At 72.2% G+C, this 56443-nt stretch carries 52 protein-coding genes, 1 pseudogene and 1 riboswitch (1 of these 54 running past the window's edge); of the genes and pseudogenes, 27 read left to right on the forward strand and 26 right to left on the reverse strand.

Annotated features, from left to right (window positions below):
* From HNR57_RS10340 to fahA, 8 genes are all read right to left on the reverse strand, one after another.
* On the reverse strand, window positions 1-812 hold the beginning of the coding sequence (locus tag HNR57_RS10340) for a fumarate reductase/succinate dehydrogenase flavoprotein subunit (protein WP_313673306.1). The gene continues 2002 nt to the left of window position 1, outside the view; the window shows 812 of its 2814 coding nt (coding positions 1-812); it begins with the start codon at window positions 810-812; its stop codon lies off the left edge, out of view.
* Between the two features lie 11 nt (window positions 813-823).
* Window positions 824-1645 (reverse strand): ABC transporter ATP-binding protein, encoded by an 822-nt coding sequence (locus HNR57_RS10345; protein WP_184559163.1) that lies wholly within the window; start codon window positions 1643-1645, stop codon window positions 824-826.
* Window positions 1629-2507 (reverse strand): ABC transporter permease, encoded by an 879-nt coding sequence (locus HNR57_RS10350; protein ID WP_184559165.1) that lies wholly within the window; start codon window positions 2505-2507, stop codon window positions 1629-1631. The genes HNR57_RS10345 and HNR57_RS10350 overlap by 17 nt, the downstream gene beginning before the upstream one ends.
* Window positions 2504-3850, reverse strand: a complete 1347-nt coding sequence (locus tag HNR57_RS10355) for an ABC transporter substrate-binding protein (protein ID WP_184559167.1) — start codon at window positions 3848-3850, stop codon at window positions 2504-2506. The genes HNR57_RS10350 and HNR57_RS10355 overlap by 4 nt, the downstream gene beginning before the upstream one ends.
* Before the next feature lie 30 nt (window positions 3851-3880).
* Window positions 3881-4108 (reverse strand): 4Fe-4S dicluster domain-containing protein, encoded by a 228-nt coding sequence (locus tag HNR57_RS10360; RefSeq protein ID WP_003992261.1) that lies wholly within the window; start codon window positions 4106-4108, stop codon window positions 3881-3883.
* Between the two features lie 33 nt (window positions 4109-4141).
* Window positions 4142-4930 (reverse strand): GntR family transcriptional regulator, encoded by a 789-nt coding sequence (locus HNR57_RS10365; protein WP_184559169.1) that lies wholly within the window; start codon window positions 4928-4930, stop codon window positions 4142-4144.
* A 420-nt stretch (window positions 4931-5350) separates the two neighbouring features.
* Window positions 5351-6289: a M56 family metallopeptidase gene (locus tag HNR57_RS10370; protein WP_184560336.1), complete on the reverse strand. Its 939-nt coding sequence runs from the start codon at window positions 6287-6289 to the stop codon at window positions 5351-5353.
* A gap of 230 nt (window positions 6290-6519) precedes the next feature.
* A complete protein-coding gene (gene fahA / locus HNR57_RS10375) occupies window positions 6520-7731 on the reverse strand; it encodes a fumarylacetoacetase (RefSeq protein WP_184559171.1) in 1212 nt (403 codons plus the stop codon).
* Between the two features lie 310 nt (window positions 7732-8041).
* Between fahA and HNR57_RS10380 the strand changes: the two genes are divergently transcribed.
* The 5 genes from HNR57_RS10380 to HNR57_RS10400 all read left to right on the forward strand — a co-directional run bounded on the left by HNR57_RS10380 (window position 8042) and on the right by HNR57_RS10400 (window position 15219).
* Window positions 8042-9307 (forward strand): DegT/DnrJ/EryC1/StrS family aminotransferase, encoded by a 1266-nt coding sequence (locus HNR57_RS10380; RefSeq protein ID WP_184559173.1) that lies wholly within the window; start codon window positions 8042-8044, stop codon window positions 9305-9307.
* Window positions 9300-11567 (forward strand): lipopolysaccharide biosynthesis protein, encoded by a 2268-nt coding sequence (locus HNR57_RS10385; protein WP_313673313.1) that lies wholly within the window; start codon window positions 9300-9302, stop codon window positions 11565-11567. Before HNR57_RS10380 ends, HNR57_RS10385 begins: the two co-directional genes overlap by 8 nt.
* Window positions 11568-11825: 258 nt before the next feature.
* Entirely contained in the window at window positions 11826-13643 is a 1818-nt protein-coding gene (locus tag HNR57_RS10390; protein WP_184559175.1) for a glycosyltransferase, read from the forward strand.
* Complete coding sequence (locus tag HNR57_RS10395) at window positions 13640-14080, forward strand: hypothetical protein (protein WP_184559177.1); 441 nt, start codon at window positions 13640-13642, stop codon at window positions 14078-14080. The genes HNR57_RS10390 and HNR57_RS10395 overlap by 4 nt, the downstream gene beginning before the upstream one ends.
* Window positions 14077-15219, forward strand: coding sequence for a glycosyl hydrolase (locus HNR57_RS10400; RefSeq protein WP_313673315.1), 1143 nt, complete (start codon window positions 14077-14079; stop codon window positions 15217-15219). The genes HNR57_RS10395 and HNR57_RS10400 overlap by 4 nt, the downstream gene beginning before the upstream one ends.
* An 11-nt stretch (window positions 15220-15230) precedes the next feature.
* On the opposite strand, the gene HNR57_RS10405 is transcribed toward HNR57_RS10400, so the two are convergent.
* The 3 genes from HNR57_RS10405 to HNR57_RS10415 form a co-directional block, all read right to left on the reverse strand.
* Window positions 15231-15986 carry a polysaccharide deacetylase family protein gene (locus HNR57_RS10405; RefSeq protein WP_184560340.1) on the reverse strand — a complete coding sequence of 252 codons (756 nt, stop codon included), beginning with the start codon at window positions 15984-15986 and terminating at the stop codon, window positions 15231-15233.
* Window positions 15987-16099: 113 nt separating this feature from the next.
* A complete protein-coding gene (locus HNR57_RS10410; RefSeq protein WP_184559179.1) occupies window positions 16100-17392 on the reverse strand; it encodes a glycosyltransferase family 2 protein in 1293 nt (430 codons plus the stop codon).
* 20 nt (window positions 17393-17412) lie between these two features.
* A complete protein-coding gene (locus HNR57_RS10415; protein WP_184559181.1) occupies window positions 17413-18498 on the reverse strand; it encodes a GNAT family N-acetyltransferase in 1086 nt (361 codons plus the stop codon).
* 171 nt (window positions 18499-18669) lie between these two features.
* On the opposite strand from HNR57_RS10415, the gene HNR57_RS10420 reads away from it, so the two are divergent.
* On the forward strand, window positions 18670-19518 hold the full coding sequence (locus tag HNR57_RS10420; RefSeq protein ID WP_184559183.1) for an HAD family hydrolase: 849 nt from the start codon (window positions 18670-18672) through the stop codon (window positions 19516-19518).
* On the opposite strand, the gene HNR57_RS10425 is transcribed toward HNR57_RS10420, so the two are convergent.
* On the reverse strand, window positions 19482-20249 hold the full coding sequence (locus HNR57_RS10425; RefSeq protein WP_184559185.1) for a transglycosylase SLT domain-containing protein: 768 nt from the start codon (window positions 20247-20249) through the stop codon (window positions 19482-19484). The genes HNR57_RS10420 and HNR57_RS10425 overlap by 37 nt on opposite strands.
* 3 nt (window positions 20250-20252) lie before the next feature.
* Window positions 20253-20430: riboswitch (cyclic di-AMP (ydaO/yuaA leader) on the reverse strand.
* Between the two features lie 502 nt (window positions 20431-20932).
* Here HNR57_RS10425 and HNR57_RS10430 point away from each other — a divergent pair.
* The 4 genes from HNR57_RS10430 (at window position 20933) to HNR57_RS10445 (ending at window position 25319) form a co-directional block, all read left to right on the forward strand.
* The gene (locus HNR57_RS10430) at window positions 20933-21943 is read left to right on the forward strand and encodes a polyprenyl synthetase family protein (RefSeq protein WP_184559187.1); all 1011 of its coding nucleotides are present in this window, start codon (window positions 20933-20935) and stop codon (window positions 21941-21943) included.
* Between the two features lie 232 nt (window positions 21944-22175).
* Window positions 22176-23426: a LolA family protein gene (locus HNR57_RS10435; RefSeq protein WP_184559189.1), complete on the forward strand. Its 1251-nt coding sequence runs from the start codon at window positions 22176-22178 to the stop codon at window positions 23424-23426.
* Window positions 23427-23467: 41 nt separating this feature from the next.
* Complete coding sequence (locus tag HNR57_RS10440; protein ID WP_184559191.1) at window positions 23468-24454, forward strand: ABC transporter ATP-binding protein; 987 nt, start codon at window positions 23468-23470, stop codon at window positions 24452-24454.
* Entirely contained in the window at window positions 24441-25319 is an 879-nt protein-coding gene (locus HNR57_RS10445) for an ABC transporter permease (protein ID WP_184559193.1), read from the forward strand. Before HNR57_RS10440 ends, HNR57_RS10445 begins: the two co-directional genes overlap by 14 nt.
* 3 nt (window positions 25320-25322) lie before the next feature.
* Here the strand turns inward: HNR57_RS10445 and HNR57_RS10450 are convergent, their stop codons facing one another.
* The 3 genes from HNR57_RS10450 to HNR57_RS10460 form a co-directional block, all read right to left on the reverse strand.
* Window positions 25323-25904 carry a flavodoxin family protein gene (locus HNR57_RS10450; protein WP_184559195.1) on the reverse strand — a complete coding sequence of 194 codons (582 nt, stop codon included), beginning with the start codon at window positions 25902-25904 and terminating at the stop codon, window positions 25323-25325.
* Between the two features lie 86 nt (window positions 25905-25990).
* Window positions 25991-27112, reverse strand: coding sequence for an amidase (locus tag HNR57_RS10455; protein ID WP_184559197.1), 1122 nt, complete (start codon window positions 27110-27112; stop codon window positions 25991-25993).
* A gap of 20 nt (window positions 27113-27132) precedes the next feature.
* The gene (locus HNR57_RS10460; RefSeq protein WP_184559199.1) at window positions 27133-27636 is read right to left on the reverse strand and encodes a DUF6668 family protein; all 504 of its coding nucleotides are present in this window, start codon (window positions 27634-27636) and stop codon (window positions 27133-27135) included.
* Window positions 27637-27795: 159 nt separating this feature from the next.
* On the opposite strand from HNR57_RS10460, the gene HNR57_RS10465 reads away from it, so the two are divergent.
* Window positions 27796-29112 carry a tetratricopeptide repeat protein gene (locus HNR57_RS10465; RefSeq protein WP_184559201.1) on the forward strand — a complete coding sequence of 439 codons (1317 nt, stop codon included), beginning with the start codon at window positions 27796-27798 and terminating at the stop codon, window positions 29110-29112.
* A 14-nt stretch (window positions 29113-29126) separates the two neighbouring features.
* On the opposite strand, the gene HNR57_RS10470 is transcribed toward HNR57_RS10465, so the two are convergent.
* Window positions 29127-30077: a M28 family metallopeptidase gene (locus HNR57_RS10470; RefSeq protein WP_184559203.1), complete on the reverse strand. Its 951-nt coding sequence runs from the start codon at window positions 30075-30077 to the stop codon at window positions 29127-29129.
* A 152-nt stretch (window positions 30078-30229) separates the two neighbouring features.
* On the reverse strand, window positions 30230-30703 hold the full coding sequence (locus HNR57_RS10475; RefSeq protein WP_184559205.1) for a VOC family protein: 474 nt from the start codon (window positions 30701-30703) through the stop codon (window positions 30230-30232).
* Between the two features lie 21 nt (window positions 30704-30724).
* On the opposite strand from HNR57_RS10475, the gene HNR57_RS10480 reads away from it, so the two are divergent.
* On the forward strand, window positions 30725-31348 hold the full coding sequence (locus HNR57_RS10480; protein WP_313673323.1) for a CGNR zinc finger domain-containing protein: 624 nt from the start codon (window positions 30725-30727) through the stop codon (window positions 31346-31348).
* On the opposite strand, the gene HNR57_RS10485 is transcribed toward HNR57_RS10480, so the two are convergent.
* Window positions 31335-31784, reverse strand: a complete 450-nt coding sequence (locus tag HNR57_RS10485) for a winged helix-turn-helix transcriptional regulator (protein ID WP_184559207.1) — start codon at window positions 31782-31784, stop codon at window positions 31335-31337. The genes HNR57_RS10480 and HNR57_RS10485 overlap by 14 nt on opposite strands.
* A 167-nt stretch (window positions 31785-31951) precedes the next feature.
* On the opposite strand from HNR57_RS10485, the pseudogene HNR57_RS10490 reads away from it, so the two are divergent.
* A pseudogene (locus tag HNR57_RS10490) lies at window positions 31952-33031 on the forward strand (MFS transporter); the annotation flags it as partial.
* Window positions 33032-33111: 80 nt separating this feature from the next.
* On the opposite strand, the gene rarD reads toward HNR57_RS10490, so the two are convergent.
* Entirely contained in the window at window positions 33112-34125 is a 1014-nt protein-coding gene (rarD, locus tag HNR57_RS10495) for an EamA family transporter RarD (protein ID WP_313673325.1), read from the reverse strand.
* A 123-nt stretch (window positions 34126-34248) separates the two neighbouring features.
* A complete protein-coding gene (locus HNR57_RS10500) occupies window positions 34249-35103 on the reverse strand; it encodes an NAD(P)H-binding protein (protein ID WP_184559211.1) in 855 nt (284 codons plus the stop codon).
* 91 nt (window positions 35104-35194) lie between these two features.
* Between HNR57_RS10500 and HNR57_RS10505 the strand changes: the two genes are divergently transcribed.
* Complete coding sequence (locus tag HNR57_RS10505) at window positions 35195-35575, forward strand: winged helix-turn-helix transcriptional regulator (RefSeq protein ID WP_184559213.1); 381 nt, start codon at window positions 35195-35197, stop codon at window positions 35573-35575.
* 30 nt (window positions 35576-35605) lie between these two features.
* On the opposite strand, the gene HNR57_RS10510 is transcribed toward HNR57_RS10505, so the two are convergent.
* The 5 genes from HNR57_RS10510 to abrC1 form a co-directional block, all read right to left on the reverse strand.
* Complete coding sequence (locus HNR57_RS10510; RefSeq protein WP_184559214.1) at window positions 35606-36685, reverse strand: 2-oxoacid:ferredoxin oxidoreductase subunit beta; 1080 nt, start codon at window positions 36683-36685, stop codon at window positions 35606-35608.
* Window positions 36678-38606 (reverse strand): 2-oxoacid:acceptor oxidoreductase subunit alpha, encoded by a 1929-nt coding sequence (locus HNR57_RS10515; RefSeq protein WP_184559216.1) that lies wholly within the window; start codon window positions 38604-38606, stop codon window positions 36678-36680. The genes HNR57_RS10510 and HNR57_RS10515 overlap by 8 nt, the downstream gene beginning before the upstream one ends.
* A 175-nt stretch (window positions 38607-38781) precedes the next feature.
* Window positions 38782-39441 carry a response regulator AbrC3 gene (abrC3, locus tag HNR57_RS10520; RefSeq protein WP_513820347.1) on the reverse strand — a complete coding sequence of 220 codons (660 nt, stop codon included), beginning with the start codon at window positions 39439-39441 and terminating at the stop codon, window positions 38782-38784.
* A gap of 242 nt (window positions 39442-39683) precedes the next feature.
* Window positions 39684-41045, reverse strand: coding sequence for a sensor histidine kinase AbrC2 (gene abrC2, locus HNR57_RS10525; protein ID WP_184559220.1), 1362 nt, complete (start codon window positions 41043-41045; stop codon window positions 39684-39686).
* Between the two features lie 110 nt (window positions 41046-41155).
* Entirely contained in the window at window positions 41156-42364 is a 1209-nt protein-coding gene (gene abrC1 / locus HNR57_RS10530) for a sensor histidine kinase AbrC1 (protein ID WP_184559222.1), read from the reverse strand.
* A 224-nt stretch (window positions 42365-42588) separates the two neighbouring features.
* On the opposite strand from abrC1, the gene HNR57_RS10535 reads away from it, so the two are divergent.
* The 12 genes from HNR57_RS10535 (at window position 42589) to HNR57_RS10590 (ending at window position 54365) form a co-directional block, all read left to right on the forward strand.
* Window positions 42589-42996 carry an NADH-quinone oxidoreductase subunit A gene (locus HNR57_RS10535; protein ID WP_031116983.1) on the forward strand — a complete coding sequence of 136 codons (408 nt, stop codon included), beginning with the start codon at window positions 42589-42591 and terminating at the stop codon, window positions 42994-42996.
* Window positions 42987-43601, forward strand: coding sequence for an NADH-quinone oxidoreductase subunit B (locus HNR57_RS10540; protein WP_033309016.1), 615 nt, complete (start codon window positions 42987-42989; stop codon window positions 43599-43601). Before HNR57_RS10535 ends, HNR57_RS10540 begins: the two co-directional genes overlap by 10 nt.
* Window positions 43598-45088, forward strand: a complete 1491-nt coding sequence (locus HNR57_RS10545; protein ID WP_184559224.1) for an NADH-quinone oxidoreductase subunit C — start codon at window positions 43598-43600, stop codon at window positions 45086-45088. Before HNR57_RS10540 ends, HNR57_RS10545 begins: the two co-directional genes overlap by 4 nt.
* Window positions 45085-46053: a complex I subunit 1/NuoH family protein gene (locus HNR57_RS10550; RefSeq protein WP_184559226.1), complete on the forward strand. Its 969-nt coding sequence runs from the start codon at window positions 45085-45087 to the stop codon at window positions 46051-46053. The genes HNR57_RS10545 and HNR57_RS10550 overlap by 4 nt, the downstream gene beginning before the upstream one ends.
* Before the next feature lie 2 nt (window positions 46054-46055).
* Entirely contained in the window at window positions 46056-46706 is a 651-nt protein-coding gene (locus HNR57_RS10555) for a 4Fe-4S binding protein (RefSeq protein WP_184559228.1), read from the forward strand.
* Window positions 46703-47341, forward strand: a complete 639-nt coding sequence (locus HNR57_RS10560) for an NADH-quinone oxidoreductase subunit J family protein (protein ID WP_184559230.1) — start codon at window positions 46703-46705, stop codon at window positions 47339-47341. The genes HNR57_RS10555 and HNR57_RS10560 overlap by 4 nt, the downstream gene beginning before the upstream one ends.
* On the forward strand, window positions 47341-47739 hold the full coding sequence (gene nuoK, locus HNR57_RS10565) for an NADH-quinone oxidoreductase subunit NuoK (protein ID WP_184559232.1): 399 nt from the start codon (window positions 47341-47343) through the stop codon (window positions 47737-47739). The genes HNR57_RS10560 and nuoK overlap by 1 nt, the downstream gene beginning before the upstream one ends.
* The gene (locus tag HNR57_RS10570; RefSeq protein WP_184559234.1) at window positions 47736-49730 is read left to right on the forward strand and encodes an NADH-quinone oxidoreductase subunit 5 family protein; all 1995 of its coding nucleotides are present in this window, start codon (window positions 47736-47738) and stop codon (window positions 49728-49730) included. The genes nuoK and HNR57_RS10570 overlap by 4 nt, the downstream gene beginning before the upstream one ends.
* A gap of 6 nt (window positions 49731-49736) precedes the next feature.
* On the forward strand, window positions 49737-51311 hold the full coding sequence (locus tag HNR57_RS10575) for a complex I subunit 4 family protein (RefSeq protein ID WP_184559237.1): 1575 nt from the start codon (window positions 49737-49739) through the stop codon (window positions 51309-51311).
* Window positions 51308-52831, forward strand: coding sequence for an NADH-quinone oxidoreductase subunit N (locus HNR57_RS10580; RefSeq protein WP_184559239.1), 1524 nt, complete (start codon window positions 51308-51310; stop codon window positions 52829-52831). Before HNR57_RS10575 ends, HNR57_RS10580 begins: the two co-directional genes overlap by 4 nt.
* A gap of 281 nt (window positions 52832-53112) precedes the next feature.
* A complete protein-coding gene (gene htpX, locus HNR57_RS10585; RefSeq protein WP_184559241.1) occupies window positions 53113-53976 on the forward strand; it encodes a zinc metalloprotease HtpX in 864 nt (287 codons plus the stop codon).
* Window positions 53973-54365, forward strand: coding sequence for a YccF domain-containing protein (locus HNR57_RS10590; protein WP_184559243.1), 393 nt, complete (start codon window positions 53973-53975; stop codon window positions 54363-54365). Before htpX ends, HNR57_RS10590 begins: the two co-directional genes overlap by 4 nt.
* A 325-nt stretch (window positions 54366-54690) precedes the next feature.
* On the opposite strand, the gene HNR57_RS10595 is transcribed toward HNR57_RS10590, so the two are convergent.
* Window positions 54691-55947, reverse strand: coding sequence for an APC family permease (locus HNR57_RS10595; RefSeq protein WP_184559245.1), 1257 nt, complete (start codon window positions 55945-55947; stop codon window positions 54691-54693).
* A 193-nt stretch (window positions 55948-56140) separates the two neighbouring features.
* On the opposite strand from HNR57_RS10595, the gene HNR57_RS10600 reads away from it, so the two are divergent.
* On the forward strand, window positions 56141-56407 hold the full coding sequence (locus tag HNR57_RS10600; protein WP_184559247.1) for a GlsB/YeaQ/YmgE family stress response membrane protein: 267 nt from the start codon (window positions 56141-56143) through the stop codon (window positions 56405-56407).
* Window positions 56408-56443: the final 36 nt, after the last annotated feature.

Consider the following 56443-nt stretch of genomic DNA (forward strand, 5'->3'; position numbering starts at 1 on the left):
CAGGCCGGGCCGTTGTAGTCCTTGATCAGCGGGTTGATCTGGAAGCACTCGATGCCGGTGAGCTCGGCGCCCGCGTGATAGGCCATGGCGTAGCCGTCGCCCGCGTTGGTGGGGTTCTCGTAGGTGCCGTACAGGTAGCCGGAGGCGGGCAGGCCGAGGCGGCCGCAGGCGCCCGTCGCGAGGATCACCGCGCCCGCGCGGACCTGGACGAACCGCCCGGTGCGGGTGTTGAAGCCGGCCGCCCCCACGGCCCGCCCCCCGGCGGTGAGGACACGCACCGGCATGACCCGGTTCTCGATGCGGATCCTCTCCCGCATCTCGCGCCGCCGCAGCTGCCGGTACAGGACCTTCTTGACGTCCTTGCCCTCCGGCATCGGCAGGACGTAGGAGCCGGAGCGGTGCACCTGGCGGACGGAGTAGTCGCCGTGCTCGTCCTTCTCGAACTTCACGCCGTAGGACTCCAGCCGCTGCACCATGCCGAAGCCGCGGGTGGCGGTCTGGCGGACGGTGGACTGGTCGACGATGCCGTCGTTGGCGCGGGTGATCTCGGCGACGTAGTCGTCGGGTTCGGCGCGGCCCGGGATGACCGCGTTGTTGACGCCGTCCATGCCCATGGCGAGCGCGCCGGAGTGACGGACGTGGGCCTTCTCCAGCAGCAGCACGTTCGCGCCGTGCTCGGCGGCCGTCAGGGCGGCCATGGTGCCGGCAGTGCCGCCGCCGATGACGAGTACGTCACAGGCCAGTTCCTCGGCGTCGGCGAGGGGCGGGACGGCCAGGGGGGTGTCCGCTGGGGGGTTCACGGAGGTGGTCACCGGGGTGCCTTTCACGTACCGAGCGAGGTGAGGACGTCGCGCCGCAGGGCCACGCGCGCCGGGTCGTCGTGTGCGCCGCGCTCGCGCGGGCGGGGGATGTCCCGGACGGCGAGGAGGCCGCCCGCGCCGAGCAGGGCCACGCGGTCGCCGAGGAACAGTGCCTCGTCCACGTCGTGGGTGACGAAGACGACGGTGGCGCCCGTGCCCTGGAGCACCTCCACCAGCAGGTCCTGCATTCCCGCGCGGGTCTGCGCGTCGAGCGCGCCGAACGGCTCGTCCATGAGGACGGCGCGCGGGCGTCCGGCCAGGGCGCGGGCCAGCTGGACGCGCTGGCGCTGCCCGCCGGAGACCCGGTGCGGCAACTGCCGTTCCTGCGAGCCGAGCCCGACCCGCTCCAGCCAGGTCTGGGCCTGCTTCCGGCGCTCGGCGCGGGGCACGCCGCGGATCGCGAGGGGGAGTTCGACGTTGGCGCGCAGGGTGCGCCAGGGGAGCAGGGCGTCCTCCTGGAAGACCAGGGCGCGGTCGGCGGAGGGGCCGGTCAGCGGCTTTCCGTCCTGGGTGATCTCGCCGGCGAGCGGCGACAGCAGACCGGCCAGGGTGCGCAGCAGGGTCGACTTGCCGCAGCCGGAGGGGCCGACGACGGTGAGGATCTCGCCAGGGGCGATGTCCAGGCCGACCTCGTCCAGGGCGGGCGCGCCGGGGCGGCCGAGGGAGGCACCGGCGAGGGTGAGCCGGGTCCCGCGTACGGGGGCGGCGGGGGCGGCGGCCTCGGACGAGGAGTCCCGGGCAGCCCCGGGCGGGGTGTTCGAGATGGTCTCAGACGAGGTGCTCATCGCGTGCCTCCTCGGATCGGGCCCCTCCGGGGACGGCGGCGGGGGCGGCCGGTGCCGGTGTCACGGGCCGGTCGGGCCGGGGTGGCCGGGCACCGGGCACGTACGCGGTGCGCGGCAGCCAGCGGGTGAGGCGGCGGCCCAGCAGTTCCACGGCCGTGGAGGTGAGCCAGCCGAGGACGCCGATGGTGACCATGCCGACGAACACGCCGGGGTAGTCGACGACGGTGTAGTCCTGCCAGGTGCGGTAACCGACGCCGTACTGGCCGGAGATCATCTCGGCGGAGATCACGCAGATCCACGAGACGCCGATGCCGACGGACAGGCCGCCGAACACGCCGGGCAGCGCCCCCGGCAGGACGACCGAGCCGAGGATCCGCCACCGGCCGCCGCCCATGGTGCGCACGGCCTCCTCCCACACGGGCGTCAGGGCGCGCACCGCGTGCCGGGTGGAGACCAGCACCGGGAAGAAGGCGGCGGTGCAGGTGATGAAGACGATGCCCTGCTCGTTGGAGGGGAAGAGCAGGATCGCGACGGGGACCAGGGCGATGGCCGGGACCGGCCGGATCACCTCCAGCACCGGTCCGAGCAGGTCCTCGGCGAGACGCGAGCGCGCCACGAGCACGCCCGTGGCCACACCGAGGACGGCGGCCAGCAGGAAACCGGTGAGGATCCTGGCGAGGCTGTCGGTGAGGTCCGTCCAGTAGTCCGGACCGGACACCCGGGCGGCGAAGGTCCGGGCCACGTCGGTGACCGTGGGGAACTGCGAGAAGCGCAGCCACAGGTCGACGTTCCAGCTGGTCAGCGCCTGCCACAGGCCGAGGGCGGCGGCCAGCGACACCACGCGGAGCGCGTACCGCCTCACGAGGCCCGCTCCAGGGCGTCGGCGTACGAGACGACCCGCGCTCCGCCGTGTGCGGCGATGTACGCCTGCGCGGTGTCGGGGGTGACGAAGGGCAGCAGCTTGTCGCCGTCGGCCACCCACACGGCCTTGTCGGCGAACCAGAGCGTGCCGGTGGTGGTGTCGGGGACGTAGGCGGCGCGCAGGTCGTCACGGTGCCCGGCCACGTAACGCAGCAGCAGGGAGGGGGAGTCGAACGTGACGGTCTTCGAGGCGCCCTTGGGCCACGCCTCGCTCGTGGCCGGTGCGGGCTTCGTGGCGAGATGCTTCGCGTACGCATCCGGTCCGAGGGCCTTCTTCACGTACCGGTCGTCGACGAAGGAGTCGACGTCCACGTCGCCGGTGAGTTTCGCCGACTTGAGGATCGACACGTCCTGCTTCAGCGCGGAGACGAGCTGGGGCTTGATGGCCGGGTCGAAGGTGGCGATGCCGTGATCACCGTTGTAGAGGTAGACGACCTCCGCGGGCAGGCCGGTCGCCTCGGCGACCTTCTCGGCGGCCTCCACCGGGTGCTCGTTCAGGTAGTCGGTCGCCTCCGCCTGGGCCTTCAGGAAGGCCTCCAGTACGGCGGGGCGCTGCTTCGCGAAGTCCTCGCGGGCGGTGACGCCGTGGAAGGTGGGCAGGTTCAGCCGGGCCCCGTCGTAGATCGCCTTCGCCTTGCCCTGGAAGGCGAGCAGGCCCGGCCAGGCGACGAACTGGGACAGCGCGTCCGCGCTGCCCGCCGCGAGGGCGGAGGCGCCGACGGAGGGCTGCTGGTTGAGCTTCTCGATGCCGCTGTTCGGGTCGATGCCGGCGCGCTGCAGGGCCCGTACGAGGGTGCCGTCGGCGGCCGAGCCGACACTCGTGGAGACCTTCTTGCCCTTCAGGTCCTTCAGGGAGGTCAGCTTCGAACCGGGTGCGGTGACGATGGTGTTGAGGCCGCCGCGGAGGTTGTAGCCGGTGACCGAGACCAGGCGGGTGGGGCTGTTCAGCTGTTTGCCGCGGGCCGCGTTGATGAGGAGGGGGAAGTCGCCCATCGAGCCGATGTCGATCTTCCCCGCGGTCATCTGCGCGGTGATGGGGGCTCCGGTGGCGTAGTCCTGCCAGTTCACCTTGTAGTTGACGCCGTCGTGCAGGGAGTTGAGCTGCTTCTCGAAGGAGCCGAGGGAGCGGAGCAGGGTGCCCGCCGTGACGGTGTTGATCGTCCTGGACTGGTAGCCGACGGTGACGGTCACCGTGGAGCCGCCGCCGGCCTCGGCGTCACCGCCGCAGGCGCTGAGCGGGAGCAGGAGGGCGCCGGCGGAGATCGCGACTGCTGTGCGTTGCATGGTGGTTCGGGACATGACGGTTTCGGCCTCTCACCGGAGCAGATAGGGCATGTTGACCGTGACGGCCCCGGTGGGGCAGCGGGCCGCGCACGGGCCGCAGTACCAGCACTCGTCGACATGCATGTAGGCCTTGCCGTTGCGCTCGTCGATGGCGAGGGAGTCCAGCGGGCACATGTCCACGCAGAGCGTGCAGCCGTCGATGCACTTCGACTCGTCGATGGTCACGGGCACGTCGGCCCGCTGGGGCGCCAAGGGCATGGCTGTCTCCAGGGATGTGCGCGAGCGGATTGGTTACCGGGTCCGGTGCAGCAGGCCGCTCATGGTGATGCGGTCGCCGCGGAAACGGATGAACTCCAGGTCGACCGGGCGGCCGTCCGCGAGGTGGGTGAGGCGTTCCAGCATGAGGACGGCGGCGCCGCGCGGGGCTTCGAGCACGGCGGCCGAATGGGTGTCCGCGCTGACCGCTTCCAGGGTGATCTCGGCATGGCCGAGGCGCTGGCCGGTGACTGCTTCCAGGAGGCGGAAGACGTCGGTGTTCTCCAGGTCGGCGCCGAGCAGTCCGGTGCCGATGTCCAGGGGGATGTAGGTGAGGTCGAGGGACAGGGGCAGACCGCCCAGCCTGCGCAGGCGTTCGATGTAGAGGACGTCGGTGCCGGGGGCGAGTCCGAGGCGGTCGGCGACCGGCGCGGGTGCCGGGGCGGGGCCCATGGTGCGGACCTCGTTGGTGACCTGCCCGTGTTCGCGGAGGGTTTCCGCGAGGCCCATCAGGCGGTCGAGGCCGTGGGGGTACTTGTGGGCCACGACCACGGTGCCGACGCCGGGCTGGCGCTCCACGAGGCCCTCGGCCCGCAGCAGGTCGAGCGCCTCGCGGACCGTGTTGCGGCTGGCGCCGTACTCGGTCGCGAGGGTCGACTCGTGGGGCAGGACACCGTCGGGGAAGGCGCCGGTGAGCAGCAATCGGCGGAGCGGGTCGGCCAGTTGCCGGGCCCGGTCGGCGCGCAGCCGTCGCCGCGCGCGGTGGGCGGCGACGGTGGTCGCGGCTCCCTGTCCGGCGTGGTCTCGGATGCGGTCACTGGGCATGGTTCGGACCATACCTATCCGATAGGAAAAGTGGTGTTGCGGGAATGTTGCGCCACCGGGAGTGTGACCGACCCGACGGATGACCTGGCGCTTCGGCCACCCCGCGAGGAGATCCGCCACCGGCCGCCGGGACGGCCCGCCCGCGAGAGCCGACGGCCGCCGGCCCGGCGCGCCCGCGAGCGCCGCGAACCGCCGGGCCGGGTGTGCCTCGGGAGCCACCGACCGCAGGGGCCGGGTACGCCCGCGGACACCGAGGGCCGCCGGGACGGCACGCCCCGCAAGAGGCGACGGCCGCCGGGTCGGCACGCCACGCGGGAGGCTACGGCCGCCGGGCCGGTACGCCCGCGAGCGCCGCGAACCGCCGGACCGGTGCACCCGCGAGACCCCCCCAGCCGCCGGGCCCGGCCCGGCCCGGCCCGGCTACGACAGTGCCGTCAGGCCCGGGGCGAACGCGATCAGCAGGGGCAGCAGCGGTACGAGTGCCGCCGTCGTGGTGGTCAGGGCCCGGTGCCGGCGGCCCAGCCGGGGCGGCGGTTCCAGGAGCCGGTCGACCCGCTCGCCCAGCAGGCGGTGGCTGGAGGCGCAGGACAGGACGCCGCGGTGCTGGTTGAGCTCGATCAGGGCCAGGGCCGTGGTGAGGTGGCCGCAGCGGCGGGAGGCCGTGTCGTCGGCGGCCAGTTCGACCAGGCGGTGGGTCTGGTCGCAGAAGTGGGCGAACAGCGGGATGCGCGGGAAGCCGGTGGCCAGGGCCGTGGACAGGTGCAGCAACCAGTCGTGGCGGGCCCGGGCGTGACCCCGCTCGTGGGTGAGGACCGCGTCGATCTGGCGGCCGGTGAGGCGGTGCAGGGCACCCGTGGTGACGATCAGCTGGGGCGGGCTGCCGGGCATCCACCAGGCTTCCGGGTACTCGTCCTCCAGGACCAGCAGCGGTCCCCGCGCCGCGGGCAGGCCGGCCGGCAGGTCGGGGGCGCGCTCGCGCAGGTGGGCGCGGGCCTGGGCGCGGCGCCGGCGGGCCTCGACGAGCTCCCGCGCGAGCATCGCCGTCGTCCAGGCGGCACCGCAGGCCAGCAGCAGGGTGAGGGCGGCGGCCCAGGGCGGGGCGGTGGACAGGTCGTACGCCGCGGTCACCGCGGGGGGCGCCGGGGCGAAGAGCTGGGCGCGGACGGTACCGAAGACGGCCGCGGCGCCCAGCGAGAGTGCCGTCACGCAGCACAGCAGAACCGTGGCCACCAGGCACTGCCAGACCCACAGCGCGACCACCGGTTCCCGCTCGGGCCACGCGGCCCGGGTGAGCGCACGGGGAGCGGGGACGGCGGCCGTCACGGCGACGACGCTCAGCAGGAGCAGGCAGACGGTCATGGCCACGGGCTCCGGTTCCTCGTCGGAAGAGGGGCGGCTACGGGTCGTGCGGGGGAGGGCGGTCGCTGTGCGCACCGGTGGCCACGCCGAGCGTGGCGTACGTGCGGGCACACCGCCCCGCGCCCAGTATGACGGGCCGGGCGGTGTGCGTCAGGGGCTGAACGACAACGGAAGAGACGGGAGGGGCGACCGTCGGACGCCCCGGAGAGCCGGCTCCCGGCGGGTCGGCGTCAGCCCTGGACCACCCGCCCCGTCACCTCGCCCAGCCCCACCCGCACGCCGTTCGGCCCCGGAGCCCAGGCAGAGAGGGTCACCTCGTCGCCGTCCTCCAGGAACGTCCGCTTGCCGTCGGGGAGTTCGAGCGGATCGCGGCCGTTCCAGGTCAGCTCCAGCAGGGAGCCGCGCTCCCCTGCCGCCGGGCCGCTCACGGTGCCGGAGCCGTACAGGTCGCCGGTGCGCAGGGAGGCGCCGTTGACGGTCATGTGCGCCAGCTGCTGGGCGGCCGTCCAGTACATCGTGGAGAAGGGGGGCTCGGAGACGACGTGGCCGTTGACGGCGACGCTGATCCGCAGGTCGTAGCCGCCGGGTTCCTCGTCGCTGTCGTCCAGGTAGGGCAGCAGCTCGTGCGTCCGGGCCGGAGGCGCCACGAGCGCCTCCTCCAGGGCGTCCAGCGGGGTGATCCAGGCCGACACCGACGTGGCGAAGGACTTGCCGAGGAACGGGCCGAGGGGCACGTACTCCCACGCCTGGATGTCGCGCGCGGACCAGTCGTTGAGGAGGCACAGCCCGAACACGTGCTCGCGGAAGTCGCCGAGGGCCACCGGCGCGCCCATCCGGGAGGGCACGCCGACGACGAACCCGACCTCGGCCTCGATGTCGAGGCGGACGGACGGGCCGAAGACGGGAGCGGCGTCCGTGGGCGCCTTGCGCTGGCCGGACGGGCGGGCGACCTCCGTGCCGGAGACGACGACCGTGCCGGAGCGGCCGTGGTAGCCGATCGGCAGGTGCTTCCAGTTGGGGGTGAGGGAGTCCTCGGCGTCGGGGCGGAACATCTGCCCGACGTTGCGGGCGTGGTTCTCGGAGGCGTAGAAGTCGACGTAGTCCGCGACCTCGAACGGCAGGTGCAGGGTCACCGACGCCAGGGGGTGGAGCAGCGGTGCGACGGTCTCGCGGTGGGACGGCACGGTCACCCAGGCGGTCAGCGCCCGGCGCACGTCCGACCAGGCCGTGCGGCCGGCGGCCAGCAGCGGGTTGAGGGTCGGCCGCGCGAGCAGGGAGGCGTATGGCGAGCCGAGCGCGTGGGCCGCCGCGCCCGCGTCCAGCACGTGGTCGCCGAGCCGGACGCCCACGGTCCGGTGGGACGAGCCGGGCAGGGAGAACACGCCGTACGGCAGGTTGTGCGGGCCGAAGGGGTCGCCCTCGGGGACATCGAAGGGGGGCATCGGGTGCTGCCTCGCTTTCGGGTGTGCCATGTCGTCGCCACGTGTTCGTGGTCGTGCCACACGTTACGGGTGACACGCCGGTCCTGGGCAGAGTCCGAGGAGGCGGAGAGGGACGAACGGGGCAGGTGGGCCCGGGTGGGACCGGACGGGGCGACTCCGGCGCGCCGGACGGGACGCCACATTCGTACGTGCCGGAAGTTATCCACAGGACGCGACGCAATCTTGACGGAGCGGTGCGAACGGGGCGACTCTGGGCGGGTGCCGGAAGGCCTCGGGGAGGGGGCTTTCCCACGGCACATCTGGGGGGCGGATGGCCATAGGGGAGGCCGGTCCGGGTTCGGTGCGGCATGGTGCACAGCCGAAGCGGCTGGAAGAGACCATGCGCGCCCGGCTCGGCCGGGAATGTGTGTACGTACCGTCGTGCCGTTTCGGGCTGTACGTGGCGCTGCGCCACTGGTGCCCGCCCGGCGGGCGGGTGCTGATGTCGCCGGTCAACGACGACGTGATCTTCTTCGTCGTGCTCGCGGCCGGACTGCGGCCGGTGCAGGCGCCGTTGAACCCGCTCGACGCGTCCATCGACGTCGACGCCGTGCCGGACGAGGTGTGGGGCTCGGTGTCGGCCGTGCTCACGACGAACCTGTACGGGAACCCGGACCCGGCGCCGCGCCTGCGGCAGAAGTGCGACACGCTGGGCATCCCGCTGTTCGAGGACGGGGCGCACGCGATCGGCAGCCGGGTGGGGGACAGACCGGTCGGGGCGTGGGGCGAGGCCTCCGTGTTCAGCCTGTCCAAGCACGTCGGGGCCAAGGCCGGAGGCATGCTCTCGCTCGCCGACCCGGGACTGCGGGAGGCGGTGGAGAAGACTTGCGCCGGACTGCTCGCGCCGCGCCGGACCAGTGCCGAACTGGCCTATCTGGTCCGGCCGTACGCGGAGGCGGCGGTGCGCGGGCTGCGGCTGCGGCGCGCCGCATGGGCCGCGATCCGGCTGCTGGGGCTGGCGGACCGCGAGGAGATCCGGATGCCGCTGCGCCCGGACGAACTCGCCCTCGCCGCCCGTGAGACGCCCGGGCTCGACGCCCACCACCCATGGGTGCGCGTCGACATGCACGACTACCGCCTGGAGGCGGGCCGGCTGCGGCTGCGGCGCATCGGCCGGGGGCTCGACCGGCTGGACGACGTCCTGGACGCCTGCCGGGCGGGCACGGAGCTGCTGCTCGCCACGCCCTGGGCCAAGCCGCGTGACACCTACGGCACGCAGCCGTTGTTCCGTGTGCCGCTGTTCGTGGCCGACCGGGACGCGGTGGTGGCGGCTCTGGCACGACAGGGCATCGTCGTCGGCTACCTCTACGACCCGCCCTTGGACGACTACGCCGGTGCGGAGTTCACCGACCCCTCGCCGGCGCCCGAGGCGGCCCGCTGGTTCGCCCGGCACGCGCTGCCCGTGGATCCGCTGCGGGCGCGGGCGGCGGCCGAGGTGCTGGAGCGGTCCGGGGCGCGGCCGGTGCGGGCGCCGGGAGAGGAAGAGCTGCCTCGGAGCAGGCCGACACCGGGAGGGCTGGAACAGTCCCGTGACTGAGATCCAGGTGCACGAGCCCGCCGCCGCGCGCACCGGCGGCGGCGGACCGAAGCCTGCCGGTGGCGACCACACCCACGACTCGCTCTTCAAGAACGCCTACTTCCTCATGCTCAGCACCGGCGTCTCCGCCGTACTGGGCCTGGGATTCTGGATGGTGGCCGCCCGCTACTACACGGAGGAGGCCGTCGGCCAGGGCTCGGCCGCGATCGCCGCGATGCGGCTGCTCGCCAGCATCACCGCCACCACGATGATCGGCGCCGTCGTCCGCTTCGTCCCGCGCGCGGGACGCCAGACCGGGCGCCTGGTGTGGGGCACGTACGTGGCCAGTTCGCTGGTCGTGGCGCTCGCGGCCGCCGTCTTCCTGCTCACGCTCGACGCGTGGGGGGCCTCCTACGCGCCCCTGGGCACGCCCGTGGCGGGAGCGGTGTTCGTCGCGGCCTGCGTGGCGTGGGCATTGCTCACCCTCCAGGACGGAGTGCTCACCGGACTGCGCAAGGCGGAGTGGGTGCCCGCCGGGAACGCGGTGTTCTCGGTCGGGAAGCTGGTCCTCCTGGCCGTCTTCGCCGGCATGCTGCCCGTGCTCGGCATCTTCGTCTCCTGGGCGGTGGCGATCGCCTTCTCCACCCTGCCGCTGGGCTGGCTGATCTTCCGCCGGCTCATCCCGCGCCAGGCGGAGGCCGACCGGGACAAGGAAGTCCCGAAGATCAAGGACATGGGCCGCTTCCTGGCCGGGGACTCGCTGGGCGCCCTGTTCAGCCTGGCGATGATCAACCTGCTGCCGGTGATGGTCGCGGTCCGCTTCAGCGCCGCCGAGAACGGCTACTTCTACGTGGCCTACACCGTCGGCGGCACGATGGAGTTCATGGCCATCAACATGGCCTCGTCGCTCACCGCGCACGCCTCGCACGACCCCCGCCAGCTCGCCGACGGCGTCCGGGGTGCCCTGCGGCGCATGACGCTGCTGCTGGTCCCGGTCGTGGCCGTGCTGGTCGTCTTCGCCCCGTACATCCTCACGCCCTTCAGCCCCGACTACGCCGAGCACGGCTCGACCGTGCTGAGGCTGCTCGCCCTGGGCGCCCTGCCGCGGGTGGTGGTGGAGCTCTACATCGGCGTGCTGCGCGTCCAGGGGCGCACGGGTGTGCTCGCCGCGCTCCAAGGGGCCATGTGCGCCCTGGTGCTGGGCAGCGCGGCCGTGCTGTTCACCCCGTCCGGTATCGCGGGCGCGGGCTGGGCGGTGCTGCTGAGCATGACGCTGATCGCCGTCGTCTCCGTGGCCGGGCTGCGCGCGGCCCTGCGCCACGACGACGGCCCACCCGCCGTCCGCACGCCCACCGAACCCGCCTACGGCACCCACTGGGCGAAACTCAACGCCACCGCCGGATACGGCACGACGTGGGCCCGCCGGGCCGCCTACGAGTCCAAGGAGGGCGACCAGGAGACGGTCACGCTCTTCATAGGGCGCCCCGGCTACGAGCGCGAGGCGCTGCAGGCGGACACGCTGGCCCTGATCGTGCGGCCGGAAGGGCCGGCCGGGCAGCCACCGCCCCACGACCCGGGGGAACCGGACCAGGAGCCGCGGGAACGGCGGCTGAGAGGCGCCCTGTGGAGCCTGCTCGGTGTCGCCGTCGTGTTCTTCTGGGCCCCGCTGCGGGACCTGCCGTGGCTCGACCGGGCCACCGAAGCGACCCTGACCGGCCGTCAGCTGCTGGAGGGCCTGCCCCTGCCGTCGCTCACCGCGGGCGGCCTGCTGCTCGTGGTGTTCGTCGCCGCCGTCACGCTGAGCACCCGGCGCGACGCGTGGCTGCCCGGCACGGCGCTGGGCGCCGCCCTCATCGCCCTGTACACCGCACCGGCCGCCCTCGGACGGGAACCGCCGCCGGTGGACGGGGCGTTGTATGAGAAGACGGCCGGCTTCCTGGCGGACGCGGTGGGGCTCGGCGGACCCGAGCCGCTGCTGCGCTGGGCATCGCCGGTCTGCCAGTTGCTGTGTCTCGTACCACTGGGGCTGCTGCTCGCGAGCGCGGGCGGGCGGCTGCCGTGGCCGGGGCGCTGGGGGGTTCTGTATCTCGTCGCGGTCGGCGGCTGGGTGTGGCGTGACGCGCTCGCACCCCTCGCGCCGCCCCTGCTCGTCGCCCTCACGCTGCTCCTGCTGCTCCACCGCGCCGTGACGGCGTGGGCGCGCTCCCGCACGACAGTCACAACGAGCCCCATAGCCGACCGAACGGCCGACGCACCACCGAGCGGCCCACCCCGCGACTGATCCAACGGGAAGCCGAGACCGATCCGGGCCCCGGACCGACAGAGGCCGAACAGAGGCCGCGCAGAGCCGAACAGAGCCGAAGAGAGCAACCGCCAGGGGGGAACCACCGTGCGTCCGCCAGTCACACCGAGGGAGAGATCCACGCCAGAACCCACACCCGCACGGGACGGCGCGAACACCCCCGGCAGCGGCCCCGAGACGGCCAGCCAGTCCTCCAGCCCCTCCTCCTCGGAGTCGTCGAGCCCCGCCCATGAGCCCGTGACGGATCTGTCCGACCTGCCCCCCGCCTGGTCCGGGCGCCGCGCTCTCGCCTGGCCGGGGCTGCCGCTGCTCGTCGCGCTCGCACTCTGGGCGTACGCCATGCGGCACACCGATGTCTCTCGGCTCGACGACTACGGGCTGGTCAGCGCGCTGCACCCCACCTTCTGGGCGGGGCTCGCGGTGCTCACCACCGGCTTCTGGTTCACGGTCCGCGACCCGCGCCGGCCGGGCGCCTGGCCGGCGGCGTACGTGCTGGGCCTGCTGGTGATGGAGCGGGCCACGCAGGCCGTGCTCTACCCGACGCCGCTGTACGCCTGGGCGTGGAAGCACGAGGCGGTCATCGACCATCTGCTGACGGCCGGCGGCCTGCAGACGGCCGATCAGGTCGGCGACATGGCGGTGTACGACCAGTGGCCGGGCTTCTTCGCCGCCCAGGCCGCCCTGCAGCGGCTGCTGGGCGTGGACTCGGCGGCGATGTTCATGGCCTGGTGGCCCCTGGCCTCCAGCCTGATGCTGCTGCTCCCGCTGCTGCTGATCTACCGCACCTTCACCGAGGACCGGCGGCTGATCTGGACCGCGGTCTGGCTCTTCTGCGTCGCCAACTGGGTCGGGCAGGACTACTTCTCCCCGCAGTCCGTGGCGTACGCGCTGCACGTGGGCGTGCTCGCGGTCGTCCTGCGCCGCTTCGGCCGGTCCGCCGTGCGGCGCGGCCGGCCGCGGCAGGCGGTGTGGACGGTGGTGATCACCGTCATGATCGTGGCGATCGTCATCTCCCACCAGCTCACCCCGGGCATGCTGGCCGTCTGCCTGCTCGCCCTGTGCCTGAGCCGCCGCTACCGCGACTGGGTCCCGCTGGTCACGACCGTGGTGATCTTCCTGGCCTGGTGCCTCACGGCCGCGCTGCCCTTCCTGTCCGCGGCGATGCCGGACATGATCCGCTCCATCGGCGACGTCGGCGCCAACGTCGAGACGGGCTACGGCGCCACCCCGACCGGCACCGGAGCGATCGCGACCTCCTGGGCGGCCCGGCTGCTGTCCGGCTCCGTGCTGCTGCTCGCGGCCGTCGGCGTGCTGCGCCAGCGGGTGCTGCGCCACCGAGCCCGGCCCCTGCTGCTGGTCGCGGCGGCCCCGCTGCCGATGTTCGCGGCGAGCAGCTACGGCAGCGAGATGATCTTCCGGGTGCTGCTGTTCATGCTGCCCGGCGCCGCCTTCTTCGCCGCAGCCGCTCTGCTGCCCAAGGTCCGCACCCTGGCCGCCGGCGCCGCCGCGCAGGAGACCGGCGACCGGCAGGCCACCGGCACCGCCCGGTCCCGCCGCTGGGGCATCGGCACCTGGGTGCCGCTGGCCGCGCTGCTCGGCGGGACCCTGGCGTTCGTCCCCGCCTACTCCGGCAAGGACCGGATCAACTACTTCCCACCGCAGGAAGTGGCCCTCGTACGGCAGCTCTTCGACCAGGCGCCCGACGGCTCGCTGGTCGTCGCCGCCAACCGCAACTACCCGGACGCGTACGCCTCCTACTGGAGCATCGACCACTACTGGTTCCTCGACGACGCCCGCAGCCACGTCGACAAGATCGTCCGGGAACCGGCCGCCACCCTCGCCGATGACATGGCCGGGGTGGAGCGGCCGGCCCGCGCCTACTTCCTGCTCACCCAGGGGCAGCTGGCCAACTCCGAGATGAACGGGCAGCTCGACAAGGCGCAGCTGGACCGCATCCGGAAGTCCCTCGCGGCCTCGCCGCGCTTCCGGCTGGTGGCGGAGAACGGCGCCGGATGGCTCTACGCACTGAAGCAGTCAGGGGGAGCGGAGCGATGACACCGCAGGAACTCGTGATCCGGATGCTGCCGCCGTTCGGCGGCTGGCTGGCGCTGGCCGCGCTCGCCCTGCCGGGCGGATCACCGCTGCGGGGCGCCGCGGTCGTGCTCTTCCTGGCGGCGGGCCCGGGCGCGGCCGTGGTCAGAGTCTGCGCCCCCGCGATGGGGGCGCGGCCCGCCGAGGGGCCCGTGGAGCGCCGGGACCCGGACTTCGCCCGCCACTCCGACCTGCTGGAGCGGCTGATGCTGACGCTGTTCCTGAGCATCGGCGCCGTGATGCTCGTCGCCACCGTGCTGATCGCCACGCACACCTTCAGCGCGCAGCGGGTGCTGCTGACGCTGACGCTGCTGACCACACTCGTCGCGTTCTGTCCGCCGCTGCGCGCCTCCCCGCCGCCGGCGACGACGCCGAGGACACCGAAGGGTTCCGCTCAGTGAGGTTCAACCGTCCCCGCCGTCCCTTTCGCCGCGACCCCGACACCGTCGGACAGCACCGCAAACCATCCGCAGGGCAGTCGGCCTCCGGACCGTTCGCGTCGAGCCGGCGCCGTCTGCTGATCACGTCGGCCACGGTCGTCAGCGCGGTCCTGGTCGCCGTACTCGCCCTGCGGAACGCGTCCGGGCCCGACCCGGGAGCCGCCGGTTCCAAGGCGGACTGCCGCCCGACGGCCCTCCTGGAACCGCCCTGCGGCGCCTGGTTCGGGGCGTTCGTGCCGCACGAGCGGGACGACCTGCCGGAGAAGGTGCGCGCCTACGAGAAGCGCGTGGGCCGCGAGCTCGACATCGTGTACACGTACCACGACATGTCCCTGCCCGAGGGCACCCGGCGCGAGGGCCAGCTGCTCACCCCGGAGGAGCGGCGCGTCGGCGAGGACCACCTGCTGCTGCTGTCCTGGGAGAGCAAGTGGTGGGGCGGCACGAAGCGGCAGCAGCCGACCTGGAAGCAGATCGCCGCCGGCAAGCTGGACGACGAGGTCATCGACGTCCAGGCCCGGCGCATCAAGGACTACGGCAAGAAGGTGTTCCTCTCCTTCGACCTGGAGATGGACACCCGCACCCCGGACAACGGCACGCCCGCCGAGTACGTGAAGGCCTACCGGCACATCCACGACCGGTTCCGCGAACTGGGCGTCGACAACGTGGTGTGGACGTGGATCACCACCGGGTACCTCGACCACGCCGACGAGATCAAGAAGATGTACCCGGGCGACGACTACGTCGACTGGGTCGGCTACAACCAGTACAACTACTACCGCTGCCACGAAGCGGGCTGGCTGACCTTCGCGCAGACCCAGAACGCCACGCACGACTGGATCCGCGCGAACATCTCCGACGACAAGCCGCTGATGCTCTCCGAGTTCGGCACCGCCGCGGACCCGGCGCGCCCGCAGCGGCAGGCCGAGTGGTACGGGCAGGTGCCCGGCGTGCTCAGGGGCCTGGAGGGCGTCAAGGCCGCCCTCCAGTGGAACTACCGCGACCCTGGGCCGCACTGCAACCTGGCGCTGGCCAACGACGCGGCCTGGGACAGCCTGCGCAAGGCGGTCTCCGACCCGTACCTCAACCAGCCGCTCAAGTAGCCCCGGCAGGGTCAGCCCGCGAACTCGGGCCCGTGCACCACCGCACGGGCCCGCCGGTACCAGCGCCACGCGATCGTCTTCGGCCCGTCGCGGTACGGCGCGATCCGTGCGCCGGCCCCCGCCAGCCAGCCCTCGACGTCGGCGACGGTGTGGGTCCGCCGGACGATGAGCCGGGCGATGCGGTACCGCTCGTCGCGGTCGGAGCTGAGCGCGTGCCGCACGGCGGTCGCCGTCTCGTAGCCGGCCCGGGCCGACATCGCCCGTACCCGGGGGCTGTTGTAGCCGTGCGGGTAGGCGAGGTGCCGGATCTCGTGCCCCAGGGCGTCCTCCAGTACGGCCTTGGAGGTACGCAGTTCGTACGCCAGGGCCTTGGCGGACAGGGTGTCGAGCTGCGCGTGCGTGACGGTGTGGCTGCCGATCTCCATGCCGGAACGTTCCAGCTCCGCCGCCCGTGCCAGGGCCATCATCGGGGCGGGCGGCAGCAGGCTGCGGCCGCCCGGGGCGATGGCGCCGGTGGTGAGGTAGGCGGTGGCGGGCAGCGCGCGTTCGGCCAGCGCCGCGGCGGTGGGGCCGGGCAGGTCGGCGAACCCGTCGTCGAAGGTGAGCAGCACGGGCCGGGGCGGCAGCGGCGCCCGCCTGGCCAGGTGATCGGCGATCGCGCTGATGGTCACGGGTGTGCGCCCGCTGCGGACCACGGCGTCGAGGTGCGCGCCGAACTGCTTCGGCGTGACCGTGAACTCGGCGATCCAGTCCGGTGGATCGTCCATCACGGAGTGGTACAGGAAGACGGGGATGGCGGGAGTGCCGTGGGCACGGGGCGGGACCGTCGGCCCCTCACCCTCCTGCGCACCCCGCTCCGCCCGGCCTCTGCCGTCCGTCTTCATCTCGCCCCCCGGGCCGTCTCGTCGCGAGCGGTCGCGCGCAGCGCGCGCCGCGCCTTCAGATAGCCGGCCGGGCCGTACAGCATCCCCCTGCGCTGCAACCGCGACAGCCGCCGCGGCCAGGGATGCGTCCGCACGTCGTGATCACCCGGCGTCCCTCCGCCCTCCGCCTCGCGTACGGCGGTCAGCGCGCGGGCATGGGCCAGACCCCGCGGCAGCCGGGTGAGGAACGCCGGCAGCAGCGCGGGCCGGTTCACGAGCACCGCGGTGAGGTACGCGGTGAGCCCGGCTCCGTAGCCGTACGCCTGGGTCTCCAGGTCCCGCCAGGTCTCCCGGTGGTGGTGCCACACCAGGGCGTACGGCGTGTAGCGCAGCCGGTGGCCCTGGGCCAGGACGCGGACGAAGCCGTAGAGGTCGTCGCCGCCCCGGGCGGCCGTCCCGGCGCCGGTGGCCGGGTCGAAGCCGCCGACGGAACGCAGGACCGCCGTCCGGAACGCCATGTTCGCGCCCGAGCCGAACCGCCCGGCCGTGAACGGGAACAGCGGTTCGTCGCCCGGCGGACACGCGGGGTCGTACGTCCTTGGAGTGAAGCCCTTCGCGAAGCCGCCGTGGCTCTCCAGCAGCACCTGGGCCGGGGTGGTCAGCCGCGCGGGCAGGATCAGCCCGGTGCAGCACCCGAGCCCGGCGTCGGCGGCGAAGGGCGCGCTCAGCTCGGTCAGCCAGCGCGGGTCGGCGACCACGTCGTCGTCGGTGAAGGCGACCACCTCGCCGCGCACGGCGTCCAGCCCCGCGTTGTGCGCGCCCGCGAGTCCCGGAACAGGCTCACGGACGTACCGCACGCGCTCGGCGTACTTCCGCTCGATCAGCTCCCGCGTCTCGCTCGTGACGGGCGCGTTGTCGACGACGACGATCTCGAACCGCGGATGGTCCTGCGCCAGCAGCGAGTCCAGCGCCCGGGCCAGCTGCCCGGCGCGCTCCCGGGTGGCGACGACGACACTCGTGAACGGCGGCTCCCCGGGGTCGCCGAAGACGGCCGGACCGAACTCCGCCCGCGCCCGCTCCGCCAGCACGGCTCTGGGATCCGCCCCCTCCGGAACCCGCCCGAGCAACGTGCCCACGGGTCGGCCGCCCCTCCTGACCAGTACGAACACCTCGCCGTGCGTCACGGGCGGGCTTCCCGGGCCGGGTCTGAGCACCGCCTCGTCACCGTCGAGGTCCAGCTCTGCGACCTGCACCGCCCCGATGTCCAGGAACCGCCGGATCTCCTCCTGCGCACGCGCCGAACGGGCCATGCGCCCACCCCCCTTGTGTGTCAGGTACGGCGCAGCCGAGCCGCGCCCTTCAGCGTCCGCGCGGCCAGCGACGCGAGCCGCGGCCTGCTGCGGACGAAGCTGTGCGCGCGGCGCGTGGGCTCGCGGCTCAGCCAGTGCAGTGCCGCCCCGGCCCCCGGCCGGGTCACCGCACCCTCGTACACGGGCAGTTCGCCCGTCTTCAGCGCGTCCTTGTACTCGGCCGCGCCCCGCCCCAGGTCGAGCATGCCGATGCCGTCGGCGGCCGCCGCCTCGGCCATGCGCAGGTGCAGCACGAGACCGGGCGAGAACTTCGCGAACTCCGGGTCGTAGGCCGGGAACCAGCAGGCCAGCACCGAGGACGAACGCAGCCCGAAGTGCGCGGCGACGGGCCGCTCACCGGCGTAGAGCACCGACAGCGTGCCGCTGCACTCCGGTGCCCGGGTCCGGGCCAGCTGCCCGACGAGCCGGGTGATCCACTCCTGGGCGAACCGGTCCCGGCGGCCGGTCCTGCGGTACTGGGCGGACTTCCACTCCATGAGCGTGCGCAGCGCGGCCGGTTCGCGTTCGTCGAAGACGAACCGCAGCTCGCCGCCCTGCCGGCCCAGCCTGCGCTCCTTGGCCAGGGTGGTCTTCAGGAATTTCGGCGACTGCGAGCGCAGCACCGACTCGTACGTCTCGTAGCCCTTCTCCACGTCGATGACGTAGGTGGCGTGCTCCTCGGCCGCGTACCGGGCGAACAGCCGCTGCTCGGCCTCCAGATTGTCGAAGGCGAAGCTCGACACCGAGCAGGCCCTCAGCAGCCGGTCCGTCTCCAGGTCCAGACCCGGCCGCAGGATCGCGCCCTGCGCATCCGAGACACCGAGCCCGATCGCCCGGCCCTGCCCCAACGGGCCGCGCTCGTAGGGCAGGAACCCGGCCGGGTCCAGCCCCTCGTACACCACAGCCACCCGGGCCCCCGGCCTGACCCGGCCGACGGCTTCGGTGAACTCCGGCTCCATGAAGGGGTTGCGCGGTGCCTCGGAAGCGGCGCGCAGCGCACGCCAGCGCTCCCTCTCCCCTTCGCCGAGCTCCCCGGGCCCGGCCACGCGAATGCGCCCACTGCTCAACCCGACCCCCCGATCAAGTCCCCCCTGGACACTTGGAAGGTACCGCTCGATGCGGCCCCTCGGGTAGGTAGCGGAGCATGTTGTTGCCAACCGGTGCAGAGGCCTTCAACCGGGCAATCGGCGTCGGTCGTACGATGAAACGAAGGGGCGCGCTGTCCGTATTCTCTGATCATGGCCGCACCCATCGCATATTCACTCATCGCCACCGATCTGGACGGGACGCTGCTGCGCGGCGACGACACCCTCTCCGACCGGACCCTCGCCGTGCTCGCGCGGGTGGCGGACGCCGGTGCCCAGCACCTCGTGGTGACCGGCCGGCCGGCGCCGAGAGTGCGGCCGCTCCTGGACGACCTCGGCGCGACGGGGCTCGCGGTGTGCGGGCAGGGCGCGCAGGTGTACGACGCCGGCGCGGACCGGCTGCTGTGGTCCATCACGCTGGACCGGGAACTGGCCGAGACCGCCCTGGGCAAGATCGAGGCCGAGGTGGGGCAGGTGTACGCGGCGGTCGACCAGGACGGGGTCGACGGGCTCACGCTGATCGAGCCGGGCTACCTGATGCCGCACCCGACCCTGCCCGCCGTGCGGGTCGAGCGGCGCGACGAGCTGTGGGGCGAGCCCATCAGCAAGGTGCTGCTGCGCCATCCCCATCTGTCCGACGACGAGTTGGCCGCGACGGCCCGCTCGGTGGTCGGCTCACTGGCGACGGTGACGATGTCGGGGCCCGGCACGGTAGAACTCCAGCCGTGCGGGATCACCAAGGCGACGGGCCTGGCGCTGGCCGCCGAGCATCTGGGGCTGCGCCCGGCGGACACCATCGCCTTCGGCGACATGCCCAACGACATCCCGATGTTCGACTGGGCCGCGCACGGGGTTGCGATGGCCAACGCCCATCCCGAACTCAAGGCCGTGGCCGACGAGGTCACCCTGTCGAACGAGGACGACGGCATCGCTGTCGTCCTCGAACGACTGCTGGGCGGGGCGGATCAGTACGGGCCGTTGACGTTGTCGATCGAGCCGTAGCGGTCGGCCGCGTAGTTGCAGGCCGCGGTGATGTTGGCGACCGGGTCGTACGGGTCCCACGACGTGCCGTCCACGTGGTAGGCCTGGAAGGTCGGGTCGATGGTCTGGAGCAGACCCTTGGACGGGGTGCCCTTGGCGGCGTTGGAGTCCCAGTTGTTGATCGCCAGGGGGTTGCCGGACGACTCGCGCATGACGTTGCGGTAGATGCCGTCGTAGGACCCGGGGATCCCCTTCTGCGCCATGATGTCCAGCGCCTCGCGGATCCACCCGTCGAGGTTGTTCGCGTAGGTCTTCGCGGACGCCTGGGTGGCCTGGGCGACGCCGCCGGCCGGCTTGGCGGGGGCGGACGACTTGGTCGCCGTCTTCTTCTTCGCGTCCGTCTTGGTGGTCTTCACCGTCAGCTTCAGACCCGGGTGGATCAGCTTCGGGTTGTCGCCGACGGCGGCGCGGTTGTCCTTGTAGAGCTGCTTCCAGCCGCCCGAGACGTCGTACTTGTCCGCGATGCGGGCCAGCGAGTCGCCCTTGACCACGGTGTACGCGAGGGACTTGGCGGGCTGGGCCGCCTGCGGCACGGACTGTGCGGCGGCGGGTGCGCTCTGGGGCGCGGCGGCGCTCGCGTGCGTGGCGCCGAGGAGCGGCAGGGTGAGTGCCGCTCCGCCGGTGCCGGCGGCGATGAAGCCTCGGGTCAGCGGGTTGGTTCTGGGGCGACGGTGCTTGCCTCGTCCGGCCATGGCGAAATTCCTCTCCGGCGCCTGCGAGGTGAGCTGTCGGGTTCGGGCCGGGAGGTGCCCGGCCGCGTACGGCGCTGTGTGCCGTGCGCGGCTTCACCCCGAGCCGTGCCGCTGTGCGGACCGGCGACTTACCTGGGTCCCCCGCTCCTGCCCTGCGTGAGTGAGTCGGTTCCTGTGGGGAGTCCGGGCGGCGGCAGGATTGGGCGTCCGCCGGACAGGCCGGGAACGTATGCGAGAGCACATGTCGGGAACAAGCACCTCAGTCACATATCGCGCGGTTGACCTTGGTCGGGGCTTTTTGGGCCGCTTGATCCTTTGCGGGAGCCAAGGCTCAACTGGCGTTCCGGGGAAGGCGGTACGGGCCGATGTCGAGGTGGGGCGAAGAAGGGGAACAAGTGATTCAACTCACTGATCGCGAGCCCGCAGGGCAATTTCCGCCAAGGGGAATTCATCGACTCATCACGGCAAATCGTGCATAGTTCCCTACCTATGGGTAAGTCGTTTTATATCTGTTCTTATAGGTTGATCGAAAACATAACGGTCGTGATCGGATACCGCCCGGCCTGTAACCCTGGGTGCTGGCGGTGATCGAAACGTGACCGGATACGCTGGCCGGAGTGAGGGCAGCGACGTATCGACAATCCGCGTAAACACCGGCAGACACAGCAGACAGGAGACCCCTCGTGACCGACGTCGGGCCGTTCGGGCTGAGCGTGCGGGACCAGGCTCTGGAAGCCGATGTCCAGGCCGGACTGGCGGCTGTCGAGGAAGGCTTGCTCGAAGCCACCAAGAGTGAGGTGCCCTTCATCACGGAGGCCGCCCAGCACCTGGTGCGGGCCGGAGGCAAGCGCTTCCGCCCGCTGCTGGTGATGCTCTCCGCCCAGTTCGGCGACCGGTACGCACCCGGGATCGTGCCGTCGGCCGTCGTCGTGGAGCTGACCCACCTCGCCACGCTGTACCACGACGACGTGATGGACGAGGCCTCCGTGCGCCGCGGTGTCGCGAGCGCGAACACCCGCTGGGGCAACTCCGTCGCGGTCCTCACCGGCGACTTCCTCTTCGCCCGCGCCTCGCACATCCTGGCCGACCTCGGCCCGGAGGCCGTGCGGGTGCAGGCCGAGGCGTTCGAGCGGCTGGTGACCGGCCAGATCCTGGAGACGGCCGGGCCGCAGGACGGCCGGGACCCCGTCGAGCACTACCTGGACGTGCTGGGCGGCAAGACCGGCTCGCTGGTCGCGGTGTCGTGCCGGTTCGGCGCGATGATGTCCGGCGCCGACGACACGGTCGTGGACGTCCTGACCCAGTACGGCGAGCGGCTCGGCGTCGCGTTCCAGCTCGCGGACGACGTCCTGGACATCGCCTCCGACTCCCACGAGTCCGGCAAGACGCCCGGCACCGACCTGCGCGAGGGCATCCCCACGCTGCCGGTGCTGCGGCTGCGCGAGCGGGCGGCCCGGCTCGGGCTCGCCGAGGACATCGCCCTGTGCGAGCTGCTCGACTCCGACCTCACCGACGACGCCCGGCACGCCGAGGCCCTGCGCCTGCTGCGGGCCCACCCGGCGCTGGAGCAGGCCCGGCGGGACACCGTCCGCTACACCCAGGACGCCCGTTCGGCGCTCGCGCCCCTGCCGGAGTGCACCGCGAAGACGGCGCTCCTGGAACTGTGCGACGCGGTGGTGCACCGGGCCGGCTAGCCCGCCCTCTCCGCACGACCCCTACGGGTCGGGGGAGGAACCGCCCTTCCGTGTCATACCCCAGCAGTACACGGAGTTGAGTCCGGGGTCTGACGTATCTCCCTGGCCGATTTGGTCAGATGGACACCACGGAAGAACACCACTCCTCACCTGTTCGGGTGAGAATGGCGGCTCAGGGACGAGTGCGTGGACGACACGGACAGCCGCCGCCGACCACGGAGGTAGGGCACACATGGCACCGTACGCATCCGACGACAGCACGACCGCCGGAGAGGTCGACGAGCAGCGCTCCGGGCGGCGCAAAGCCGCGCGGTACATCGTCCCGGTCACCGTGGTGGGGGTGGCCGCCGCGACGATCGGGCTGGTCCCCGCGCTCGCCGACTCCGGGGACCCCGACCTCCCGAAGATCACCGCACAGCAACTCATCGAGAAGATCGCCGAGTCGGACGTCCAGCAGCTGTCCGGCACGGTGAAGATCAGCACGGACCTCGGCCTGCCGGACCTCGGCGGCCTGGAGTCGGGCCTGCTGTCCGGCGCCGCGGGCAAGGGCGGGGGCGAGGGCGGCTCCTCCGCCGACCCGACGGCCAAGCTCACCGAACTGGCCTCCGGCACGCACACCCTGCGCGTCGCCGCCGACGGCCCGGACAAGCAGAAGCTGTCGCTGCTGGAGAACGCCGCCGAGTACAGCGTCATCCACAACGGCAAGGACGTCTGGGGCTACGACAGCAAGTCCAACGAGGTCTACCACGGCACCTCCTCGAAGAGCCCGGAGCACGGCAAGGACCAGCAGCCGCCGGCCACGCCCAAGGACTTCGCCGAGGAGGCCCTGAAGGCGGTCGACGACACCACGTCCGTGACCGTGGACGGCACTGCCCAGGTCGCCGGCCGGGACGCCTACAGGCTGGTCGTCAAGCCGAAGCAGTCCGGCTCCACGGTCGGCGCGATCACCGTCGCCGTGGACGCGAAGACCGGCATGCCGCTGAAGTTCACGCTGACCCCGGCGAGCGGCGGCGCGGCCGTCGTCGACGCGGGCTTCACGAAGGTGAGCTTCGCCAAGCCGGCCGCCTCCACCTTCGACTTCACCCCGCCCAAGGGCGCGAAGGTCACCGAGGAGAAGGACTCCGGCAAGGCCTCGGGCGAGACTCCGCGCAAGGCCCCCGGCAAGCCCTTCGACCTCGGTGAGGCGCCGGGCCACAAGGCCGGGAAGGGCTTCGGCGGCCACGACGGCATGAAGACCATCGGCGAGGGCTGGACCGCCATAGCCACCTTCGACACCGGCGGCGAGGGCGTGCCCTCGGGCAAGGCCGGCGGCGAGTTCGGCGGCTTCATCGACTCGCTCGGCGACAAGGTCCACGGCACGTTCGGCTCGGGCACGGTCTTCTCGACCCGCCTGGTCAACGCACTCGTCACCGACGACGGCAAGGTCTACGCGGGCCTGGTCACCAAGGACGCCCTCGTGAAGGCGGCCGACGCCGGCAAGTAGGTCCCGGAGCCGCACGGGACGTCGAGAGAACGAGGAAGCCGATGGGCGAGGTGTCCGCCGAGGAACCGGAGCAGCGTGAGACGCGGGCCGAGCCCGGGGAACCGGTCATCGCCACCCACGCGCTCACCAAGCGCTACCGCGGCGGACAGCTCGCCGTCGACGGTCTCGACCTCACCGTCCCGGCGGGCAGCGTCTTCGGCTTCCTCGGCCCCAACGGCTCCGGCAAGACCACCACCATCCGCATGCTGATGGGCCTCATCGAGCCCACCTCCGGCACGGCCCGGGTGCTCGGGCAGCCCATGCCCCGGGCCACCCGCGCCGTGCTGCCGCACGTCGGCGCCCTCATCGAGGGCCCGGCCCTCTACGGCTTCCTCTCCGGCCGCGACAACCTGATCCGCTACGACAGCGCCGACCCGGCCGCCGACCCGCGCACCCGGCGCGTCCGGGTCGCCTCGGCCCTGGACCGGGTGGGCCTGACCGCGGCCGCGGGCAAGAAGGCCAAGGCGTACTCCCTGGGCATGAAGCAGCGCCTGGGCCTCGCGGCCGCGCTGCTCCAGCCGCGCCGGCTGCTCGTGCTGGACGAGCCCACCAATGGCCTCGACCCGCAGGGCATGCGCGAGATCCGCGCCCTCGTCAGGGAGCTGGCCTCGGACGGCACGACCGTCTTCCTCTCCTCCCACCTCCTCGACGAGATCGCGCAGGTCTGCACGCACGCGGCCGTGATGGCACAGGGCCGGCTCATCACGCAGGGCCCGGTCGCCGAGCTGTCCGCCGGGGCGCGCGGCCGGCTGGTCGTGACCACGCCGGACCCGGCGGAGGCGGCCCGGATCCTGAAGGAGCAGGGTGTCGCCGATGTCGTCGTCACCGACGACCGGGTGATGGGCGAACCGCCGGACCGCGACCTCGCCGAGGTGAACGCCGCGCTGGTGACGGCCGGGGTCCGCGTGCGCGGCTTCATGGTGGAACGGGCCTCGCTGGAGGACGCGTTCGTGGCGCTGACGGGGGAGGGCTTCGATGTCGCGGGCTGAAGTCGTGGAGAGCGTACGGCCGGTGAGCCCGTTGTGGACCTTCGGGCTGCTGCGCAACGAGCTCGTCACCACGTTCCGGCGGTGGCGCACGCTCGCACTGCTGGCCGTGCTGGCGGGTGTGCCGGTCCTCGTCGGCATCGCCGTCAAGATCGAGACGGGCGACGGCTCGTCGCCCGGCGGCGGAGGCGGGGGAGGACCGGCCTTCATCTCCCAGATCACCAACAACGGCCTGTTCCTCGTCTTCACCGCCCTGGCCGCCACGCTCCCGTTCTTCCTGCCGATGGCGGTCGGTGTCGTCGCGGGTGACGCGATCGCCGGCGAGGCGGCCTCCGGAACGCTCCGCTATCTGCTGGTCGCCCCGGCCGGCCGCAGCCGCCTGCTGCTCACCAAGTACGCGACGGTGGTCGTCTTCTGCCTCGCCGCCACGCTCGTGGTCGCCGTCTCGGCGCTGACGGTCGGGGCGCTGCTCTTCCCGCTCGGTGACCTGACGACCATCTCCGGTACACAGATCAGCTTCGCCGAGGGTCTGGGCAGAGCCCTGCTGATCGCCCTGGCCGTCGCCGCGTCACTGATCGGCGTCGCCGCGCTCGGCCTGTTCGTCTCGACCCTGACGGGCAGCGGCATCGCGGCGATGGCGACGACGGTCGGCCTGCTGATCACGGTCCAGATCCTCGACCAGATCCCGCAACTGCACGCCCTGCACCCGTACTTCTTCTCCCACTACTGGCTCTCCTTCGCCGACCTCATGCGCGAGCCGGTCTACTGGGACGAACTGGCGAAGAACCTCGGCCTCCAGGCCCTGTACGCGGCGGTTTTCGGGTCGGCGGCGTGGGCGCGCTTCACGGCGAAGGACATCACCGCGTAGCGCTCAGTCCTCGTACAGGAACCTGGCCGGGGGCGCCTCCTGCTCGAAGAAGGTCTTGGCGCGGGTCAGCGCCGCGTCGTCCCTCAGCACGTCACCGGGCTTGCTGCCGTTGCCGAGCAGCACGCCGCCGAAGCGCATCCCCATGTACGCGGCGGAGTTGTGGAGCGTCCCGACGAGCGGGTCGGCGACCACCTCCTGGGTGTGCGCGAGGGCCGTGACGCCCCACAGGGTGCGGCCGGCCAGGGTCGCCTTGAAGTCGAGGCCGGGCGTGCGCAGCCAGCCCGACCAGTAGTCGAGGTAGCGCTTGGTCTGCGCGGAGACCGAGTACCAGTACAGCGGCGAGACGATCACGATGTCCGTCGCCGCGAGCGTGGCGTCCAGCAGCCGGGCGACGTTGCCCTCGGTGGGGCGGACGTGGTCGCTGTCGTGCCGCAGGTCCTCGAAGTCCGGCACCGGAAGCTCGGTGAGGTCGATCCACTCCTGCTCGACGTCCGGGGGCAGTTGCTCGGCGGCCCGGCGGGCCAGCAGCTCGGAGTTGCCCTCGGCGCGAGCGCTGCCCAAGACGAAAAGGAAACGGCGGGTCATGGGTGCCCCTCTGGAGAACTCGGCATCGGCAGTTGCATGCATGTGCATCGTATGTGCATGCAACTAAAAGTGCCAGGGGGTGCCCGTCACGCCTCCCGCGCCACCGCCAGCAGCAGTGCCTCCCGCCCCGGCGGCGCCACCAGCTGGAGACCGGCCGGGCAGCCGTCGCCGCCGAAGCCCGTGGGCAGGCTCAGCGCGGGGTGACCGCTGAGGTTGAACCCCCAGGTGAGAGAGGTGGAGTAGCGGTCCCCTGGCCCCTCGTGGCCGTGCGGGGCGGTCGGTGCCGTCGGGGTCAGCAGCAGCTCGGCGTCGGCGAACAGCCCGGCCAGCCGCCGGTCGTTCTCCGCCCGGACGCGCTCGGCCCCGGCCGGGTCGGAACCAGGGGTGCGCAGGGCGAGCCAGGCCGGGCCGGGATCCGCCAGCCGCAACGGCACCCGCGGCCGTACGAGCCGTACGACCCCTGCCGCCACGAGCCGCTCCACCGCGGCCCGGGCGAGCGCGACGGGCTCCGGGTCGGGGTCGGCGAACCCCAGGTCGGGGGACCAGACCGCGGGGACGGGAAGGGCCGCCTCGGCCGGCCGCCGCTCACCGGACACCACCGCCCACCACAGCCCGGCGTCCGACGCCGAGCGGGCGAGCACCCCGGGAACCGCGAGTCCCGTACGGTCGCCCGACGGCAGCCGTCCGTTCGTCGTCTTCAGGCCGGTCACCCCGCACCACGCCGCCGGGATGCGCACCGACCCGGCCCCGTCGCCGCCCGTCGCCAGCGGCACCAGCCCGGCCGCCACGGCCGCGGCGGCCCCGGCCGACGAGCCGCCCGGCGTACGGTCGGCCCGCCACGGATTGACGGTCCGGCCCCGCGCCCCGAGCCCCCACGTCTGCCAGGGCGTTCCCGGCCCGGGCACGGAGGTCGCACCCACGGGCACGCACCCGGCCGCGAGCAGCGGACCCGCCCCGCGCAGCCCGTGCCGCCCCTTCACGGCGACCGGCACGCCGGCCAGCGGCAGGGACGCCTCCGCGCCCCGCCGGCCGAGTCGCGTGTCCACCTCACGCGCCCGCCGCAGCGCCTCCTCGCCCCACACCTCGGCGAACGCGCACAGGTGCGGATCGGCCCGCTCGATCCGGTCCAGGGCCGCCGCGACGACGTCCGTCGCGCGCAGCTCCCGGGCCCGTACACCCGCCGCGATCTCCCTGGCCGACAGGGGCACGGCCGACGGAGGCAGAGCCGTCAGCGTGCCGCTCCCGTCAGCCGGGCCAGGGCCTCCGTCTCGCGCGGCGGGCGGCCCAGTTCACCGAGCCGCCAGGACGGCACCCACGGCACGCGGTACACGTCGATGACCGACTCCAGCGATCTGACCCGCTGGGCGAGCGGGCGCGGCAGCCGGCCCGGGGCGTCCGCCACGAGGACGATCGCGTCCAGGTCGAGCCCCGGCGGAGCCTGGCCGCGCCGGAAGATCTCCACCGCTCCGGCGGCCGTGTCCAGCCCGGCCGCGTGCGTCCGCGCGACCAGCAGCACCGACGGGGGATCGCCGGGCCCGGGCCAGGACCGGCCGCTGTCGTGGCCGCCGTAGACCGCGGCGAGTGTGGAGACGCCCGCGCCGCCGTGTAGGCCGACCCAGGAGAATCGCCGTGCCGCGGCATGGGCGTGCGCGGGCTCCGGCGGCCCCGGCTCCCGGGTGGTCACCGGGCCGCGCAGCCAGATCTCCGGTCCCTGTCGCCTGCCTGTGTGCATGCCCCTCTCCTCCCTCGTACGCCAGGTCTTCATGCCCTCGGTAACGACCGTGCCGGGGCCGGCGTCCCTTGGGACGAGGCTGTGACACCGTGGTGACGTGAGAAACGGGGGCGAGCGGACACACTCGACAGTAGGTGTACGACGCCCAGTGAGGGGACGATGTCGCGACTCAGCCGCGAGAAGAAGCGGGAACAGAAGCAGGCCGCACACGCGGCGACCCCGGCGGCGCCGATCGACGTCCATGTCCCCGGGCCCGGCACGGACGTGGGAGGGGGAACCGGCGGCGTGTCCGACGGTGCCTCCGTCGGTGGCGTCCCGGTCTTCGCGGCTCCCGGTGAGGAGATCCAGCGGGCCGTCCTGAACCGCCTTCACCACATCGCCCTCGCCACCGGCCACCCCGTCCTCGCCACGATCCGCGACGAGCGCATCGGCTACGTCGTCCCGCTCCGGGTCGACCCGGACGGCTCCAGTCACTTCACGGCAGAGCCGGTCGTCACGACCCCGCCGGAGCGGCAGCCCGCCCGGGACGACACCGCCGCCGCGCCGCCGCAGCCCGCCCGGAGCGAGGCCACGGCCCCGCCCGAGCCGCAGCGCCCGCGCGGCGACAGTGCCACGCACGTGCTGCGTCCCGTGCCGGAGTCCGGCCGCGGCGCGGCCCCGACGTTCCCGCTGCGGGCCGTGCCCGAGTCGCAGCCGGCCGACGAACCCGTACCGACGTTCGAGCTGCGCGCCGTGCCGGAGCGGGCCGAGCCCGCCCCGGAAGACGCGCAGCCGCGTACGGCGATGCCGCCCGGCACCGTCGCCCCGCCCACCGGCGAGTTCGGCCCGCCCCCGCCGATGGACGCGAGGCCGCTCCCGGTTCCCGAAGCCCAGCCGGCTCCGCGACCCGCGCCGGTTCCCGAAGACGTCCTGATCGCCGCCGACCCCGACCCCAAGCCCACGCCCCCGCGCGGCTTCGACGCCGTCGCGGAGGCCGTGCTCGGGGACGAACCCCTCACCGCCCCGGGCGATCCCGCCGCCCCCGCGCTCCTCGCGGAGCCGATCGCGCGGATCAACGAGGCGGTGAAGGAGGGCAGGATCGAAGCGGCGTCCGCCCTGGCGGAGCAGACCGTCGTGCAGGCGTCGGCGACGCTCGGGCCGGAGCACCCCGAGGTGCTCCGGCTGTGCGAACTCACCGCGTACATCGCCTACTTGGCGGGCGATCCGCTCCGCGCCTTCCGGCTGTCGCTCGACCTGGCCGGTGCCCGCCGCCGGTCCGGCGACGCGGAGGCCGCCTACGGCAACGTGGAGAGCGCGGCCACCGCCTGGCGCGCGGTGCGCGACCCCGCGCTGGGGCTGGAGCTGGGCCGCGACCTGATCGGCCTGTGGACGGAGCTCGCCGCCGAGGACGGCCCGGCCGCCGAGGAGGTCGAGCAACTGGAGTCGGCCCGCGCCCGCATGGGCCGCCTCACCGAACGCGCCGCCCGCAACCAGTAGGCGCCGTCCGGGGGTTACTCCGACAGCTCCCAGACCGCGTGCGCGAGGGCGTCGCTGTTGCGGTTCAGGGCGGTGTCGTTGATGTTGGCGGTGGTGTCGCAGGAGGAGTGGTAGCAGCGGTCGAAGGCCCGCCCGGCCGTACCGCCCCACTTGGCCGCCTGTGCCGCCGTCATCGTCCGGCTCGCCCCGGTGAACAGACCGCCCACCGGCACGCCCGCGCTCTTGAAGGGCGCGTGGTCGGAGCGGCCGTCACCCTCGGTCTCGATCTCGGTCGGGACGCCGATGCCGGTGAAGTAGTCCTTGAAGGTCTTCTCGATCGCCGGGTCGTCGTCGTAGACGAAGTAGCCGGGGTTCGGGGAGCCGATCATGTCGAAGTTCAGGTAGGCGCTGATCCTCGAACGGTCGCCGGTGGTCAGCCGGTTGACGTGGTAGCGGGAGCCGACCAGGCCGAGCTCCTCCGCGCCCCACCAGGCGAACCGCAGGTGCTTGGTGGGCTTGTACTGCGCCCGCGACACGGCGAGGGCGGCCTCCAGGACGGCGGCCGAGCCGGAGCCGTTGTCGTTGATACCGGCCCCGGAGGAGACACTGTCGAGGTGCGAGCCGGCCATCACGACCTGGTTCGCGTCGCCGCCCGGCCAGTCGGCGATCAGGTTGTAGCCGGTGCGGCCGGAGGCGGTGAACTGCTGGATCGTGGTGGTGTATCCGGCCGCGTCCAGCTTGGCCTTCACGTAGTCGAGCGAGGCCTTGTAGCCGGCCCGGCCGTGCGCCCGGTTGCCGCCGTTGGCGGTGGCTATGGACTGCAGCTGGGACAGGTGGGCCTTGACGTTCGCCACGGGTATGTCCGGCGCGGCGGCCGCTCTGGACGGAGCGGAGGACGCGGCGTCGGCCACGGCACCGCCGACCAGGAGCATGGCGGTTGCCATGCCGCCCGCGGCGACGGCGCGCGCGGAAACGGAGAGCTTCATGTGGGGGCTCCGGATTCCGTGGGGAAGCCCGTGGGATGTCCACGGGCCGCCCACAGTGAATGGGGTGCCTGGATGGTGAAGCTGGTACTGACTCTCCGTCAAGGTACTGATTCGGCCAGGGGGTTACGGAGTGCAGGCCTCCGGAGTCTCCGTCACTGGACGCAGAACTCGTTCCCCTCCGGGTCCGCCATCACGACCCACTCGCCGCCCTGCTCCTTCACCCGCCGCAGCGCGCTCGCCCCGAGCCCTTCCAGCCGGGCGACCTCCTCGTCGCGCCGCCCCTCGCCCGGGTGCAGATCGAGGTGCAGCCGGTTCTTGACCGTCTTCGCCTCCGGCACCCGCTGGAACAGCAGCCGACGCCCCAGCCCCGTCCCGCTCTCCTCCTCGTAGGGGTCCTCGGGATGCCGTACGGCGATCAGGTCCCGGAAGGCGCGGCGGCCGTGGAAGTCGACCGTGGCCTCCTCCGGCAGGGCGCCGAAGCCGAGCAGCTTCCCGATGAGGGCGCTGTTGTCCTCGACCTCGTAGTGCAGGGCCGCGGCCCAGAAGTCGGCCTGGGCGTGCGGGTCGTTCGCGTCGATGACGAGTTTCCAGTGCACGGGGGCGGGCGATGCGGGTGTCTGCGTCATGTAACCACTTATACTGGTTAGGTGAGTGGACGCGCAGGGGAAACGCCGGACCGGACACCCGGCCTGACGCTGGTCTCGGGCGAGGGCAAGCCCTACCGCTTCGACCCCGGCACCCTGTGCCTGGAGCTGACGACGACGGGCGGCCCCGGGTTCTTCGCCCGCTGGGAAGTGCTGCACGAACCGTCCGACCTGGTCACCTGGGCCGGGCTCAGCCGGCTGCCGGACGGGCTGGACCTCACCGTCTCCGCCGGGGAACTGGAGCGGGCGCGCACCCTGCGCGACGCCGTGCTCCTCCTTGCGGCCGACCGCGCCCACGGCCGCCCCCTGCACACCCCCCACCTGGACGTCGTCAACGCCGCCGCGGCCGCGCCGCCGCTGGTCGCCCGTATCGAGGCCGACGGCACCCGCTCCTGGGCCCCGGGCGCCACCGGCACCCACCTGCTCGCGACCGTCGCCCGCGACGCGATCGACCTCTTCACCGGGCCCTGTGCCGACCGGATCCGCGAGTGCGGCGCCCACAACTGCTACCTGCTCTTCGTCGACACCTCCCGCCCGGGCCGCCGCCGTTGGTGCGCGATGGAGCACTGCGGGAACCGCGAGAAGGTCCGGGCGCACCGCGCCCGCCACGCCCCTACGAAGCCGTAGTCTCCGCGGCCTCGGCCGCGCGGGTGTCGTAGGCGGTCCGGGCGTGCGCGATCTCCGCCTGGTGCTCCTCCGTCCAGGTCACCAGGGACTGGATCGTGGTGTGCAGCGTCCTGCCGAGCGAGGTCAGCTCGTACTCGACGCGCGGCGGCACCACCGGGTGCACCGTCCGCTTCACCAGGCCGTCCCGCTCCAGCGAGCGCAGGGTCACCGTCAGCATCCGCTGGCTGACCCCGTCGATCTCCCGGCGCAGCTCCGTGAAGCGCAGCCGCCGGTTCTCCAGCAGCGCGATGACCAGCAGCGACCACTTGTCGGCGATCCGGTCGAGGATCTGCCGGACCTGGCAGTCCTCGCGGGTGTCCCACTGGAAGGGGTCGGCGTCGCCGTAGTCCACGGTGCTCGCGCAGTTACTCGGTGACTTCGAAGTGCCTTCTTCCATGTCCATCGATGCTGCCGCAGGGTGGGGCGTGGTTACAAGAGGGAACCGACCCTCAGTTGCGTAACCGTCCCCGACCGGAGGAGTGTTGACTCATGGGCACCCGTGCCTGGGCGCTACTGCTCGTTCTGTGCGGAACGATCTTCCTCGAAGGCATCGACGTCGCGATGATGGCGGTGGCGATCCCGGCCGTCCGTGCCGACCTCGGACTGACCACCGGCACCGCGGCCTGGGTGATGAGCGCCTATGTGCTCGGCTACGCGGGTTTCACGCTGCTGGGCGGCCGGGCCGCCGACCTGCTCGGGCGGCGGCGGATGTTCCTGCTCTGGCTGACCGTGTTCCTCGCGTTCTCGGGGCTCGGCGGCTTCGCGACGGGCGGCTGGATGCTGATCGTCGCCCGGTTCGTCACGGGCGTCGCCGCCGCGTTCATGACCCCGGCCGCGCTCTCCCTGATCACCACCTCGTACGAGGTGGGCCCGCGGCGCGACAAGGCCGTGCTGGTCTTCGCCGGGACGGGCGCGGCCGGGTTCTCCCTCGGCCTGGTGATCGGCGGTCTGCTCACCGAGATCGGCTGGCGCTGGGTGTTCTTCGCGCCCGTGCTGCCGGCCGCCGCCCTGCTCGTCGCAGCCGTACGCCTGATCCCCCGGCGCGACGCCCCTGCGAAGCGCCGACGCACCTTCGACCTGCCCGGTGCGATCAGCGCCGCCGGCGCCATGCTGCTGGCCGCATACACCGTCGTACGCCTGGAACACGGCCTGCACCAGTGGCCGGTCACCCTGGCCTCGGGCCTCGCGGCCTTGCTGCTGGCCGGTGCCTTCGTCGCGGTCGAACGCCGCTGCCCCGACCCGCTCGTCCGGCTCGGCCTGCTGCGCCAGGGCCCGGTCGTGCGCGCCGACCTGGGGGCGCTGCTCTTCCTCGGCGCCTTCTTCGGTTTCCAGTTCGTCGTCACGCTCTACCTGCAGGAACTGCGCGGCTGGTCCTCCCTGCAGACGGCGGTGGCCCTGGTCGTCACGGGTATCGACGCCGTCCTCGCACCGACGCTCACGCCCCGGCTGGTCATCCGCTTCGGCTACGCCCGGGTGATCGTCGGCGGATTCCTCCTGGCCGTGGCCTCGTACGCACTGTTCCTGCCGGTCGGCATGGACTGGTCCTACGCCATGATGTTCCCGACCCTGCTCCTGAGCGGTCTCGCGTTCGCCCTGGTCTTCGGGCCACTGACGATCGCGGCGACGGACGGGGTGGCCGAGTCGGAGCAGGGACTGGCCGGCGGGCTGCTGACCACCGCCATTCAGTTCGGCTCCGCGATCGGCATCTCGGCGGTGACCGCGGTCTACGGCTTGGCTTCGACCGGGTCCGGCCCGGAGGCCACGCTCTCGGCGTTCCGCGCGGCACTGACCGTGCCGCTCGCCCTGGTGGTGCTGGGCACGCTGATCTCGCTGGTGAGCGTCCGGGAGGCCCGGCGGGCCGTGCGCAACGCGTCCCAGGTGAGCAGCGTCAACGCCAGCCAGACCAGTGAGAATCCGGCCCAGCGCTCCGGCGGCATCTCCTCGTGGAAGTAGAGGACGCCGAGCAGGAACTGGAAGACCGGCGTCAGGTACTGCAGCAGGCCGATGGTGGACAGGGGTACGCGGATGGCGGCGGCGCCGAAGCAGACGAGGGGGAGCGCGGTGACGATGCCGGCCGAGGCGAGCAGCGCCGCGTGCCCCGCGCCCTCGGTCGCGAAGGTGGAGTCGCCCCGCGCGGAGAGCCACACCAGGAAGCCGAGCGCGGGCAGGAACTGGATCGCCGTCTCCGCGGCCAGCGACTCGATGCCGCCGAGGCCCACCTTCTTCTTCACCAGCCCGTACGTGGCGAAGGAGAACGCCAGACAGAGCGAGATCCACGGCGGCTGCCCGTAGCCGATGGTCAGCACGACGACCGCCACGCCGCCGGTCCCTACCGCCGCCCACTGCACCGGCCGCAGCCGCTCCTTCAGCAGCAGCACGCCCATCGCGATGGTGACCAGCGGGTTGATGAAGTACCCGAGCGAGGCCTCGACCACGTGCCCGGCGTTCACGGACCAGATGTACAGGCCCCAGTTGACGGTGATGACCGCCGCGGCGACCGTGATCAGCGCCAGTTTGCGAGGCCGGCGCAGCAGCTCACCGGCCCAGGCCCAGCGGCGCAGCACGAGCAGCGCGGCGCCCACGAAGACCAGCGACCAGACCATCCGGTGGGCCAGGATCTCCATCGCGCCGGCCGGCTTCAGCAGGGGCCAGAACAGGGGGACCAGCCCCCACATCCCGTAGGCCGCGAAGCCGTTCAGCAGTCCTATGTGCCGCTCACCCCTCGGCTTGCCGGTCACGGGCCCCTCCTTCGCGCCTTGCGTGTGTCCGCGTGCACGACGGTAACGCCGGGTACCCCCGGCTGTCATGCCCGTATCGGCATACGGTCATGACAGTCCGGGGGTGGCGCGGTGAAGCGGGGGTCAGCCCTTGAGGGCTGCGGCGATGGCGTCGGCGAGCGGGGTGGTCGGGCGGCCGGCCAGGCGGGACAGGTCGCCGGTGGAGACGACCAGTTCGCCCTTCTCGATGGAGGCGTCGACGCCCGCGAGGATCTGCGCGAACGGCTCGGGCAGGCCCGCGCCGGTCAGGATGCCGACGAGGGCTTCGGGGGAGACGGCGTTGTAGGCGATCTCCTTGCCGGTCTGCCGGCTCAGCTCGGCCGCGTACTCGGCGAAGCTCCAGGGGGTGTCGCCGCCCAGCTCGTACGTCTTGTTCTCGTGCCCCTCACCGGTCAGCACGGCGACGGCGGCGGCGGCGTAGTCGGCGCGCGAGGCGGAGGAGACCTTGCCCTCACCGGCGGCGGCGACGACCGCGTCGTGCTCCAGTACGGGAGCGAGGTTCTCGGTGTAGTTCTCGTGGTACCAGCCGTTGCGCAGCAGCGCGTAGGGCACGCCGGAGTCCAGCAGGATCTCCTCGGTGCCGCGGTGGTCGTCGGCCAGCGCGGCGGTCAGGGAGCCGGGGGCGCTGGTGTAGGCGAGCAGGGCGACACCGGCCGCCGCGGCGGCGTCGATGACGACCTTGTGCTGCTGCACGCGGCCCTTGTCGAACTCGTTGCCGGAGACGAGCAGCACCTTGTCACCGGCGGAGAACAGGCCGTCGAAGGAGGCCGGGGCGTTGTAGTCGGCGAGGGCGATCCGCACCCCCCGGTCGGCGAAGTCGGCGGCCTTCTCCGCGCTGCGCACGACCGCGGTGATCTGCTCGGCGGGGACCTTCTCCAGCAGCTGCTCCACGACGTGACGGCCGAGGTGTCCGGTGGCTCCGGTGACGACGATGCTCATGGTGAGGACTCTCCTTGTGGGGTACGTTGGCACTAACCCTAGGAGATGCGCTAACTTCTGGAAAGTACACACTTTGAAGTAAGGTACTGGCATGGCGGTAAGTGAGAACGAAGCCCTGTGCCCGTACCGGCTGGTCCTGGAGCATGTGACCAGCCGCTGGGGCGTGCTCGTCCTGATCGAGCTCCTGGACCGCCCGTACCGGTTCAGCGAGCTGCGCCGGGCGATCGGCGCATACGGCGGCCGGGGCGTCAGCGAGAAGATGCTGACGCAGACCCTCCAGACCCTGGAGCGGGACGGACTCGTCCACCGCGACGCCAAGCCCGTCATCCCGCCGCGCGTCGACTACTCCCTCACCGGCCTGGGCCGCGAGGCCGCCGAGCAGGTGCGGGCCCTGTCGCAGTGGACGCGCGACCGCATGGACGACGTGGAGAAGGCGCGGCGGACGTACGACGAGGCCCGGGCCGCTTCCTAGCGCCCCGGGCCCCGGTGGGTGGCCGGCAGGTCAGCCCACGACCGTCCAGGTGTCGCCGCCCGCCAGCAGCGCGCCCAGGTCGCCCTTGCCGTACTGCTCGATCGCGGTGTCCAGCTGGTCGGCCATCTGCGTGTCGTAGACGGGCCGCTCGACGGAACGCAGGACACCGATCGGCGTGTGGTGCAGGGTGTCCGGGTCGGCGAGGCGCGACAGCGCGAACGCCGTGGTCGGGGACGGGGAGTGCGCGTCGTGGACGAGCACCTGGTCCTCGTTGTCGGGCGTCACCGCGACCACCTTCAGATCACCGGTCAGCGGATCCCGGACCACACCCTTGGCCAGATCGCTGCCGAAGCGGATCGGCCGGCCGTGCTCCAGCCGGATCACGGCGTCCTCGGCCTGCTGCTTGTCCTTCAGGGCGTCGAAGGCGCCGTCGTTGAAGATGTTGCAGTTCTGGTAGATCTCGATCAGCGCCGTCCCCTGGTGGGCGGAGGCCTGGCGCAGCACCTCCGTCAGGTGCTTGCGGTCGGAGTCGACCGTGCGCGCCACGAACGACGCCTCCGCGCCGAGCGCCAGCGACACCGGGTTGAACGGCGCGTCCAGCGAGCCCATCGGCGTCGACTTCGTGATCTTCCCGACCTCGGAGGTCGGCGAGTACTGGCCCTTGGTCAGGCCGTAGATCCGGTTGTTGAACAGCAGGATCTTGAGGTTGACGTTGCGGCGCAGTGCGTGGATCAGGTGGTTGCCGCCGATGGACAGCGCGTCGCCGTCACCGGTGACGACCCACACCGACAGGTCGCGGCGGGAGCTGGCCAGCCCCGTGGCGATGGCCGGGGCGCGGCCGTGGATGGAGTGCATCCCGTACGTGTTCATGTAGTACGGGAAGCGGGAGGAGCAGCCGATGCCCGAGACGAAGACGATGTTCTCCTTCGCCAGCCCCAGTTCCGGCATGAAGCCCTGGACCGCGGCGAGGATGGCGTAGTCGCCGCAGCCGGGGCACCAGCGCACTTCCTGATCGGACTTGAAGTCCTTCATCGACTGCCTGCCCTCGGCCTTGGGGACGAGGGAGAGCGCTTCGACGGTGCCCGTGCCGTGCGTGGACGTCTCAGCCATCGATGGCCTCCTTCAGAGCCGCGGCGAGCTGCTCCGCCTTGAACGGCATGCCGTTGACCTGGGTGTACGAGCGGGCGTCGACCAGGTACTTCGCCCGGATGAGCGTGGCGAGCTGCCCGAGGTTCATCTCGGGGATCACCACCTTGTCGTAACGCTCCAGCACGGAACCCAGATTCCGCGGGAAGGGGTTCAGATGGCGCAGATGCGCCTGGGCAACCGACTCCCCGGCTCTGCGCAGCCGCCGCACCGCCGCCGTGATCGGCCCGTACGTCGAGCCCCAGCCCAGGACCAGCGTCCCGGCTTCCTGCGGGTCGTCCACCTCGACGTCCGGGACGTCGATGCCGTCGATCTTCGCCTGCCGGGTGCGCACCATGAAGTCGTGGTTGGCCGGGTCGTAGGAGATGTTGCCCGTGCCGTCCTGCTTCTCGATGCCGCCGATGCGGTGCTCCAGACCCGGCGTGCCCGGGATCGCCCACGGGCGGGCCAGCGTCTGCGGGTCCCGCTTGTACGGCCAGAACACCTCGGAGCCGTCGTCGAGCGTGTGGTTCGGGCCCTGCGCGAACTGCACCCGCAGGTCGGGCAGCTCCTCGATGTCCGGGATCCGCCAGGGCTCGGAGCCGTTGGCCAGGTAGCCGTCCGACAGCAGGAACACCGGCGTGCGGTACGTCAGCGCGATCCGCGCCGCCTCCAGCGCCGCGTCGAAGCAGTCCGCCGGGGTGCGCGGCGCGACCACCGGCACCGGAGCCTCGCCGTTGCGCCCGTACATCGCCTGCAGCAGGTCCGCCTGCTCCGTCTTGGTGGGCAGACCCGTCGACGGGCCGCCGCGCTGGATGTCCACGATCAGCAGCGGCAACTCCAGCGAGACCGCGAGGCCGATCGTCTCCGACTTCAGCGCCACACCGGGACCGCTCGTCGTGGTCACGGCCAGCGAACCACCGAAGGCCGCGCCCAGCGCGGCCCCGATCCCGGCGATCTCGTCCTCGGCCTGGAAGGTCCGCACGCCGAAGTTCTTGTGTTTGCTCAGCTCGTGCAAGATGTCCGAGGCCGGAGTGATCGGGTACGACCCCAGGTACAGCGGCAGATCCGCCTGCCGGCTCGCCGCGACCAGCCCGTACGACAGGGCGAGGTTGCCGGAGATGTTGCGGTAGACGCCCGGCGGAAACGCCGCGGCCGCCGGGGCGACCTCATAGGAGACGGCGAAGTCCTCCGTCGTCTCGCCGAAGTTCCAGCCCGCCCGGAACGCGGCGATGTTGGCCGCCGCGATGTCAGGCTTCTTCGCGAACTTCGACTTCAGGAACTTCTCGGTGCCCTCGGTGGGCCGGTGGTACATCCAGCTCAGCAGGCCCAGCGCGAACATGTTCTTGCTGCGCTCGGCCTCCTTGCGGCTGAGGTCGAACTCCTTCAGCGCCTCGACCGTGAGCGTCGTCAGCGGCACGGGGTGCACGTGGTAGCCGTCCAGCGAGCCGTCCTCCAGCGGAGACGTCTCGTAGCCGACCTTCTGCATCGCCCGCTTGGTGAACTCGTCCGTGTTGGCGATCACCTCGGCGCCGCGCGGCAGGTCGCCGATGTTCGCCTTCAGCGCCGCCGGGTTCATCGCCACCAGCACGTTCGGCGCGTCACCGGGCGTCAGGATGTCGTGGTCGGCGAAGTGCAACTGGAAGGACGACACACCCGGCAGCGTCCCGGCGGGCGCCCTGATCTCGGCCGGGAAGTTCGGCAGCGTCGACAGGTCGTTGCCGAACGACGCGGTCTCCGAGGTGAAACGGTCACCGGTGAGCTGCATACCGTCACCCGAGTCCCCCGCGAACCTGATGATCACCCGGTCGAGGCGACGAACGTCCTTCGCGCCCGCCGCTTTGCGCTGCTCTCCTGCGACTGCTCCGTCGGCCTGCTCCGCTGGGCTACTGACCTGGCTGGTCACTGAACTGGACCTCCCTCGAGGACGCTGTCCGGGACAGGCCTTCCCGCAGGCCCTCCCAGGATCAACACTACGACCGCGGAGGTCGCCTTCTTTGTGTCATTCGCATCTTGGACACGACTTTGGGATGATCATGCGTCCGGAGTTGTCCGGGTATCCGGCGTCAGGGTATGAAACGTCAGGACTTCAGGTACGTCAGCACGGCCAGCACCCTGCGGTGGTCCCCCTCGCTGGGGGACAGCCCCAGCTTCAGGAAGATATTGCTGACGTGCTTCTCGACCGCCCCGTCGCTGACCACGAGCTGCCGCGCGACCGCCGAGTTCGTCCGCCCCTCGGCCATCAGCCCCAGCACCTCACGCTCCCGCGGGGTGAGCCCCGCCAGCACGTCCTGCTTACGGCTGCGGCCCAGCAACTGCGCGACCACCTCCGGGTCGAGCGCCGTACCGCCCCCGGCCACCCGCACCACCGCGTCCACGAACTCCCGCACCTCGGCCACCCGGTCCTTGAGCAGGTAGCCGACACCCCGGCTGGACCCCGCGAGGAGCTCCGTGGCGTAGCGCTCCTCCACGTACTGCGACAGCACCAGCACCCCGAGCCCCGGGTGGGCCTTGCGCAGCTGCACCGCCGCCCGCACCCCCTCGTCGGTGTGCGTCGGCGGCATCCGCACGTCCGCCACGACCACGTCCGGCAGTTCGCCCTGCGCGTCCAGCTCCGTGATGGTCTTGATCAGCGCCTCACCGTCACCCACACCGGCGACAACCTCGTGCCCGCGGTCCGTCAGCAACCGGGTCAGGCCCTCCCTGAGCAGCACTGAATCCTCGGCGATGACCACCCGCACCCTGTCCTCCACGATGTCCGGCCCCCCACAGCCCGATGCCGCCCGTCCGCAGCCCACAACGGCTCCGCGCCCACCCGTGCGACGGGTCCAGCATTCCAGGGCCGGAGGGCGGATGGGGACGGGAGCGGCTTCTTGCCTGGCCGATCGGGTGGCGATCGGGTCGTGGAGGGAAGCTCTTGAGGCCAGAGGTGCACACCCCTGGCCCCGTCACAGCCCGCGGGGGCCGAGCGCCCCCGCGAACCTCACCGCACGTGCTCCCCACGCCACGGCAGCTCCGCGGTCACCCGGGTCGGCCCGCCCGCCGGGGAGTCCACCACCAGAATCCCGTCCACCGCGTCGAGCCGGTCCGCCAGCCCCGCGAGACCGGACCCCTCGGAGACGTCGGCCCCGCCCACGCCGTTGTCCAGGACCTGCAGCATCAGCCGGTTCTCCGTCCGCCACACCTCGACGCCCGCCCACGTGGCCCGCGCGTGCTTGCTGACGTTCTGCAGCAGCTCCGACACCGTGAAGTACGCGATCCCCTCGATGGCCGGCGCCGGCCGCTCCGCCAGGTCGACCTCGACCCGCACCGGCACCGTGCACCGCGACGCCACCGCCGACAGCGCCGCGTCCAGCCCCCGGTCCGTCAGCACCGCCGGATGGATCCCCCGGGCCAGGTCCCGCAGCTCCTGCAGCGCCGTCTTCACCTCGCCGTGCGCCTCGTCGACCATCCGCGCGGCGGCCTGCGGATCCACCTGCAGCTTCTCCTTCGCCAGCCCCAGATCCATCGCCAGCGCCACCAGCCGGGCCTGCGCCCCGTCGTGCAGATCCCGCTCGATGCGCCGCAGGTCGGCGGCGGCCGTGTCCACCACGACCCCCCGGTCCGACTCCAGCTCCACCACCCGCGACGCCAGCCGCGACGGCCCGAGCAGCCCCTGCACCAGCAGCCGGTCCACCATCGTCAGCGCCCGCACGATCCACGGCGAGGTGATCGTGAACAGCAGCCCCACCAGCGCGGTCACCGTGATCTCGAAGGGGTTGTCGAGGTAGATCCGGTGCGTCCCGTCGCCGGACAGCTGGATCCCGTCCTCACCGGCGTACACCGGGAACACCCAGAACCACAGCGGGTACGTCAGCAGCGCCCAGCCCAGCACCCACACGTTCACCGCGACGACGAACGAGAACACCGCCCAGGGCAGGTGCAGCACTGCGTACAGCAGGGCCCGCCACGAGGCGCCGCTCTTGAGGACGGCCCCCATCCACGCCATCGCGCCCGCCCTGTTCCTCCGCAGCGGCTCCGGCTCGGCCACCTCCAGGCCCAGCAGCCCCCGCGCCCGCATCCGCTCCAGCGCCCCGAGGCCGCGGCACCCGGCGAGCCCCGCCGCCAGCACCGGTATGCCGAGGAACGTGACCAGCAGGCCCGCCCCCAGCGACACCATCGTGACCGCGTAGGTGAACAGCAGGACGCTGATCGGCAGGCTGAGCAGCACATGGGTGAGCTCCAGCCAGGTGCGCGGCTCGACCGGCGCCCGCAGCGCGGCCGGCAGCCGGTGCCGCCGTTCGGTGCTCCCCGGGAACCCGGGCCCGCTGTCGAGCCCGTACCCCTGTCCGTACTCCGTGGCCATCGGCGCCGTCCTTCTCCTCGTCCCGCGGCTGTGCTCTCGTACCTCCACACTGCTCCGCCGCAGGTCGGCGGACCATGGAGTCCGTCGGCGTCTTGGACGGGGGGTTTTCCCTACCCCCGGGCCCCGGGCCGGTCACGCCACGGCAGTTCCGCCGTGACCGTCGTCGGGCCGCCCACGGGCGACTCCAGGACGAACAGCCCGTCGACGGCGTCCAGCCGCTCCGCCAGGCCCTTCATCCCCGTACCACCGTCGAGGCTCGCGCCCCCGACCCCGTCGTCCCGCACCTGGATGAGCAGCCGGCTCTTCGTCCGCCACACGTCCACCGAGGCCGACCTCGCCCCGCTGTGCTTGCTGACGTTCTGCAGCAGCTCCGAGACGGTGAAGTAGGCGATGCCCTCGATGGCCGCGGCCGGCCGCTCCGGCAGATCGGCCGTCACCTTCACCGGGACCGTGCAGCGCGAGGCGACCGAGGACAGCGCCGCGTCCAGGCCACGGTCGGTCAGGACCGCCGGATGGATGCCCCGCGCCAGATCCCGCAGCTCCTGGAGCGCCAGCTTCACCTCGCCGTGCGCCTCCTCGACCATCGCCGCCGCCGCGTCCGGGTCCTCCAGCACCTTCTCCTTGGCCAGGCCCAGCCCCATGGCCAGGTTGACCAGCCGGGCCTGCGCCCCGTCGTGCAGATCCCGCTCGATGCGCCGCAGGTCGGCGGCGGCCGTGTCCACCACGACCCCCCGGTCCGACTCCAGCTCGGCGATCCGCCGCTCCAGCTCGTCGGAGGGCGACAGCAGCGCCCGCACCATGGCCCGGTCGGCGTTGGCCAGCCCCCGCGCGAGGAACGGCAGCACCGGCCACAGCACGAACAGCGAGGCCAGCGTGACAGTGAAGGTGAGCACGCCCCACGGCAACCGGATGAACTCGTAGAGCACCGTGCGCCAGCCCACCGGGTCCTTCAGCTGCATCCACAACCGCTGGAAGAAGCCGCCCCCGCCGCGCAGCCGCAGCCGGCTCGGCTCCTCGATCCGCACCCCGAGCAGCGCCCTGGCCCGTGCCCGCTCCATCCTGCCCAACTGCCGCGCACCCATGAGGCCGACCGCGAGCAGCGGGAACCCGACCACCGTGACGGTCAGCCCGAAACCGATGGACATCATCGTCACGACATAGGTGAAACCGAGCAGCGAGACCGGCAGGTTGGCCAGCAGGTGCGCGATCTCTTTCCAGGTGTGCCGGTCATAGGCGAGCCGAGCGGGCGGCGGACGGTCGTCCGGCCCTGCGGCCCCCCGGGCCGTGGTCGTGCCCGGGGACGGGATGCGTTGGGTCATATGCGTTAGCGTGCCCGGCTGCGGGCGACGGCGCCATGAGGTGGACCGCCAGGATCGACTGAGGAAAACCCCACCCCCGCATGCCAGGCGGTGACGGGCTGCTTACCCTGCCTTTATCAGGGCCTAGACTCCCGTGCGTACAGATCGTCGAACGGCGGCATCCGAGTGAGCCGCAGCGTCGTCGCAGGATCCAGGCCCGAATTCTGAGGGAGCGAGGGACGGACGTGCCGGAACCGACCGTCGTCACCACGACCGTCGTCGCGGCGGACTACTTCCAGTCCTATTCGGTCGTCGGACTGCTCGCCGTCGTCGGCGTGCTGTTCGTCGCCGTCGCGTTCGGGGCCGGCCGCCTGCTGCGGCCCGTGGTCCCCACCCCCGAGAAGCTCCTGACGTACGAGTGCGGCGTCGACCCCGTCGGCGAGGGCTGGGCCCACACCCAGGTCCGCTACTACGTGTACGCCTTCCTCTACGTGATCTTCGCCGTCGACTCGATCTTCCTGTTCCCCTGGGCGACCGTCTTCGCCGCCCCCGGCTACGGCGCGACGACCCTGGTCGAGATGTTCATCTTCCTGGGCTTCCTGGCCGTCGGCCTGCTCTACGCATACAAGAAGGGCGTCCTGACATGGACGTGAACCCCTCGGCGCCCGAGCCGGTGCTGCTGCCCGAGCCGAAGCGGCTGGGCGCCCTGGCCCGCCTCGCCCCCGAGCCGATGAAGGTCGTCCTCAACTGGGGGCGCCGCTACTCGCTCTGGGTCTTCAACTTCGGCCTCGCCTGCTGCGCGATCGAGTTCATCGCCGCGTCGATGGCCCGCCACGACTTCATCCGCCTCGGCGTCATCCCGTTCGCCCCGGGCCCCCGCCAGGCCGACCTGATGGTGGTGTCCGGCACGGTCACGGACAAGATGGCCCCGGCCGTCAAGCGCCTCTACGAGCAGATGCCCGAGCCGAAGTACGTCATCTCCTTCGGCGCGTGCAGCAACTGCGGCGGCCCCTACTGGGACTCGTACTCCGTCACCAAGGGCGTCGACCAGATCATCCCGGTGGACGTGTATGTGCCGGGCTGCCCGCCGCGCCCGGAGGCGCTGCTCCAGGGCATCCTCAAGCTCCAGGAGAAGATCGCCCGCGAGTCGCTGGGAGAGCGGTACGGCAGCGGCGCGGGCCGCCCCTCGGCTGCGGCGCTGCAGAGCGGACTGGTGCGGCCGCCCGCACCCGAGCCGACCTCGGGGGAGGGGCGATGACCGCCGTCGGCTGGCTGCCCGCCACCGCCGAGGAGCTCTTCGGCCCGGACGCCACGGCCGAGGAGTCCTACGAGGTCCTGACCGTCGACGTACCTCCGGCCGCCTGGATCACCGCCCTGGAGACGGCCCGCGACCGCCTCGGCTGCACCTACTTCGACTGGCTGAGCGCGGTCGACGAACCGGGCACGGGCTTCCGCGTCACCGCCCACGTGGCGGCCCTGTCCCCGCTGCGACGCCTCCTCCTCCGCACGACGGTCCCGCACGAGGCTCCGGCCCTGCCCTCCGCTGTCGGTGTCTACGCGGGTGCCGCCTGGCACGAACGTGAGACCTACGAGATGTTCGGCATCACCTTCGAGGGTCACCCGGCGCTGGACCACCTCCTCCTGCCCGAGAACTTCGAAGGCCACCCCCTGCGCAAGGACTTCGTCCTGGCCGCCCGCGTCGCCAAGGCCTGGCCCGGCGCGAAGGAACCGGGCGAGTCGGAACACGGCGGCCCCAAGCGCCGCCAGATGCTCCCGCCCGGCGTCCCCGACCCCAACGAGTGGGGCCCCCTCAAGGGCCAGCTCCCCCCGGCCCCCGCCCGCCCGGCCCGCGGCGCGGCACGCCCCGCGGGGGAACGCCCGGTACGACGGACCCGGTCCGCATCGGGGGGCTCGGCGAGCCAGACGGCTGCGGGTACGGAGGCTTCGGCCGCCGGGTCGGCGACTTCGGCCGCCGGTGCGGAGACGCCAGCCGCCGGTGCGGGGACTTCGGCTGCCGGAGGCGAGGCTTCAGCCGCCGGTGCGGAGACTCCGGCCGCGGTGCGGCGTTCGCGTTCGGCGGCGGAGGGTTCCGCGAGTCAGTCCGCCGCTGGTGCGGAGGCTCCGGCTGCCGCGCGGCGTTCGCGCTCCGCGGCGGAGGGGTCGGCGAGCCAGTCCCAGCCCGACGAGCCGACCGCTCCGGCCCCGACGGGACCGCGGCGCAACCGCTCGGTGTCGCAGGGCTCGGTGTCGCAGGGGGCGGTGTCGCAAGGGGCGGCGAAGCAGCAGCCCAGCGGCGACCAGACCTCCTCGACGCCGGACTCCGAGTCCGCGACGCCGGGCTCCGGGTCCGAGGCGCCGGCCTCCGAGCCCCCGACGTCCGGGTCATCGGCTCCGTCGGCGGGACCGCGCCGGGCGCGCAGCGCGTCCGAGGGCAGCGCGACTCAGCGGGCCGGGTCCGACCGCGGCGACAGCCGTCCGGGCAGGGCCTCGACCACTGCCCGCGGCTCGGACGCCCCCTGGCACCACGCCCGTCCGGCCTTCGACGAACCGGCTCCCGAACCGTCGCCGGAGGCAGCGCAGTTGCCGGATCCAGAACCGTCGAACGGGTCACAGACCTCCGAGCCCGCGGACCCCCCGGAGCCCTCGGGCGACCCCAAGGCGGCCTTGGACGCTCCCGACAGCCCGGACACGGACACCTCCGAGAACCCGGACACCCCCGAGGACCCCACAGGAGGCCCGCGGTGAACGACGTGCTCGACGTCGCCCTGCGACTTCTCGTCGTCTTCGTCGTCTTCCTCACCTTCCCCCTGGTCATCGGCCAGACCGAGCACAAGGTGATGGCCCACATGCAGGGCCGCCTCGGCCCCATGTACGCCGGCGGCTTCCACGGCTGGGCCCAGCTGATCGCCGACGGCGTGAAGTTCGCGCAGAAGGAGGACGTCGTCCCCGCGGGCGCCGACCGCCGCATCTTCCAACTGGCCCCCGCCGTCGCCCTCCTGCCCTACCTCCTCGTCCTGCTCGCCATCCCCATCGGCCCCGGCGAGGGAGCCGTGGGCCAGCTCATCGACGCGGGTGTCTTCTTCGTCCTGGCCGTCATGGGCGTCGGCGTCCTCGGCTCGCTCATGGCCGGCTGGGCGTCCGCGAACAAGTTCTCCCTGCTCGGAGGCCTGCGCACCGCCGCCCAGCTCCTCGCCTACGAACTCCCGATGCTGCTGACCGCGGCCTCCGTGGCGATGGCGGCCGGCACCGTCTCCCTCCCCGGCATCCTCGACGCCTTCGAGTGGTGGTGGCTGCCCTGGCAGATCGTCGGCGCGATCGTCTTCTTCGTAGCCGGACTGGCCGAGCTCCAACGCCCGCCCTTCGACATGCCCGTCGCCGACTCGGAGATCATCTTCGGTGCCTACACCGAGTACACCGGCCTCCGTTTCGCTCTCTTCCTCCTCGCCGAGTACGCCGGAATCGTCGTCCTGTGCGGACTGACCACCGTCCTCTTCCTGGGCGGCTGGCACGGCCCCTGGGGCGCCGACGGCCTCGGCTGGGTCTGGACCCTGCTCAAGACCGCGGTCCTCGCCTTCCTCGTGATCTGGCTGCGCGTCACCTACCCCCGTCTGCGCGAGGACCAGCTCCAGAAGCTCTCCTGGACCCTCCTCGTCCCCCTCTCCCTCGCCCAGATCGCCCTCACCGGCGTCGTCAAGGTGGTGATCCGGTAACCATGGCCCCCATCCCCGGCTCTGGGCTCGCCAAAGGCCTGGCCGTCACCCTCCGCACGATGACGAAGAAGTCCGTCACCGCGCAGTACCCGGACACCCAGCCCGACCTCCCGCCCCGCACCCGCGGTGTGATCGGCCTGTTCGAGGAGAACTGCACGGTCTGCATGCTGTGCGCCCGCGAGTGCCCCGACTGGTGCATCTACATCGACTCCCACAAGGAGACGGTCCCGGCGGCGACCCCCGGCGGCCGTGAGCGCAGCCGCAACGTCCTCGACCGCTTCGCCATCGACTTCTCCCTGTGCATGTACTGCGGTATCTGCATCGAGGTCTGTCCTTTCGACGCGCTGTTCTGGTCCCCCGAGTTCGAGTACGCCGAGACCGACATCCGCGAGCTCACCCACGAGCGCGACAAGCTCCGCGAATGGATGTGGACCGTCCCGGCCCCGCCGGCCCTCGACCCCGGCGCGGAGGAACCGAAGGAACTGGCCACCGCCCGCAAGACCGCCGACAAGCTGGCCGCCCAGCAGGCCCCGCCGGTCACCGAACCGCACGCCGACGAGCAGGCCCGCGCCGCCGAACAGCCCACCCGCCCTCAGGGCGACTCCAAGCAGCAGACGGACCAGCCGCAGCCGGGGCAGGAGGGCCAGGGATGACCCTCGCCGCAAGCGCCGGCCTCCTCGCAGCAGGCCCGACCACCCGTGCCGCCGCGGAGACCCACGGCTTTCTTTCCCCGACCGGCGTCGAGATCGCCTTCCTCCTCGTCGGCCTGGTCACCTTCGGCGCCGCGCTCGTCACCGTCACCACCCGGCAGCTGGTGCACGCCGCCCTGTGGCTGGTGGTCACCCTCGGCGGCCTCGCCGTCGAGTACCTCCTGCTCACCGCCGAGTTCATCGCCTGGGTGCAGGTCCTCATCTACGTCGGATCCGTCGTCGTCCTCCTCCTGTTCGGACTGATGCTCACCAGGGCTCCCATCGGCCGCTCGCCGGACGCCGACTCGGGCAACTGCTGGGCCGCCCTCACCGTCGCCGTCGCCGCCGCGGCCGCCCTGGTCTGGGTCGTCGTGGACGCGTTCCGCACCACCTGGATCGACCTGGACGGCCCCGCCGCCGGCTCCACCGAGGCCACCGGCGCGAGCCTCTTCCAGAACTGGGTCCTCCCCTTCGAGGCCCTCTCCGTCCTCCTCCTCGCCGCCCTGGTCGGCGCGATCGTCCTGTCCCGCAAGGCGAAGGCCGACGCCGCCACCCCGGCCGGCCAGGACACCGGCCGCGACACGGAAGGGGCCCGCTGATGCACCTCGCCTATCCCGCCGTGCTCTCCGCCCTCCTCTTCTGCACGGGCCTGTACGGCGTCCTCGCCCGCCGCAACGCGATCCTGGTCCTGATGTCGGTCGAGCTGATGCTCAACGCCGTCAACCTCAACCTGGTCGCCTTCGACGTCTGGCTCAGCAGGGCCGCCGAGGAGACCCTGCACTCCGGCCAGGCCCTGACCCTGTTCACCATCGCCATCGCCGCCGCCGAGATCGGCATCGGCCTGGCGATCGTCCTCGCCGTCCACCGCAACCGCGGCACGGCGGACATCGACCGGCTCCGCGACACCTCCGAACGGCACGACCCCGACGGCACCGACCACGACGCCCGCACGGCCGAGCGGTCCGACGAGGCCCAGAAGGCTGAGGCCACCGCGTGACCACGACCACCCTCGCCGTCCTCGTCCCCCTCCTTCCGTTCCTCGGCGCCGTCGCCGGGCTGCTCCTGGGCCGCACGGCACCCGGGTTCGTCCGCCCGCTCGCCGTCCTGCCGACGCTCACCTCCCTGGTCCTCGCCGCGCTCGTCGCCGTACGCCAGGGCGGCGACGCGGCCGTCGACTCGGCCACGGAACTCACCCCCACCGGCTCGGTGCCGATCGAGCTCGCCCTGCACATCGACGGCTTCGCCGCCCTCGTCGCCGTCCTGGTCGGCCTGGTCGCCTCCTGCGTGCAGATCTACTCGACGGGCTATCTGCGCGACGACCCGCGCTACCCCTCCTACGCCGCCCTCGTCTCCCTGTTCACCTCCGCGATGTTCCTGGTCGTCTACTCCGGCGACCTGATCGTGCTGCTGGTCGGCTGGGAAGTCATGGGCATCTGCTCCTACTTCCTCGTCGGCCACTACTGGGAGACCCCGGAGGCCCGCGCCGCCTCCCTCAAGGCCTTCCTGGTCACCAAGCTCGGCGACGTCCCCTTCCTCATCGGCCTGTTCGCCCTGGCCACCGACGCCGGTTCGTTCCGCATCACCCGGATCCTCGGCACCGTCGCGAGCGGCGGGCTCGACCATCCGACGCTGATCGCCCTGCTGCTCCTCGCGGGCGTGGCGGGCAAGTCGGCGCAGTTCCCGCTGCACACCTGGCTCCCCGACGCGATGGCGGGCCCGACCCCCGTCTCCGCGCTGATCCACGCCGCGACGATGGTCGCCGCCGGTGTCTACTTCATCGCCCGCCTCCTCCCGGTCTTCGAGGCCTCCCAGGCCGCGATGGTCGTCCTCGCCGTCATGGCCGCCGTCACCATGGCGGGCTCGGCGCTCGCCGCACTCGCCCAGGACGACATCAAGCGCGTCCTCGCCTACTCGACGATCGGCCAGCTCGGCTACATGACCGGCGCCCTCGCCGTGGGCGACCGCGGGGCCGCCGTCTTCCACCTCCTGTCCCACGGCGCCTTCAAGGCGCTGCTGTTCCTCGCCGCGGGCGTGATCATCCACGCCGCCGGCACCAACTCGCTCGCCGCCATGTCCCGCATGCGGAACCTGCGCGACCGCGTCCCCGACGCCTACTGGACGATGACCGTGGCGCTGCTCGCGCTCGCCGCGATCCCACCGTTCAGCGGCTTCTTCTCCAAGGAGGCCGTCCTCGGCGTCGCCGAGCACGTGGTCACCGGCCATACCGAGCACGCGCCCGCCGCGGCGGGCTGGATCGTCCTCGTCGCAGGCCTCCTCACGGCCGTGCTCACCGCCGCCTACGCGATGCGCCTGTGGCTGCTGGCCTTCCGGGGCCGGGGCACCGAAGCCCCCGACCACGGCAGGCAGCCGCTGACGATGACCGTCGTGCTGTGGGTGCTGGCCGTGCCGTCCCTGGCCTTCGGCGGGTTCGCGTTCCGCCTGCTGCCCGAGTGGTTCGACGGCCGCGACCTCAGCCCGACCCTCACCACCTCCGTGCTCGGCACAGGCGTGGCCCTGGTCGGCGGCATCGTCACCTACGCCGCCTGGCGGCACACCACCGCGCTCACCGCCCGCGTCCCGCTCGGCGCGGTCGCGGCCCACCCCGAGGGTGACGCCGCCCAGGTCGAGGCCGAGGCCATCGCCAGCCACGAGCCCGCCTACGGCGACATCGCCTACGCGCCGGACCCCGCCGATCCCGGACGGCTGCTGCTCGGCCCCCTGCACCGGCACGCGGCCGCGGGCTTCCACCTGGACGCCGTGTACACGACCCTCTTCGTGCGCCCGGTCCAGGCCGGGGCGAGCCTCGTCCGGTTCCTCGACCGGGAGGTCGTGGAGACCTACGTGCGCGGCGCGGGTGCGCTGCCCCGCTGGCTCGGCACCGCCGTACGGCGCGCCCAGACCGGCAACGTCCAGACCTATGTGAGCGCGCTGCTCGCCGGCACCGTCGTCCTCGCGGTCGCCGTCGTCCTCGTCGCCACGGGAGCGTGAGCAGGCGTGATCGATATCAACGAGTCCGTGATGCAGGTCCTTCTGGCGTTCATCGTCGTCGGCCCGCTCCTCGGCGCCGCCGCGGCTCTCCTGCCCGCCCCGCCCGGGCTGAAGGGGAAGTCACCCGAGCAGGCCGTGCTCCGGCACGGGGTCACCGTGACCGGCGCGGTCCTCATCGCGGCGATCGTCCTCGCGCTCGGCTTCGACCACGACCAGCCGTCGAAGATGCAGGCCAGCACGGACATCAGCTGGATCCCCGCACTCGACGTACGCATCCACCTCGGCATCGACGGCATCTCCCTCCCCCTTCTGGTCCTGACCGCGCTGCTGACCTTCCTGTGCGCGCTCTACTCGTACTTCAAGATGCCCGCGGGGCCGACCCCGAAGGCTTTCGTCGCCCTGCTGCTCGTGCTCGAGTCCGGCACGCTCGCCACCTTCGCCGTCCTCGACCTGCTGCTGTTCTTCCTGGCCTTCGAGATGGTCCTCATCCCGATGTACTTCCTCATCGCCCGCTGGGGCGGCGAGGGCCGGAGCCAGGCCGCCTGGCGATTCATCCTCTACACGCTGCTCGGCTCCGTGGTCATGCTGCTCGGCCTGCTCCTGATCGGGATCAAGGCGGGCACGTTCGACATGATGGCACTCGCCACTGACAACGCCCGGCCGCTGACCACATCCGTGCAGGTCATCGCCGTTCTGGCGATCGGGATCGGGCTCGCGGTGAAGACGCCGATGTGGCCGCTGCACAGCTGGCTGCCCGACGCCCACACCGCCGCGCCGACCGTCGGCTCGGTCCTCCTGGCCGGCGTCCTGCTGAAGATGGGTACGTACGGGTTCGTCCGGATTCTGCTTCCCATCGCGCCGGACGGGTTCCGCACCTTCGCGCCCTACCTCGCCGCCCTCGCCGTCGTGGGCATCATCTACGGATCCCTGGCCTGCCTGGCCCTCGCCAAACAGGGCGCGAAGGGCGACCTCAAGCGCCTCATCGCCTACTCCTCCGTCGGCCACATGGGCTTCGTTCTGCTCGGCATCTCGACGATGACCCCGACCGGCGTGAACGGCGCCCTGTTCGCCAACATCGCCCACGGCCTCATCACCGGCCTGTTGTTCTTCCTGGTCGGCGCCCTGAAGGACCGCACCGGCACCACCGACCTCGACACCCTCGCCGAGGAGACCGGAGCCGCCCTCTACGGCAAGGCCCCGCGTCTCGGCGGCCTGCTCGCCTTCGCCGCCGTCGCCTCGCTCGGCCTGCCGGGCCTGGCCGGATTCTGGGGCGAGATGCTCGCCCTGTTCGGCGCGTTCCAGCCCGCCGAGGGCCTCAACCGCGCGGCCTTCCTCACCTTCATGGCGATCGGCGCGTTCGGCACGCTGCTGACGGCCGCGTACCTGCTGATCGTGGTCCGCCGCGTCTGCATGGGCGCCCTGCCCCACGACGCACCCAGGCTCACCGACGTCCGCTCCTACGAGTTCGCGGCGTGGACACCGCTCGTCGTCCTCACCGTCGTCGCGGGCCTGTGGCCCAAGGCCCTCCTCGGCCTGAGCGACCCGGCCGTCCAGCAGCTCCTCGCAGGAGGCACCCGATGAGCTCCTCGGCCCAGCCCATGGCCGCCTCGCTGGTCCAGTCCGTCGACTGGCTGGCGATCGCGCCACCCACCATCGCGGCGGTCGCCGGACTCGTCGTCCTGGTCGCCGACCTGTTCCTCGCCGAGCACCGCAAGGCGCTGCTCGGCTGGATGTCGGTGGCAGGCCTGGCCGCCGCGACGGCGATGCTGCTGCCCCTGCTGGACGGCGACCGCAGCACCTTCTGCCTGACCGGCGACGCAGCCGTCTGCAGCTACACGGCCGACCGCTTCACCCTGGTCATCCAGTTCCTGGTCCTCGGCGGCGCCCTGCTCTCCGCCCTCCTGTCGGTCACCGCCCTGAAGGACGCCCGCAAGGAGCTGCCCGAGGGCGAGTACTGGTTCCTGCTGCTGTCCTCCGCGGCCGGAGCCGCCCTCCTGCCCGCCTCCCGCGACCTCGCGACCCTGATCGTCGCCCTGGAGGTCGCCTCCCTGCCCGCCTTCGCGCTGGTCGGCCTGCGGTACGGCGACCGGAAGTCCTCCGAAGCGGCCCTGAAGTTCTTCCTGTCCTCGGTCACCGCGACCGCGGTCAGCCTCATGGGCATCAGCTTCGTGTACGCCACCACGGGCACCCTCTACCTCACCCAGATCGCCGACCGTATCCAGAACGTCGACGGACAGTTCCACACGCTCGCCCAGACCGGCGTCGTGCTCACCCTCATCGGCTTCGCCTTCAAGACCGCCGCCGTGCCCTTCCACTTCTGGGTGCCCGACACCTACGTGGGAGCGCCCCTGCCGATCGCGGCGTACCTGTCGGTCATCGGCAAGGCGGTCGGCTTCAGCGGCCTGATCCTGGTCACGGTCGTGGCCCTGCCGTCCTACGCCGACGTCTGGGGTCCCGCCCTGGCAGCCCTGGCCGCGCTGACCATGACCGTGGGCAACCTCGGAGCCCTCCGCCAGCAGGCCACGCGCGCGTACAGCGCGGTACGCCTGCTCGCCTGGTCCTCCGTCGGCCAGGCCGGCTACCTCCTGGTGCCGATCGCCGCTGCCGCGTACTCCGGGGACGCCGAGAAGTCGATCGGCTCCACCGTCGCCTACGCCCTGATGTACGGCGCCGTGAACCTCGGCGCCTTCGCCGTGGCCGCCCTCGTCGGCCGGACGAAGTCCCTCAACCGCGTCGCCGACTACCGCGGCCTGTACGCCTCCAGCCCCCTGTCCGCGCTGCTCCTGGCGTTCTTCCTGCTCTGCCTCGCCGGGCTGCCGCCGGGCATCATCGGCCTCTTCGCCAAGGTCACCGTCTTCTCGGCGGCCGTCGACGCCGGCCTCGGCTGGCTGGCCGTGGTCATGGCCGTCAACGTCGTCATCGCGCTGTTCTACTACCTCCAGTGGACGGCCCTGCTCTTCCGCGCCCCCGAGGGTGAACCCGAGAAGCACCGCGTCCCCGGCCCGGTCACCGCCGCGATCGCCCTGACCGGCGTCCTCGGCATCGTCCTGTCCGGCGCGCCCCAGCTGGTCCTGCGCTTCACCGGCACCGGGCTCTTCTGACGCTTCACCGGCACCGGGCTCTTCCGAACGGACCCGGTTCCCCGGAAAACCCGCCGCTTACACCGCGCGCGCGTGGGGCACTCGCTCCCACGCGCGCGTGCCGCGTCCCGTGGCCGTCACCCGGACGGTCCACACCCGCCCCCGCACGTACCAGGGAACTTGAGCCTCCCGCCTGGCGTTGACCAGTACGGGAAGGTCCACTGGACGTGAGACGCGGCACCAGTGGCACCGCAGATACAGCAAGCAAGGGTCCCCCTGCCGCACCACTTGGAGGGCGCACCGTGCACCGCCGGCACAACGGGCTCAGGACAGCGATCCTCCTGGGAGGACTGTCCGCACTCATCATCGTCATCGGCAGCTTCTTCGGCCGCATGGGGCTCGTCATCGCCGTTCTGGTCGCGCTGGCCACCAACGCGTACGCGTACTGGAACAGCGACAAACTGGCACTGCGCGCGATGCGTGCCCGCCCGGTGAGCGAGTTCGAGGCGCCGGCGCTCTACCGCATGGTCCGCGAGCTCTCCACCCAGGCCCGCCAGCCCATGCCACGCCTGTACATCTCCCCTACGGAGGCACCCAACGCCTTCGCCACGGGGCGCAACCCACGCAACGCCGCCGTGTGCTGCACCGACGGCATCCTTCGCCTGCTGGACGAACGCGAGCTGCGCGGCGTCATCGGACATGAACTGAGCCACGTCTACAACCGCGACATCCTCATCTCGTCGGTCGCGGGCGCCCTCGCCTCCGTCATCATGTTCCTGGTCAACTTCGCCTGGCTGATCCCCATCGGGCGCTCGGACGACGATGACGGCCCCGGGCTGCTCGGCATGCTGCTGATCATGATCCTGGGTCCGCTCGCCGCCTCGCTCATCCAACTGGCCGTCAGCCGCTCCCGGGAGTACCAGGCGGACGCCTCCGGCGCCCAGCTCACCGGCGACCCGCTCGCCCTGGCCAGCGCCCTGCGCAAGCTCGAACTCGGCACGAAGCAGCTCCCGCTGCCCCCCGAGCCGCGCATCGAGACCGCCAGCCACATGATGATCGCGAACCCGTTCCGGCCCGGCCAGGGCCTCTCGAAGATGTTCTCCACACACCCGCCGATGGCGGAACGCATCGCCCGGCTCGAGAAGATGGCAGGTGGGAACCAGTGAGGACCATACTCAACGTCATATGGCTCGTCCTGAGCGGCTTCTGGCTGTTCCTCGCCTACATGCTGGCGGGCCTGCTCCTCTGCATCACCATCATCGGCATCCCGTTCGGCATCGCGGCCTTCCGCATCGGCGTCTACGCCCTGTGGCCCTTCGGGTACACGACGGTCGAGCGCCATGACGCGGGCGCACCGTCCTGCGTGGGCAACGTGCTCTGGCTGGTCCTCGCGGGCTGGTGGCTCACCCTCGGCCACATCGCCACCGGCATCGCCCTCTGCGTGACGATCATCGGCATCCCGCTGGGCATCGCCAACTTCAAGCTCATCCCGGTCTCGTTGCTCCCGCTCGGCCGCGACATCGTGCGGACCGACGAGCCGTTCGCGGTGCGCTGACCCAGGGGAGCCTCCCCTCTGTTTCCACAGGCCCGTGGTTGTCCACAGGCCTGCCCGGCTGTCAGCGACGGCCTGCAAGATGAACCCATGACCGCGATCGAGCAGTTGCCGCCCCGAGCGATGACCGAGCCCCACAACTCCCGTCCGAGGGCCGGACCGACGCGCCCGAGTTTCCGGCCCCCTTGAGATGGGACGGACGAACCGGGCCGAGGGGCCCTGACAGACCCGGGCCGAGCGGCTTCGGCAGGGCAAGGCTCTAGTGGACGGCGTGGACGGCGTGGACGGCGTGGACGGCGTGGAGGGCAGTGGCCAGTAAAGAGGGGCCCTACTTCTTCCCGGCCCCGGCCTTCACCCGCCGCCGCACCGCGTACGCAACCGCCCCCACCACCAGCACCCCCGCGCCCACGACCACCGACACCCCGGGCAGCGAGAACGCCAGCACCACACACCCGACCAGCCCCACCACCGGCACCACCCGAGCCGCCGGCGCCGAAGACAGCGTCCACGCCGATGCGTTGGCCACGGCGTAGTACGCCAGCACACCGAAGGAGGAGAACCCGATCGCGCCACGGACATCCACCGTGGCGGCCAGAACCGCGACCACCGCACCCACGGCCAGCTCCGCCCGGTGCGGCACCTGGAAACGCGGATGCACGGCGGCCAGCACCCCCGGCAGATGACGGTCCCGGGCCATGGCCAGCGTCGTCCGTGACACCCCCAGGATCAGCGCCAGCAGCGAGCCCATCGCGGCCACCGCCGCACCGATCCGCACCACCGGCACGAGCCAGGCCGCCCCGGCCGCCCGCACCGCGTCGGTCAGCGGAGCCGCCGCGTCCCCGAGGCCGCCCGCCCCGAGCACCGAAAGGACAGCCACCGCCACACCCGCGTACACCACCAGCGTGATGCCCAGCGCCAGCGGGATCGCGCGCGGGATGGTGCGCGCCGGATCCCGCACCTCCTCGCCGAGGGTGGCGATCCGAGCGTACCCGGCGAACGCGAAGAACAGCAGGCCGGCCGCCTGCAGCACACCGTCCGCACCACCCGAGGCCCCGATGTCCAGCCGCCCGGCATCGGCCTCACCGGAGACCAGACACACGACCACCACGGAAGCGAGGACCCCCAGGACCAGCGCCACGATCACCCGCGTCAGCCACGCGGACTTCTGGACACCGCCGTAGTTCACCGCGGTCAGCGCCACCACGGCCCCGACCGCCACCGCGTGCGCCTGCCCCGGCCAGACGTACGTGCCCACGGTGAGCGCCATCGCCGCACAGGAGGCCGTCTTCCCGACCACGAACGACCAGCCCGCGAGATACCCCCAGAACTCCCCGAGCCGCTCCCTCCCGTACACATACGTGCCACCCGAGGCCGGGTACAGGGCGGCGAGGCGAGCCGACGACATGGCATTGCAGTACGCGACCACGGCGGCGACGGCGAGCCCGACGAGCAGCCCGGTTCCGGCCGCGTGCGCGGCCGGCGCGAGGGCGGCGAAGATCCCGGCCCCCACCATGGCGCCGAGCCCGATGACGACCGCGTCGCCCACGCCGAGGGTGCGGCGCAGTCCGGGAGCGGAGGCTGACATGCGTCGCACCCTACCGATCAGCGCAACCGGTGGGTGTGGCCAGGGCGTCCTCTCCACCGACACGGCGCGAACGTGCGCGGCGAAGAGGCCGTGCGCGTGGCGCCCGACGTACGGCGCACGGGCTCGGCCTCCCGGGAGCAAGATCACAGGGCCGGGACCGTGCGGGCACAGCGTGAAAGGGCAGGTTCACGGCATGACCATCATCAGCTGGATCATCCTGGGACTGTTGGCCGGAGCCATCGCGAAGTTCCTGCTGCCAGGGCGTGACCCGGGCGGCCTCATCGGCACGACCCTGATCGGCATAGCGGGCGCGTTCATCGGCGGCTGGATATCGGCCCGCTGGATGGACCACCCGATCACCAAGGACTTCTACGACGGCACGACCTGGGCAGCGGCGATCGGCGGATCGCTCGTCCTGCTGATCGCCTACCGCCTGCTGTTCGGCAACTCGCGCGACTGACCGGGCCCACGATGGGGCCGGCGGGCGGGCCAATGA

Source organism: Streptomyces paradoxus (genome assembly GCF_014202475.1).
Classification (GTDB): domain Bacteria; phylum Actinomycetota; class Actinomycetes; order Streptomycetales; family Streptomycetaceae; genus Streptomyces; species Streptomyces paradoxus.

Bases quoted from the DNA above. Each gene is read 5' to 3' on its own strand.
- HNR57_RS10345 (WP_184559163.1), bottom strand. From the start codon at position 1,645: ATGAGCACCTCGTCTGAGACCATCTCGAACACCCCGCCCGGGGCTGCC.
- HNR57_RS10355 (WP_184559167.1), bottom strand. From the start codon at position 3,850: ATGCAACGCACAGCAGTCGCGATCTCCGCCGGCGCCCTCCTGCTCCCG.
- HNR57_RS10360 (WP_003992261.1), bottom strand. From the start codon at position 4,108: ATGCCCTTGGCGCCCCAGCGGGCCGACGTGCCCGTGACCATCGACGAG.
- HNR57_RS10365 (WP_184559169.1), bottom strand. From the start codon at position 4,930: ATGCCCAGTGACCGCATCCGAGACCACGCCGGACAGGGAGCCGCGACC.
- HNR57_RS10370 (WP_184560336.1), bottom strand. From the start codon at position 6,289: ATGACCGTCTGCCTGCTCCTGCTGAGCGTCGTCGCCGTGACGGCCGCC.
- fahA (WP_184559171.1), bottom strand. From the start codon at position 7,731: ATGCCCCCCTTCGATGTCCCCGAGGGCGACCCCTTCGGCCCGCACAAC.
- HNR57_RS10380 (WP_184559173.1), top strand. From the start codon at position 8,042: ATGGCCATAGGGGAGGCCGGTCCGGGTTCGGTGCGGCATGGTGCACAG.
- HNR57_RS10395 (WP_184559177.1), top strand. From the start codon at position 13,640: ATGACACCGCAGGAACTCGTGATCCGGATGCTGCCGCCGTTCGGCGGC.
- HNR57_RS10405 (WP_184560340.1), bottom strand. From the start codon at position 15,986: ATGGACGATCCACCGGACTGGATCGCCGAGTTCACGGTCACGCCGAAG.
- HNR57_RS10410 (WP_184559179.1), bottom strand. From the start codon at position 17,392: ATGGCCCGTTCGGCGCGTGCGCAGGAGGAGATCCGGCGGTTCCTGGAC.
- HNR57_RS10420 (WP_184559183.1), top strand. From the start codon at position 18,670: ATGGCCGCACCCATCGCATATTCACTCATCGCCACCGATCTGGACGGG.
- HNR57_RS10425 (WP_184559185.1), bottom strand. From the start codon at position 20,249: ATGGCCGGACGAGGCAAGCACCGTCGCCCCAGAACCAACCCGCTGACC.
- HNR57_RS10435 (WP_184559189.1), top strand. From the start codon at position 22,176: ATGGCACCGTACGCATCCGACGACAGCACGACCGCCGGAGAGGTCGAC.
- HNR57_RS10440 (WP_184559191.1), top strand. From the start codon at position 23,468: ATGGGCGAGGTGTCCGCCGAGGAACCGGAGCAGCGTGAGACGCGGGCC.
- HNR57_RS10445 (WP_184559193.1), top strand. From the start codon at position 24,441: ATGTCGCGGGCTGAAGTCGTGGAGAGCGTACGGCCGGTGAGCCCGTTG.
- HNR57_RS10450 (WP_184559195.1), bottom strand. From the start codon at position 25,904: ATGACCCGCCGTTTCCTTTTCGTCTTGGGCAGCGCTCGCGCCGAGGGC.
- HNR57_RS10460 (WP_184559199.1), bottom strand. From the start codon at position 27,636: ATGCACACAGGCAGGCGACAGGGACCGGAGATCTGGCTGCGCGGCCCG.
- HNR57_RS10465 (WP_184559201.1), top strand. From the start codon at position 27,796: ATGTCGCGACTCAGCCGCGAGAAGAAGCGGGAACAGAAGCAGGCCGCA.
- HNR57_RS10470 (WP_184559203.1), bottom strand. From the start codon at position 30,077: ATGAAGCTCTCCGTTTCCGCGCGCGCCGTCGCCGCGGGCGGCATGGCA.
- HNR57_RS10475 (WP_184559205.1), bottom strand. From the start codon at position 30,703: ATGACGCAGACACCCGCATCGCCCGCCCCCGTGCACTGGAAACTCGTC.
- HNR57_RS10485 (WP_184559207.1), bottom strand. From the start codon at position 31,784: ATGGAAGAAGGCACTTCGAAGTCACCGAGTAACTGCGCGAGCACCGTG.
- HNR57_RS10500 (WP_184559211.1), bottom strand. From the start codon at position 35,103: ATGAGCATCGTCGTCACCGGAGCCACCGGACACCTCGGCCGTCACGTC.
- HNR57_RS10505 (WP_184559213.1), top strand. From the start codon at position 35,195: ATGGCGGTAAGTGAGAACGAAGCCCTGTGCCCGTACCGGCTGGTCCTG.
- HNR57_RS10510 (WP_184559214.1), bottom strand. From the start codon at position 36,685: ATGGCTGAGACGTCCACGCACGGCACGGGCACCGTCGAAGCGCTCTCC.
- abrC2 (WP_184559220.1), bottom strand. From the start codon at position 41,045: ATGGCCACGGAGTACGGACAGGGGTACGGGCTCGACAGCGGGCCCGGG.
- abrC1 (WP_184559222.1), bottom strand. From the start codon at position 42,364: ATGACCCAACGCATCCCGTCCCCGGGCACGACCACGGCCCGGGGGGCC.
- HNR57_RS10540 (WP_033309016.1), top strand. From the start codon at position 42,987: ATGGACGTGAACCCCTCGGCGCCCGAGCCGGTGCTGCTGCCCGAGCCG.
- HNR57_RS10545 (WP_184559224.1), top strand. From the start codon at position 43,598: ATGACCGCCGTCGGCTGGCTGCCCGCCACCGCCGAGGAGCTCTTCGGC.
- HNR57_RS10555 (WP_184559228.1), top strand. From the start codon at position 46,056: ATGGCCCCCATCCCCGGCTCTGGGCTCGCCAAAGGCCTGGCCGTCACC.
- HNR57_RS10560 (WP_184559230.1), top strand. From the start codon at position 46,703: ATGACCCTCGCCGCAAGCGCCGGCCTCCTCGCAGCAGGCCCGACCACC.
- nuoK (WP_184559232.1), top strand. From the start codon at position 47,341: ATGCACCTCGCCTATCCCGCCGTGCTCTCCGCCCTCCTCTTCTGCACG.
- HNR57_RS10580 (WP_184559239.1), top strand. From the start codon at position 51,308: ATGAGCTCCTCGGCCCAGCCCATGGCCGCCTCGCTGGTCCAGTCCGTC.
- HNR57_RS10595 (WP_184559245.1), bottom strand. From the start codon at position 55,947: ATGTCAGCCTCCGCTCCCGGACTGCGCCGCACCCTCGGCGTGGGCGAC.
- HNR57_RS10600 (WP_184559247.1), top strand. From the start codon at position 56,141: ATGACCATCATCAGCTGGATCATCCTGGGACTGTTGGCCGGAGCCATC.